This window comes from Rhizobium sp. 3T7 (genome assembly GCF_020166565.1).
GTDB lineage: Bacteria > Pseudomonadota > Alphaproteobacteria > Rhizobiales > Rhizobiaceae > Rhizobium.
In genome coordinates, this window is the sequence record NZ_JAIQXS010000026.1 from 1 (window position 1) to 56,316 (window position 56,316).

A 56,316-nucleotide genomic window follows, 5' to 3' on the forward strand; every position below is an offset into this window, starting at 1 on the left:
GGGCTATTTAGTAATGCGACAGTTGGGCCAGTTAGAGATGCGACACTCCCCGCGTCTGAACGACGTCTGGGAGATTGCGGATGGGATTGATAGCGATGAGCGAGCGCGATCTGCAGCGGATCGAGATTTTGTCGAAAGTCGTCGCCGGCCGCATGACGTTGGTGTCGGCGGCGCATGTGCTTGATCTGAGCGAGCGCCAAGTGCGTCGGCTGCTGGAGCGGATCCGCACTGGTGGTGCGGCGTCGATCCGGCACAAGGCGATCGGCCGACCGTCGAACAACCGGATCAGCGACGGTGTTCGGGATTATGCGGTGACGCTGGTTCACGAACGCTATGCGGACTTCGGGCCGACATTGGCGGCCGAGAAGCTTGCCGAGCGCGATGGATTGCATGTGTCGCGCGAGACGCTGCGCAGTTGGATGTCGGAGGCTGGGCTCTGGCTGTCGCGCAAGCAGCGGCGGACGTTTCATCAGCCGCGCTTGCGGCGTGAAGCCTATGGCGAACTGGTGCAGATCGACGGATCGGAACATCGCTGGTTCGAGGATCGCGGTGATCCATGCTCGCTGCTGGTGTTCGTCGACGATGCGACCGGCAGGTTGATGCAGTTGCGGTTCGTGCGCTCGGAAAGCGCCTTCAGCTATTTCGAGGCGCTGGGGCTTTACCTGCGCGATCACGGCGCGCCTGTGGCCTTCTACTCCGACAAGCATTCAGTATTCCGGGTGGCGAAGAAGGACGCCAGGGGTGGCCAGGGCATGACCCAGTTCGGGCGTGCACTGTGCGAGTTAAATATCGAGATTCTTTGCGCAAATTCCAGCCAGGCCAAAGGTCGTGTGGAACGGATGAACCGGACGCTGCAGGATCGGCTGGTCAAGGAATTGCGGCTGGCTCATATCTGCGACATGGAGACGGGCAACGCGTTTTTGCCTGGCTTCATGGAGCACTACAATGCCCGGTTTGCGATTGTCCCTGCCCGATCCGATGACCTGCACCGGCCGATAAAACGCCGGCGACGGCTGCGCAAGCTCACACGCCATCCGGAGTTGCGCGAGCTGGTGATCGAGCGATTGAAGGCGCATTGGTCTCGAAAACAGATTGCCGGCCGTTTATTTGCCGACGGTGTCAGCGTCATCCGCGTTTGCCCCGAGACGATCTATCGCTTCATCTATTGCAAGGAAGACTATCCGCTAGGCCTCTACGAACACCTGCCTGAACGGCGACGCCGACGCCGGGTCGCAGTTCGGGCATTGGGAGGGTGATCTGCTGATATTCGATCGCAAACTCGGCCATTGCAATGTGACATCGCTCGTTGAGCGCGTGAGCCGCTACACCGTAATGATCAAGAACCGCAGTCGGCACACTCGTCCTATCATGGACAAGATCATTAGCGCCTTCTCACCCTTGCCGTCCTTTGCACGCCGAAGCTTTATCTTTGACCGTGGCACCGAGTTTGCCGGGTTTCGGGCTTTGGAAGACGGGCTCGGTGCCAGAAGTTGGTTTTGCGACCCAAACTCGCCGTGGCAAAAGGGAGCCGTGGAGGACACCAACAAGCGAATCCGACGCTTCATGCCTGGGGACACGGACCTGTCAATCGTCACCCAGCAACAGCTCGTCCACCTCGCCCATCAGTTGAACTCGCAGCCACGCAAGTGTCTCGGCTATCGAACTCCAGCTGAGGTCTTCGCCGCCTATTTGCAGGACGGCGGTTGATCCCCTACTCTACAAACTGGCGTGATGCACTTGGGTTAGCTTCTCCAAAAAAAACCGGTGGAAGCCATACGCTGTCAGCTTGCTTGGTGCGTCGTCGTAACATCGCCTTGCCCAGCGTACGCGCCCACTGATCTGTGCCCTTTCTTTGTGCGTAGACTACCCTACAATTCCCTAGGACAGCCGGAGCCGTTGCCATGCGCGCCTTTCTCGCAGTTTTCATTCTGTGTGCCGCGTCCTTTGTTTTGCTTGCGACCACTCGTGCCGAAGATCCGATCGACGCGACGCGCACGATGATCGAGGCGCAGATCAAAGCGTTCCTGAACGAGGATGTTGATACTGCCTATTCCTTTGCTGCGCCCGGGATCAAGGCTATATATCCTGACAAGAACGTCTTCTTCGCCATGGTCAAGAAAAGCTACGAGCCAGTCTACCACCCGGGAAACTATGCCTTCGGGCGCAGCCGCTCGATCGATAATGGCGCCATGATCTATCACGAAGTGCTGATATCAGGCCGTGACGGCAAGGATTGGACAGCCGTCTATCAGGTGGCGCGTCAGCCTGACGGAAGCTACAAGATCAATGGCGTGCAGATCGTACCAAATACGGAAAGCAAAGGCATCTAGAACAATGCCGGGAAAGCGCGTCGCGATTTTCCGTCTGGAATTGCGTAAAGGAAGAGATCAGGCCGCCGACCGGTTCCATGGCATGCGGTTGAGCAGGATCGCCATGCCGCACCAGCCGGATATGCCGGCAAAGACAAGCGCCGCGCCGAACAATCCGGCGACGACGAAGCCGGCCGGGGTGAGGAAAAAGCCGGCAAGGACAGACAGCAGCACGAGGAACCCGACGGCGATCTGCACTTGACGGAAGATCGTCAGGCGCGGGGCAGTGGTGCCAACCACCGGTAGGCCTTCCGCCTTCCAGGCAGCGATGCCACCCTCGAGATTAAAGACCTGATACCGGCTGCCCTCCTCGGCTGCCAATCGCTCGCAGGCCTGCTGACCGCGGCCGCCCCTCAGGCACTGGAATACGACCTTGCATCCGGTCGGGACGGAAAGGACCCGGGTCAGGTGTCCGACTTCGGACAGAGGCAGGGAAAGGGCCGAAGCGATATGCTCGCTGCGGAACTCCTCGGGCTCGCGGACGTCGATTAGGACCGCCTCGCCGGAGGCGATCCATTCCCTCGCCTTGCGAGGCGCCACCGTCTTCGTTTCCTGCTTCATGATCTAATCCTTCCTGCAGAAGCGGTTGTAGAGAACTTCCATGATCTCCAGCGCCGCTGGATCACTGATAAAATAATAGAGCGTGCGGTGGTCACGCCGGAAATCGACGAGACCTTCCTTCTTCAGTTTCGCGAGGTGCTGGGACATCGAGGTTTGGCCGATGCCGGTTTCCTCGACCAGCGCGCCGACGCTCTTTTCGCCGACGGCGAGCAGGCAGAGGATCAGCAGCCTGTGTGGGCTCGCAAGCCCGCTCAGGAATTCCGCGGCCCCCTCGGCATTGCCTTTCATCTCCATCATGAAGTCCGTCATCGGCACCTCTTTACATTTCATGTTTTATTGATATCACACTTTAACGAAATGAAAAGCGCAAGAATATGGATCGTAGCGATGAGCAAGGATTACAAGCAGATCACCCGCGACATCTCCACTTATACCGGCGAACTCAGAAAATTGGCGCCGGAGGCGATGCAGGGATTCTACGCATTGGCCAAGGGAGCGAGCGCCGACGGGGCCCTCGACAAGAAGACGAAGGAACTGATCGCGCTGGCGATCGGCGTCACCCAGCGCTGCGACGGCTGCATCGGCTTTCACGCCAAGGCGCTGAAGGAGCTCGGCGCCACTCGTGAGGAGGTCGCCGAGGTCATGGCGATGAGCGCTTATATGGGCGGTGGCCCGGCGCTGATGTATGCCGCCGACGCGCTGCGCGCCTACGACCAGTTTGCCACGGCGTAAGGCTGCTCAGACCGGATCGATATCGCCCCTCGCCCATTCCTCCATGGTCTCGGCCATGAAATCGGCGAAGCGTCCCTCGGCGATCGCCTTGCGGATGCCCTGCATCAGTTCCTGATAATAGGCGAGATTATGCCAGGAGAGCAGCATGCCGCCGAGCGCCTCATTGGCGCGCACGAGGTGATGCAGATAGGCGCGCGAGTAGTCGCGCGAGGCCGGGCAGTTCGACTGTTCGTCGAGCGGGCGCATGTCCTCGGCATGACGGGCGTTGCGGATATTGACCTTGCCTCGGCGGGTGAAGGCAAGCCCGTGCCGGCCGGAGCGGGTCGGCATCACGCAGTCGAACATGTCGATGCCGCGCGCGACCGACTTCAGGATATCGTCAGGCGTGCCGACGCCCATGAGGTAGCGCGGCTTCCCCGTGGGGAGGACCGGCAGCGTTTCTTCGAGCATCTTCAGCATGACGTCCTGCGGTTCGCCGACAGCAAGACCGCCGACCGCATAGCCCTTGAGATCGAGATCGGTCAGCGCTGCCGCCGACCGGATACGCAGCGAGGGTACATCCCCACCCTGCACGATGCCGAACATTGCCTTGCCCGACTGATTGCCGAAGGCGACCTTGCATCGTTCGGCCCAGCGTAGCGACAGCTCCATTGCACGCTCGATTTCGCGCGGTTCCGCCGGCAGCGCCACGCATTCGTCGAGCTGCATCTGAATGTCTGAATCAAGCAGTCCCTGGATCTCGATCGAGCGCTCCGGCGACATGTGATGCAGGCTGCCGTCGACGTGCGACTTGAAGGTCACTCCCTGCTCGTCGAGCTTGCGCAGGCCCGAGAGGGACATCACCTGGAACCCACCGGAATCGGTCAGGATCGGATGCTCCCAGCGGATCAGCTTGTGTAGGCCGCCGAGGCGGGCAACGCGTTCGGCCGTCGGGCGCAGCATGAGATGATAGGTGTTACCGAGGATGATGTCGGCGCCCGTTTCGCGAACCTGATCGAGATACATCGCCTTGACGGTGCCGACGGTCCCCACGGGCATGAAGGCCGGCGTGCGGATTGTACCGCGCGGCATCGAGACTTCGCCCAAGCGAGCACCGGCGTCTGTCTTCTTGAGGGTGAACTGAAAGTTCTCGGTCATTTAGTCTTTCCGGAAAAGAAGGCTGGAATCGCCATATGAATAGAAGCGGTAGCCCGTCGAAATCGCGTGCTGGTAGGCTGCTTGCATCGTCTCGAAGCCCGCAAAGGCCGAAACGAGCATGAATAGCGTCGAGCGAGGCAAGTGGAAGTTCGTCATCAGCATGTCAACCGCCTTGAAGCGGTAGCCTGGCGTGATGAAGATCCCCGTGGCGCCCGCCCAGGCACGGATCTCGCCGTTCTCCTGCGCAGCACTTTCGATCAGCCGCAGCGATGTTGTGCCGACGCAGACGATGCGCCCGCCCCTCGCCTTGACGGCGTTGAGGCTCGCCGCCGTCTTGGCGCTGACATAGCCTCTTTCGAGGTGCATCTTGTGATCGGCGGTATCATCCGCCTTCACGGGCAGGAAGGTACCGGCGCCGACATGCAGCGTCACGAAATGCCGCTCAACACCCGCCTTGTCGATGGCTTCGAAAAGCGTAGGCGTGAAGTGAAGCCCGGCAGTCGGAGCGGCGACGGCGCCCTCCTCGCGGGCATAGATCGTCTGATAGTCGGCGCGGTCGCGCTCATCCTCGGCGCGTTTGGCGGCGATGTAGGGTGGCAGCGGAATATGCCCGACTGAATGGATGGCCTCGTCGAGCATCGGTCCGGAAAGATCGAAGGTAAGCGTGACTTCGCCCCCCTCGCCCTTTTCCTCGACAGTGCATTCAAGCTTGCCGAGCAGGCAGCTGTTTGCGTCATGGCCGAAGGAAATGCGATCGCCGATCTTGATGCGCTTGCCGGGCTTGGCGAAGGCTTTCCAACGGCTGGCGCCGATGCGCATATGCAGCGTCGCCGAAACCTGCTGACCGCCGGCGCCTTCGCGGTGACGGATGCCCTCGAGCTGCGCTGGGATCACCTTGGTGTCGTTGAAGACGAGCGCATCCCCTGCCCTTAGGAAATCTGGCAGATCGCTGACCCGATGATCAAATAGCTGCACCTCGCCGGCCGGATCGACGACAAGCAGGCGCGCGCTGTCGCGCGGCTCGGCAGGCCGCAGGGCAATCCGTTCATCCGGCAGGTCGAAATCAAAGAGGTCTACGCGCATCACTCAAGTCCGGGCAAAGCGAAACCCGCCCTTGCGCTTTCGCGCAAGGGCGGGTTTCAGCAGAAATCACAATCAGACGTCGGCAGCAACCCGCATCGAGATGATCGAGTCCGGATCGACAACAGGCTCGCCCTTCTTGATCTTGTCGACGTTGTCCATGCCTTCGATGACCTGGCCCCAGACGGAGTACTGCTTGTTCAGCCACGGAGCGTCCGTGAAGCAGATGAAGAACTGCGAGTTTGCGGAGTTCGGGTTCTGCGAACGGGCCATCGAGCACGTTCCGCGAACATGGCTGACAGCCGAGAATTCCGCCTTGAGGTCGGGCTTCTCCGAACCGCCCATGCCGGCGCGGCTGGGGTTGAAGCTTTCGCCGCCCTTCTTGCCGAACTTCACGTCGCCGGTCTGCGCCATGAAGTCATTGATGACGCGATGGAAGACAACGCCGTCATAGGCCTTCTCGCGAGCGAGCTCCTTGATGCGGGCGACGTGTTCGGGCGCCACTTCCGGCAGTAGCTGGATGACAACGTTGCCCTTGGTGGTTTCCAGGATGATGGTGTTTTCGGGATCCTTGATCTCGGCCATTCTTCTTCTCCTACTTGTCTTGAAACTTACTTCTTGCCGACGGTGACCTTGATCATCCGGTCGGGGTTGCTGACTTCGCCGTTCTGGCCTTCGCCGCGCTTGATCTTGTCGACATTCTCCATGCCGGAGACGACCTTTCCGACGACCGTGTATTGGCCGTTGAGGAAAGAACCGTCAGCAAACATGATGAAGAACTGCGAGTTTGCCGAGTTCGGATCCTGCGAACGGGCCATGCCGACCGTACCGCGCACGAAAGGCGTCTTCGAGAATTCGGCCGGCAGGTCAGGCATATCGGACCCGCCGGTGCCGGCGAGCCTTGCGTCGAAGCCCTTTTCCATGTTGCCAAACTTCACGTCGCCGGTCTGAGCCATGAAGCCTTCGATGACGCGATGGAAGGCAACATTGTCATACGCGCCCTTCTTCGCAAGCGCCTCGATCTGGGCAACATGCTTCGGCGCCGCGTCGGGCATAAGCTGGATCACGACAGGGCCGTCCTTCAGCTGGATCGTCAGCGTATCGCCGGACTGCGCGAATGCGTCGCCGGCGAACGAGGCAAGATAAAGCACGCCTGCAAATGCGAGATAGAAGAGTTTCATGTTAGCTCCGTTGCGGCGAAAAATGTCGCCTAGGATTTGCGCTTGGATTGAAGTGCTTTCAAGACGGCAGCCGGCACAAAGGCGCTGACATCGCCTCCCATGGCCGCGATTTGCCGGACCAATGTGGCAGTTATGGGCCGGGAGGCCGTTCCAGCCGGCAAGAAGATGGTCTGGATATCAGGCGCCATCTGCCGGTTCATGCCGGCCATCTGCATTTCATAGTCGAGATCTGTGCCGTCCCGCAGGCCGCGGATGAGCAGTGTCGCTCCGTGAAACCGCGCCGCGTCGACGACGAGATTGTCGAAGGCAACGACGGAGATATTGCCCACTTTTTCAGGCAGCGCTTCCGCAAGCGACCGGCGGATCAGTTCTGCCTTCTCGTCAAAGGAAAAGAGCGGCGTCTTGCCCGGATGTATGCCGATCGCAACGATAACCTTGGATGCAACGCTCAGCGCCTGGATAAGCACATCCAGATGTCCGTTGGTGATCGGATCGAAAGACCCCGGATAAAAAGCTGTCGTCATTGGCCTAGCCGTTTGTTTCGACGCCTTTTGTCATGGATGAAGGCTGCCCGCAAGTCATTGCCGATCACTGAACAGCTGATGAACGCGGCATTCAAGGCGGCTTCAGGTGAGCTCACTATAACGAAGAGCGTCAACCCCGATGTCATTCCGGCATCGGTCCTCCCCGGAAACGCTCATGCTGATCATCCTCGTTGTTTTCGCTGTCATCGTCTCGCTGCTTGCCGAATTTTTCTACGGCTACGTGCAAGATCTTCAGGATGCAGGTTGGGTTCGGCCAAGCGTGCGGGAACACTACACAATCGTGCGTGCGACTGGAAACGTGGCGTTTAAACCGATTAAGGATTCTGAACGTCAGATGAACGAGGCATTCAAAGTCGCTTCAGATCGGCCTTGATAAACGACCGGTCAATACCCCCGGAACCATTTTTGCACGCATGCGTTCACTCAACCGAAGCGTAACGCGATACGCCGCACAAGGAAGAAAATATGCCCAACAAGATTACCATGATTAATGCCGTCTGGATGGTAATGATGACCGGTATGCTTGCAGCGACTGTCGCGCTCTACGATCAAAAAGTGGATGCGTCCAAGGTATATGGTCCCTATGCGTCGGCACGCGCGGCGATAACGAGCCAGTACTAAGGAACGTGAACGCAAAACCCCGGAGGATTGCTCATGTTCACGATATTGACTGTGCTTACCGCTCTCATCAGCATCATGTTTGTCGTGTCCGTGGCTTCCACCATTTCTGCCCTTCGCCATGAAAGCGAAGAGGTAAAGAAGGTTGATGGAAAGCACAGCTGGTTCTAACCGCTGTCGCCATTCTGGGATTGAAAATTTCAGCCACTGAAGGCCGGATGAACTGAGTTCCTCCGGCCTTTTCCTGCCCAAGGATGGTGCCAGTGATCCCTGTTCCACGATGTTCACGCGAGATTTTCTAATCTTCGATGCGCCGCACCATGATGACGTCATCGATCTCTCTGTGTCATGCATAAAACCGCCGGGAATACGCCCGGCCTCATGGAAGCCTTCGCGCTCATAAAACCGTGTGGCAGCCATATTCTCAGCGCTGACCGCGAGCTCCAGCTGTCGGATACCGTTCCCTCGCGCATAGCCCACCGTCGCATCCAGCAGTGACTTGGCGCAGCGGCCACCCCTTTACGACGCACATAGACCATTATCAGCGTTGCGCGGTGCGCCATTTTACTGGCACGTTGTCGGCTTAGACCCATAATGCCAACAGGATCATCATGCCTGAAGGCCACGAATACCGACCCGTCGATCAGCCATTTGCGCCATTCTTCATCTGTGAGCGCCTCCCAGTCTTCGGCGCTGCTGGCAGGTAGCGGGCTTGAGCCGCAGCGCTTCCAGGCGAATACGCTGGAAAATGGCAACGTCATCAATACCGAGGATTCGGATCAATCTGCTCTCCATTCGACTCCCGCGCTACTATTCGAGATGGTTGAGGCAGCGCGCCTTGGTTTCCGACAAAAAGAAAACCGGGCAGCGGAACTGCCCGGTTTTCAAGCTCAGAAGGGCAACACATCAAGCTTCCGTGTCAGGTGCGCTTTCCGGGGTCGGGGCAATGTCGTCACCATTTTCGGCAACGTCTTCTGCCTCTTCCTCAGGCTCGCTGATGCGCTCCACCGATACGACCTTCTCATCTCTGGCGGTTGAGAAGATGGTGACGCCCTTCGTTGCGCGGCTCGCGACGCGGATGCCGCCCACGGGAACACGGATCAGCTGGCCGCCGTCCGATACCAGCATGATCTGGTCGCCGTCGTTGACCGGGAAGGCAGCCACAAGCTCGCCGATCTCGGCCGTCTTCGACGTGTCGGTGGCGCGAATGCCCTTGCCGCCGCGGCCGGAAATCCGGAAGTCGTAGGAAGAGGAGCGTTTGCCGAAGCCCTTTTCGGAAACCGTCAGCACGTATTGCTCGCGTGCCTTCAGTTCCTCGTAGCGCTCGTCGCTCAGTTGACCTTCCTCGGTTACCTCCTCGCCGACCAGCGAGATTTCCTCAGCGTCACCCGTCGTCAGGCGCCGCTCGCTTGCGGCTCGCTTCAGATAAGCTGCGCGCTCCCAGGGTTCGGCATCCACGTGTCCGACAATCGTCATCGAGATGATGCGGTCGCCATCGCCGAGGTTGATGCCGCGAACGCCGATCGAGTTGCGGCCAGCGAAGACGCGGACATCATCAACGGGGAAGCGGATACACTGGCCGAGTGCGGTCGTCAGAAGTACATCGTCATGCTCGGTGCAGGTCTCAACGGAGAGGATTTCGTCGCCCTCTTCCTCGAGCTTCATCGCGATCTTGCCATTGCGGTTGACCTGGACGAAGTCGGAAAGCTTATTGCGGCGAACAGTCCCACGCGTCGTCGAGAACATGACGTCGAGCTTGTCCCAGCTCTCTTCGTCCTCGGGCAACGGCAGGATCGTCGTGATGCGTTCGCCAGGCTCCAGCGGCAGCATGTTGATGAGCGCCTTACCACGTGCGGTCGGCGTGCCGATCGGCAGGCGATAGACCTTCTCCTTGTAGACGATGCCGCGCGATGAGAAGAACAGAACCGGCGTATGGGTGTTCAGAACAAATAGCTGGCTAACGAAATCTTCGTCGCGCGTCGTCATGCCCGAGCGGCCCTTGCCACCGCGGCGCTGGGCGCGGTAGGTCGTCAGCGGTACGCGCTTGATGTAGCCAAGATGCGAGACGGTCACGACCATGTCTTCGCGGGCGATGAGATCTTCATCGTCCATCTCGAGGCCGCCGTCCATGATCTCGGTACGGCGCGGCGTGCCGAATTCGTCGCGAACGGCTGCGAGCTCGTCCTTGACGATCGTCTGGATGCGGATCCTTGAGGACAGAATTTCCAGGTAATCCTTGATTTCTTCGCCGATCTTGTTGAGTTCATCGCCGATTTCGTCGCGGCCGAGAGCCGTCAGACGGGCCAGACGCAGCTCGAGGATGGCGCGCGCCTGCTCTTCCGAGAGGTTATACGTCAGGTCCTCGTTGATGCGGTGCCGCGGGTCATCGATCAGGCGGATCAGGCTTTCGACATCGGATGCCGGCCAGCGGCGCGTCATCAGCTCTTCGCGGGCAGACTGCGGATCCGGCGCCTGCCGGATCACGCGGATGACCTCGTCGATGTTGGCAACGGCAATCGCCAGACCCACCAAGACGTGGGCTCGTTCGCGAGCCTTGCGCAGCAGAAATTTCGTTCTCCGGCTAACAACTTCCTCACGGAACGAGACGAAGGCACGCAGCATGTCAAGCAGCGTCAGTTGTTCCGGCTTGCCGCCGTTCAGCGCCACAATGTTGCAGCCGAAGGAGGTCTGTAGCGGTGTATAGCGGTAGAGCTGGTTCAGGATGACGTCCGCATTGGCATCACGCTTCAGTTCGACGACGACGCGATAGCCCTGGCGGTCCGATTCATCGCGCAGGTCGGAGATGCCTTCGATACGCTTGTCGCGCACCAGTTCGGCCATCTTCTCGATCATCGTCGATTTGTTCACCTGATACGGGATCTCGGTGATGATGATCTGTTCGCGATCACCGCGCATCGGCTCGATGGCGGCGACACCGCGCATGATCACCGAACCGCGGCCTGTCTCGTAGGCCGAGCGAATGCCGGCACGACCGAGGATCTTGGCGCCGGTCGGGAAGTCAGGACCCGGAATGATCTGCATGATCTCGGGCAGTTCGATCGCCGGATTGTCGATCAACGCGATGCAGCCGTCGATGACTTCGGAAAGATTGTGCGGCGGGATGTTGGTCGCCATGCCGACGGCAATGCCGCCTGCCCCGTTGACCAACAGGTTTGGGAACTTGGCGGGAACGACGACAGGCTCGGAGAGCGTGCCGTCATAGTTGTCACGGAAGTCGACCGTTTCCTTATCGAGATCGTCGAGCAAGGAATGCGCGGCCTTCTGCAGGCGACACTCGGTGTAGCGTTCGGCCGCCGGCGGATCGCCGTCGACAGAGCCGAAGTTGCCCTGGCCGTCGATTAGCGGCAGTCGAAGCGACCAGTCCTGCGCCATACGCGCCAGCGCGTCGTAGATCGCCGCGTTGCCGTGCGGATGGTATTTACCCATCACATCCCCGGTAACACGGGCGCATTTTACGTACTTCTTGTTCCAATCGATGCCGAGTTCGGACATGCCGTAGAGGATGCGCCGGTGCACGGGCTTCAGGCCGTCGCGCACATCAGGCAGGGCGCGGCTCACGATAACGCTCATCGCGTAGTCGAGGTACGACCGCTGCATTTCCTCCATGATGGAGATGGGCTCGATGCCTGGCGGGAGCTTCCCGCCGCCGGGGGGTGTTTGCTCAGTCAAAACGGATCACGATCTCTTCTAGAATCACTTGAAGATTTATAGCGGAAATGCTGTTCCTGCGCCAATTTTGGCAAGGGTTTTGAACAGTCTTTTGCGGTCTTATGAGGGCAATTTTGGCCTCAACGGCAACTATTTACGCCATCCAGAGAGCGCCATTTGCCAAATTGATTTCTCCGCATCACAATCGCCCAAAAGCAAGCGTTTATATGGGCTCATGGAGAGACAATGGCAAGCGCCGACCAACTGATCAACGCTTTCACGACGCTGCTTGTCACGATCGATCCGCCCGGCCTTGCGCCGATCTTTCTCGGGCTCACGACTGGCATGAGCCGCAGTCAGCGAAAGCAGGTGGCGATGCGCGGCACGATCATCGCCTTTGTCATTCTTGCCGTCTTCGCCCTGTTCGGGGCCAGTGTGCTGGGCGTGCTCGGCATCTCGATTGGAGCCTTCCGTATCGCCGGTGGTCTCCTCTTGTTCTGGATCGCTTTTGAAATGGTGTTCGAGAAGCGGCAGGACCGTAAGGAGAAGACCAGCACGGCGGCGATCACCGTCGATCACATCCACAATATTTCGGTCTTTCCCTTGGCGATTCCCCTTATCGCCGGTCCTGGCGCCATTTCGGCAACGATCCTGATTGCTGGGTCGATGCAGGGTTCACTCGAGCGTGCGCAATTGATCATCGTCATTGCATCAAGCTTGCTGCTGCTGTTTCTGGCGCTGCTGATTGCCGACCGGCTCGATCGCTTCCTCGGCGTTACGGGGCGCGCAATTCTGACCCGACTTCTCGGCGTCATCCTGGCTGCGCTTGCCACGCAGTTCGTGGTCGATGGCTTGAAGTCCACGCTGGGGACGATGCCGGCTGGCTAGATTGAGCCAGGGTTTCTCTTGCGGCAACCGCGAGTGCAGCGACCCTCGCACTTGCGTTCTATGCCTGCAGCAACCGCGTTTGCGCTTCCACGATCGTTCCTCGGGGGGCCGCGGCGTTCTCAAATATCTGGTAAAGAAAGAGCTTTATTGCCTCGGCTTCACGGACGACAACTGGCTCTAGAGCCGGATCGCTGGCTGTCCATGCCCGCATGGTTGCAATTGATCTGCCGACAGCACCGGATCTGCGCATCGCGGACGAGTTGAACAACTTGCTTTCAACGATATACCAGACGAAGATCCGGATCGCGATCGACCTCACATGCGTCTCTTGCGCCCGGATCGATTTGAATTCGGCCCAGAGCCTCCGCAAATGATCTTCACTTAGGCGGTCGAGATCCAAACCGAGTTCCAATAAATCCTCGCTGACCATTCGCCGTGCTGCGCTGGTCGTGAGCAATCCAAATTGGGAACCTATTTCTCTCATGACACGAAATATCGTGCTAGCCCCTCAATTTGGAAACCCTGCCGCACCTATCCTTTTGGAGAGGGAGACACTGCTACTTAGATTAGAATCTCTTACAATGCCTACGGTTTGTTAGCCAATTCGGCTAAGGCGCAGAAAATGGATCACTTTGTTGCAGCAGCGAGACGCCACCTTGCAGCGCGGACATTGCGTTTGTGCCCGCCTATTCCACCGTCAGGTAGCAATGACAATTTCTGCGAGCGGAGGTGCATCTGGACCTCTCAAAGCTGACGCGGCGGGACGACCTGTGCGCCCCCCGGCTCTGAGATCAAAAAAGACGGCGCACTTTGCAGCGCGCCGTCGAGCTGATGTCACCAACGTTGCGCTGCGATCAGAACGGGATATCGTCATCGAGATCGCGCGAGAAGTTTCCACCGCTGCCGCGGCCAGACGATTGCGAGGGCGCGCCGTAATCATCGCCGCCGCCGAAGTCACCGCCGGCATTGCTGCCACGACCACCGCCAAAGCCGGAGCTTGCGCCCCCGCCCTCGCCGCGACCGTCGAGCATCGTCAGCGTCGAGTTAAAGCCCTGCAGAACGACTTCCGTCGAATAGCGGTCCTGGCCGTTCTGGTCCTGCCACTTGCGGGTCTGCAGCGCGCCTTCGATGTAGAGTTTGGCACCCTTCTTCACATACTGCTCGACGACCTTGCAGAGGCCCTCATTGAAGACCACGACCGTATGCCATTCCGTCTTCTCGCGGCGTTCGCCGGAGTTGCGGTCACGCCAGGTCTCGGACGTTGCGATGCGAAGGTTGGCGATCGGCCGGCCATCCTGGGTCCGCCGGATTTCGGGGTCGGCGCCCACGTTTCCGATCAGAATTACCTTGTTTACGCTGCCAGCCATACTTTCACCTTACCTGCCGCCCTGCCCGGCGGCGCTTGAAACAATCGGTGCACCTTAAACCATAGAGCACCGGTGATGGGCGTCCATCACCGGTTCATCCACAAGGAATTTGTTCTTTCTTTGTTCTAATTTATCCCTATGATCTTGTCAACCGAATCGAAAACCTTGCAGCGGACGGACATTCAGCCTCGACTCGCCAGCCGGCATCACTAAATAAGGGGCTTGTTCCAGCACAGAAGCAGAAGACGATGAGCGAACTGAAGACGATTTCCATCCGCGGCGCGCGCGAGCACAATTTGAAGGGCATCGATCTCGATCTGCCGCGAAACAAACTTATCGTCATGACCGGCCTTTCGGGGTCCGGAAAATCGTCGCTTGCCTTTGACACGATCTATGCCGAAGGGCAGCGGCGCTATGTCGAAAGCCTTTCGGCCTATGCGCGCCAGTTCCTTGAAATGATGCAGAAGCCCGACGTCGATCAGATCGACGGCCTGTCGCCCGCGATTTCGATCGAGCAGAAGACGACCTCGCGCAATCCACGCTCGACGGTTGGCACGGTGACCGAAATCTACGACTATATGCGTCTGCTCTTTGCCCGCGTCGGCGTGCCTTATTCGCCTGCGACCGGGCTGCCGATCGAGAGCCAGACGGTCAGCCAGATGGTCGATCGCGTGCTGGAGTTCGGAGAAGGCACGCGTCTTTACATTCTCGCGCCGCTCGTGCGCGGGCGTAAGGGCGAATACAAGAAAGAACTCGCGGACCTGATGAAGAAGGGCTTCCAGCGCGTCAAGGTCGACGGTCAGTTCTACGAGATCGCGGACGTGCCGGCTCTCGACAAGAAGTACAAGCATGACATCGACGTCGTGGTCGACCGCATTGTCGTGCGACCGGATATGGCTTCGCGACTTGCCGACAGCTTCGAGACTTCGCTGAGGCTTGCCGACGGCTTGGCTGTCGCGGAATTCGCCGACAAGCCGCTGCCGCCGGAAGAGACCGCCGCCGGCGGCTCGGCCAACAAGTCGCTCAACGAAACGCATGAACGCGTTCTCTTTTCGGAAAAGTTCGCCTGTCCGGTGTCGGGCTTCACCATTCCCGAGATCGAGCCGCGGCTTTTTTCGTTCAACAATCCAGCCGGCGCCTGCCCGACCTGCGACGGCCTTGGCGCCCAGCAGAAGATCGACGCCAACCTGATCGTGCCCGAACCCGAGCGCACGTTGCGCGATGGCGCCATTGCGCCATGGGCGAAGTCGACCTCACCCTATTACAATCAGACGCTCGAAGCCCTCGGCAAGCATTACGGCTTCAAGCTTGGCGCCCGTTGGAACGATCTGTCCGATAAGGCCAAGGACGTCATCTTGAATGGCACCGACGAGAAGATCGAATTCCATTATGCCGATGGTGCACGGTCCTATACCACGCACAAGAACTTCGAAGGCATCATCACCAATCTCGAGCGTCGCTGGAAAGAGACGGATTCCGCCTGGGCGCGCGAAGAAATCGAGCGCTTCATGTCGGCCGCACCCTGCCCGTCCTGCGGCGGTTTCCGCCTGAAGCCCGAGGCGCTTGCCGTCAAGATCAATACGCTGCATATCGGCCAGGTGACCGATATGTCGATCCGCGTCGCCCGTGACTGGTTCGAGGTCCTGCCGCAGTCGCTGAGCGCCAAGCAGAACGAGATCGCGGTCCGCATACTCAAGGAGATCCGCGACCGCCTGCGCTTCCTCAATGACGTCGGCCTGGATTACCTCAGTCTGTCGCGAAACTCCGGCACCCTGTCGGGCGGCGAAAGTCAGCGTATCCGGTTGGCGTCACAGATTGGTTCCGGTCTGACCGGTGTATTGTATGTCCTCGACGAACCATCGATCGGCCTGCATCAGCGCGATAACGCCCGACTGCTCGATACGCTGAAGCACCTTCGCGATATCGGCAATACCGTGATCGTGGTCGAGCATGACGAGGACGCGATCTTGACCGCCGACGACGTCGTCGACATCGGTCCAGCGGCCGGCATCCATGGTGGTCAAGTGATTGCCCACGGCACACCACAGGAGATCATGGCAAACCCGAGGTCGCTGACCGGGAAATATCTTTCCGGCGAACTGGGCGTTCCGGTTCCCGACGAGCGGCGCAAGCCCAAGAAGGGCAAGGAGATCAAGGTTGTCGGTGCCCGCGGCAACAATTTGAAGAGTATCACGGCTTCCATCCCGCTCGGGGTCTTTACGGCGGTCACCGGGGTATCCGGTGGTGGAAAATCCACATTCCTGATCGAGACGCTGTATAAATCGGCTGCGCGTCGCGTCATGGGCGCCCGCGAAATTCCGGCCGATCATGATCGCATCGACGGTTTCGAGCATATCGACAAGGTTATCGATATCGATCAGTCGCCGATCGGCCGCACGCCGCGCTCCAACCCGGCGACCTATACGGGCGCGTTCACCCCGATCCGCGACTGGTTTGCAGGCCTTCCGGAAGCGAAGGCGCGAGGCTATCAGCCCGGGCGCTTCTCGTTCAACGTCAAGGGTGGTCGCTGCGAAGCCTGCCAGGGTGACGGCGTCATCAAGATCGAGATGCATTTCTTGCCTGACGTCTACGTCACCTGCGATGTCTGCCACGGCAAGCGCTACAACAGGGAGACGCTTGACGTTACGTTTAAGCACAAGTCGATTGCTGACGTGCTCGATATGACGGTAGAAGAAGGTGTCGATTTCTTCGCCGCCGTCCCGGCCGTGCGGGACAAGTTGCAAGCGTTGAAGGATGTCGGCCTCGGTTACATCAAGGTCGGACAGCAAGCGAATACGCTGTCGGGTGGCGAGGCGCAGCGCGTCAAGCTGGCAAAGGAGCTGTCGAAGAGGTCGACAGGCCGCACGCTCTATATCCTGGACGAACCGACGACCGGCCTGCATTTCCACGACGTCGCCAAGCTTTTGGAAATGCTGCAGGAGCTGGTCAATCAGGGCAATTCGGTCGTCGTCATCGAGCACAATCTCGAGGTCATCAAGACCGCGGACTGGATTCTTGATTTCGGTCCGGAAGGCGGTGATGGCGGCGGTGAGATCGTTGCCGTCGGCACGCCGGAAGCGATCGTCAAGGAGGAGCGGTCCTATACCGGCCAGTTCTTAAAGGAGTTGCTTGAGCGGCGCCCTGCTCGAAAAGCTGTAGTGGCAGCCGAGTGATGCTGAGGGCGGCGTCGCTCGGTGATCTGCAGGCGGTCGGAGCGCTGACCGCCGAAGCCTATACTCCGTACACGCGTCTCCTCGGGCGTCCACCGATCCCGGTCAGCGAGAATTACGCACCGCGCATTGGTCGCGGTGAGGTATGGCTGCGGGAAGTGCAAGGCGAGCTTGCAGGGTTAGCCGTCGTCGAGCGGCACCCAGACCATATGATGCTCTACAGCATTGCCGTCGCCCCGAGATTCCAGGGTGCTGGCCACGGTGTTGCCATTCTGCGATGGGCGGAAGAGACGGCGCGGGAATGGGGGCTTCCGGAAGTTCGTCTCTACACAAATGCGCGCATGGAACGGGATATTGCGCTCTACGGCGCGTTTGGCTTTAGGAAACGGGTCGCCGCGAGCATCCGCATTGGCCAGGATGGGTGATCGTCGATATGGCAAAGCAAGTCAGCGTACAGATATAATCAGAGGAGGAAGAAATGACGAAATCCGGCAATATTCGCGTCGGCATCGGCGGCTGGACCTTCGAGGCATGGCGGGATCATTTCTACCCCGGGGACCTGAAGCAGAAAGACGAACTGAATTATGCAAGCCGCAAGCTCAAAGTCATTGAGATCAACGGCACCTACTACAGCTCGCAGAAGCCGGAGACCTTCGCCAAATGGGCCGCGGATGTACCTGACGGGTTCGTATTTTCGCTTAAGGCCAGTCGCTTTGTCACCAATCGCCGCGTGCTGACGGAAGCCGGCGAGTCTATGGAGCGCTTTCTGACCCAGGGTCTAACTGAGCTCGGCCCTCACCTGGGGCCAATCCTCTGGCAGTTCGCGCCGACGAAGAAGTTCGATCCGGAGGACTTTGAAGGCTTTCTGAAATTGCTGCCTAGCAAGCAGGATGGCTTGTCTCTGAAGCATGTCGTCGAAGTGCGTCACGACTCGTTCAAGGTGCCGGAATTCGTTGCGCTGCTTGCGAAGTATGGAGTCGCGCCTGTTTGCGCCGAGCATTTCGATTACCCGATGATCGCGGATGTGACGGCCGACTTCGTCTATGCCCGCCTCCAGAAGGGCTCGGACGACATCAGGACATGCTATTCGTCAAGCGATCTAAAGGCCTGGGCCAAGCGGCTCGAAACCTGGGCGGAGGGCAAGTTTCCAGACGATCTGCCGCTGATCGATGCAAGCCGCAAGGTCGCGGCGCAGCCGCGGGACGTTTTCGCCTTCATGATCCACGAAGGCAAGGTCAATGCGCCATTCGGGGCTATGGCCCTACAGGAAGCGACGGCACAATAGCGCCGTTCCTAGAGCGGAAGAACATGCGTTGCCAGTTCTTCCGCGGTCAGCCCTTTGCCGGCCCGCACGCCAGCCTCTCCGTGCATGTAGACGCCGGCAGCCGCCGCTTCGAAAGCGGGAAAGCCTTGGGCCATCAGTGCTCCGATGATCCCGGCAAGGACGTCCCCGGAGCCGGCTGTCGCGAGCCAAACCGGGGCGTTCACGTTGATATAAGCTCTGCCGTCAGGCGATGCGATGACGGTATCGGAGCCTTTGTAGACGATTGCGGCGTTCGCCCGCGCCGCTGCAGCCTGCGCCTTTTCGACTTTCCCCATGGCCGCATCGGCGGCGATATCGGGAAACAGTCGGCCGAACTCGCCTTGGTGTGGCGTAAGCACCAGCCGCGGCTTGCCGTAGAACCTTGAAAACAGCTCGTCCGGGGCATCCTTGAACGAAGAAAGCCCGTCGGCGTCAAGCACCAGATGCCGCTCGGAAAGCGCTGCCACGAACCGGCGTGCCTTGTCACCGACGCCAAAACCGGGGCCAAGAACGAATGTCTGTAGCCGTTCGTCGCGGAGCCAATCGCGGAGCGCCGCCTCATCGTCGATCGCATGCAGCATGATCGCCGTAAGGTGCGCCGCATTGGCGCCCAATGCGTCGTCTGGCGCGGCGATTGTCACAAGCCCTGCCCCGGCCTTCAACCCCGCCATCGCCGACATCCGCGCAGCGCCGGTCCTGCTCGCTTCACCGGAGAAGACGACAAGGTGGCCACGCTTGTATTTGTGTGTTTCCAGTCCGCTCGATGGCAGCAGATGTCGCCACCGTTCTGGCCTGTTCTCGGCAATCTGTTGCTTCTTCTCAGCGCGGATGATGCGGGCGGGTATGCCGATATCGAAGACTTCCAGTTCACCGCAGAGCTCTCGCCCCGGCATCAAGAGATGACCGGGTTTCCGCGTCATGAAGGTCACAGTCCGATCCGCCACAAAGGCCGCTCCTTGGATGGCTCCGGTGCGACCGTCGACGCCGGATGGCAGGTCGACGGCAATCACCGGCACCCGCGCCTCCTTCACCCGTCCAATCACTTCGAAGACGTTCTCGGGAACATCGCGGGCAAGGCCGGCCCCGAACAGGGCATCGATAACCACATCGCCGTTGCGCGGCTGATACGTCTCAAGCGGCTGTGCGCTGGTCGGCGCCAGACTGTCCCTCGCGCGGGCGGCATCTCCCTTGAGCCTTTCCGGTTTGCCCAATTGGAATACGTCGACAGCGACACCGCTCTCAACCAGCCGACGAGCGGCAACATAGCCGTCGCCCCCGTTATTGCCAGGTCCACAAAGCACGGCCGCGCGAAGGGCGGTCGGAAAATCGCGCAGAAAAATGGCTGCTACCGCGGCCCCCGCCCGTTCCATAAGGGAATAGCTGTCGATACCGGACGCGGCTGCCGCCGCGTCAACAGCTGTCATGTCTTCCGGGGTAAGGAGCAATTCGGAGATTCCGTCGGTCATCACCGCATTCAAACAGAAATCGCCTAAATAACAACCGGTCGATTGATCTCTGCGCAGATCAAAAAATATGCAAGTGCACAAAAGAGAGGCTTCCGCGGTACTTTGTCTGGAATTATTAGTGAGGGCAAATATTCCAGAAATTGGCGAGGATTTGCCTTCAGTGCGTCGATTTTCGAATGTTTCTATCCAAAAAAACGCGAAAACCACTGATGTTGCGCACTTTTTCGCACGGTTGGCGGTGTTTTTCGAAAAATCGGCTTCCCAACTGGCACGATAACTGCATCATGACGCAAAGCAGGCCTGAGCCTGTTTTTAACGGGAGAAGCGGAGAGTCATTTTCTCATGAAAAAGATCGAAGCGATCATTAAGCCCTTCAAGCTCGACGAAGTGAAGGAAGCCCTTCAGGAAGTTGGCCTGCAGGGTATTACAGTTACGGAAGCGAAGGGCTTCGGTCGCCAGAAGGGCCATACGGAACTCTACCGTGGCGCGGAATATGTCGTCGATTTCCTACCGAAGGTGAAAGTGGAAGTCGTTCTCGCAGATGAGAACGCGGAAGCCGTCATCGACGCGATCCGCAAGGCCGCCCAAACCGGCCGCATTGGCGACGGCAAGATTTTCGTGTCCAATGTCGAAGAGGTTATCCGCATCCGTACCGGCGAAACCGGTATCGACGCTATCTAACTTTATCGCCTTCCGGCGAACCATCGTCATCTCAAATAAAGGAACTATTTAATGGCGACCGCAAGCGAAATTCTTAAGCAAATCAAGGAAAACGACGTCAAGTTCGTGGACCTGCGCTTCACCGATCCAAAGGGCAAGCTGCAGCATGTGACGATGGACGTCGTCTGTGTCGACGAGGACATGTTCGCTGATGGCGTCATGTTCGACGGTTCCTCGATCGCTGGCTGGAAGGCCATTAACGAATCCGACATGGTGCTGATGCCGGACCCGGAAACGGTTCATATGGACCCGTTTTTCGCGCAGTCCACCATGGTCATTCTTTGCGATATTCTCGACCCGGTTTCTGGCGAAGCCTATAACCGCGATCCGCGCGGCACTGCCAAGAAGGCTGAGGCTTACCTGAAAGCATCCGGCATCGGCGACACCGTCTTCGTTGGTCCGGAAGCAGAATTCTTCGTTTTCGACGACGTTCGCTACAAAGCTGATCCCTACAATACCGGCTTCAAGCTTGACTCCACGGAGCTGCCGTCAAACGACGACACCGAATATGAAACAGGCAACCTTGGTCACCGTCCGCGTGTCAAGGGCGGCTACTTCCCGGTTCCGCCGATCGACAGCTGCCAGGACATGCGTTCGGAAATGCTGACGGTTTTGTCGGAAATGGGCGTCGTCGTCGAAAAGCATCACCATGAAGTGGCTGCTGCCCAGCACGAACTCGGCATCAAGTTCGACACGCTCGTTCGCAACGCCGATAAGATGCAGATCTACAAGTACGTCGTGCACCAGGTCGCCAACGCCTATGGCAAGACGGCGACCTTCATGCCGAAGCCGATCTTCGGCGACAACGGCTCGGGCATGCACGTGCATCAGTCGATCTGGAAGGGCGGCAAGCCGACCTTCGCGGGCGACGAATACGCAGGCCTGTCCGAAACCTGCCTCTACTACATCGGCGGCATCATCAAGCACGCCAAGGCAATCAACGCTTTCACCAATCCGTCGACGAACTCCTACAAACGTCTCGTCCCGGGCTATGAAGCACCGGTTCTGCTGGCCTACTCGGCCCGCAACCGTTCCGCTTCGTGCCGCATTCCGTTCGGCACCAACCCGAAGGCAAAGCGCGTCGAAGTGCGCTTCCCGGATCCGATGGCTAACCCCTACCTCGCCTTCGCTGCGATGCTGATGGCCGGCCTCGATGGCATCAAGAACAAGATCCATCCGGGCAAGGCCATGGACAAGGACCTTTACGACCTGCCGCCGAAGGAGCTGAAGAAGATCCCGACGGTCTGCGGCTCGCTGCGCGAAGCGCTGGAAAGCCTCGACAAGGACCGCAAGTTCCTGACGGCCGGTGGTGTTTTCGATGATGACCAGATCGATTCCTTCATCGAGCTGAAGATGGCCGAAGTGATGCGCTTCGAGATGACGCCGCATCCGGTCGAGTACGACATGTACTACTCGGCTTGATCATCAAGAAGCGAAGCCCCGGCTCGGTCGGGGCTTCGTCTGTCGATGTCATGGCTGCCAAGAGGTGGATGTGACACTCATGTGACGAGATCTCGCACAAATCTTGATTTGAGTGAGGCCAATCACCAAATCAGGTGATGAAAGGAAGTCGTACCATGAAAGAAAGAGTAGCTAAGTTTAGTATCGGTGAAGTGGTTCGGCACAAGGTATTTCCGTTTCGCGGCGTGATCTTCGATGTCGATCCGGAATTTGCGAATACGGAAGAATGGTGGAATTCCATTCCCGCCGAGGTGCGCCCCAGCAAGGATCAGCCCTTCTACCATCTGCTAGCTGAGAATGATGAAAACGAATACGTTGCCTACGTATCCGAGCAGAACCTGGTGAACGACGAGAGCGGCGTGCCGCTCCGCAATGAACAGGTCTATCAGATTTTCGATATGGCACCGACGGGGCAGTTCAAACCCAAGATGAACTTCGCCCACTAACGTTCAGTGCCATCTTCCAAAACCCCGCTCAACGCGGGGTTTTTCTTTGCCTGGATCATGAAACAAAAAAACCCGGCCAACGCCGGGTTTTCGTAAGGTCATACGGTTCGGAATTACTGAGCCTTGGCAGCCTTCTGGGCTTCTTCGAGCTTCTTGCGCGCTTCGTCAGCCTTCTTCTGCATGCTGTCCTGCAGGCTCTTCTGGCTTTCGGCGAGCTTGGAAGCGGATACCGCTTCGCCATCGAATGCGCCGGTGAAGCCTTCGAGCGAAATCTTGATCGGGTTCGGCGCGCGGCGGAAGTTGATCGAGGTCAGCACCAGATCGGTGCCCTTCTTCAGGCTGGCGACCATGGCGTCGGTCAGCGGGATCTGGGCGACGCAACGGTCAGGCATGCACATCAGGTAATCAATCTTCTGGGCCTTGCCGCCGTCGATCTGCATCGCGACGCCTGGCGGGATCAGACGGGCCGGCGGCACCGAAACCTGAAGGCTCTTGTTGTTAATCTTGCCGGAGACGCTGATGAGGCCGACGCCCGTAACGAGCTGGCCACCGCCTGCGAGAACGACGTTCTGGACGACACAGACGTCGTTGTCTTCCTGCTTGCTGCAGGTCTTGTACCAGCCGAGACGCGGGGCGCCGGCAGCCGTGGCGGGAGCGTCGGCGGAGGCCGCCGCATCCTGCGCGAAGGACGATACGGGAGCTGCTGCAGCACCAAGCATCACTGCCAGAACGGACAGGGCTGCCCGCGTTTTGTTTTCAGCCTTGAACATCATAACGAATTCCGTCTCCTGAAATCCCTTAGGGACGACAACGTGCCATCCTCACCAACAGGGTTGTTCGCACTCCACCTCTTAAAACAATGAGGCAAATGCATGACCCCCCGACTTCGGGTTCCCCTGTTACATTGCGTCGGGTCAGATATCCAGTATTTCTTTGACCTTTTCAGGGTCATCCGAAAGAATTCGGCGCGGATGGTGAATTGCGGTGGCTGCGTGATAGTCTTGCGCCGAATCGTGCCGTTCCCGAAAGGACCTCAACGATGCTCCGGATCGTTCTTCCTGTCATTTTCACCTTGGTTGGCAGTGCAGCTCTCGCCGAGCCGGTGCATGGCATCGCGATGCACGGCGCGCCGGCCCTGCCCGCCGATTTCAAGCATCTTCCCTACGCCAATCCCGATGTGAAAAAGGGCGGGAAGATCAGTTATGGCGTCGTTGGAACCTTCGACAGCCTCAACCCCTTCATCTTGAAAAGTATGCGCACGACGGCGCGCGGCATGTGGGATCCGGAATACGGGAACCTCGTCTTCGAAACGCTGATGCTTCGCTCGCGTGACGAACCCTTCACCCTTTACGGCCTGCTGGCCCAGTCCGTCGAATGGGATGAGGACCGGACCTATATCCAGTTTAATCTTAATCCGGCCGCCAAGTGGTCGGACGGCCAGCCGGTGACACCGGATGACGTGATTTTCACCTTCAATCTTTTGAGGGAAAAGGGCCGCGTTCCCTTCAGCACGCGACTGAATGCCGTCGACAAGATGGAGAGGGTCGGAGACCACAGTGTTCGCTTTACCTTCAACGACAAGGCCGATCGCGAATTCCCGCTGATTCTGGCCGGCTCGACGCCGATCCTGCCGAGACATGCCATCGACCCGGAGACATTCGATCGTTCGTCGCTCACGCCTCCCGTGGGGTCCGGGCCCTACAAGGTCAAATCACTGAAGCCTGGCGAAAGCATCACCTTCGAGCGCGATCCCAACTACTGGGGCAAGGACATTCCGGCAAAGGTCGGTCTCGACAACTACGATCAGATAACAGTCCAGTATTTTTTGCAGGACACGACGCTCTTTGAGTCCTTCAAGAAGGGCGATATCGACATCTACCCGGACGGCAGTCCCGGCCACTGGGCAAGCGCCTACAACTTCCCTGCTGTCACTTCGGGCAACGTTGTCAAGGACACGTTCGAGCCGAAGCTGCCGAGCGGCATGTTCGGCTTCGTTTTCAACACCCGGCGGCCGGTCTTTGCCAACGCGAAGCTTCGCGAGGGGCTGTCGCTGATCTTCGATTTCGAATGGGCGAACAAGAACCTCTTCTCGAACGCCTATATCCGCACCCAGAGCTTCTGGCAGAACTCCGACCTGTCGAGCTTCGGAGTGCCGGCTGACGAACGCGAGCTGAAGCTTCTCGGGCCGATCAAGGATCGAATCGATCCGGCGATTCTTGACGGTACCTACAAACTTCCCGTGACCGATGGTTCGGGCCGCGATCGCAATGTCCTGAAACAAGCGGCAGCACTCCTCAAGGAAGCAGGCTACACGATCAAGAATGGTAAGATGAGCGACGCTGGCGACCGGCCGCTTTCTTTCGAGATCATGACGCAGAACACCGACCAGGAGAAGCTGGCGGTGTCCTATCAGCGCTCGCTGCAACTGCTCGGCATTGCCGCGACGATCCGCACGGTGGACGATTCCCAATATCAGAGCCGTACTAGCAGTTTTGACTATGACGTGATCGTCAAGTCCTACACCTCATCCCTGTCTCCCGGCATCGAACAGCTGGGACGTTGGTCTTCAGCGGCCAAGGAGCGGGACGGCACCGACAACTTCGCCGGAGTTGCCGACCCTGACGTCGATACGCTGATCCAGCATATCCTCACCGCTCGCTCGGCAGAGGATTTTACCGCCGCGGTGCGTTCGCACGATCGCATGCTGTTATCGGGACACTATGTCTTGCCGCTTTATCACGTTGACAAGCAATGGGTTGCGCGCAGCAAGAGGATCGGTCATCCCGACATCGTGCCCCTCTACGGCTACCAGCTGCCAGCCTGGTGGGATCAGAGCGTCCAATAGACGGTTCCCTTTTCCTGCCTGGTTGAAGTCTCCAGCCACAAGGCCTAGATGGCGGAAGGTTTCGATTTCAGGAAAAAGGGAAAAGCCCATGGAACGCATTACCATCGACGTCGTCTCTGACGTCGTCTGCCCGTGGTGCTATCTCGGCAAGGCACGGTTGGAACTCGCGATTGCTGAAGTTCAGGACGAGGTCGGCGTCGACATCAACTGGCGCCCCTATCGCCTCAACCCCGACTATCCGCCGGAAGGCGTCGACCAGAAGAAGGCGCTCGAGCAGAAGCTTGGCGGTGCCGAGCGTGTCGCTCAAGGGCACAAGACGCTGAGTGAACTCGGTCGTGAGGTGGGGATCAAGTTCGACTTCGACGCGATCAAGATCGGTCCGAATACGCTCGATGCGCATCGTTTGGTCCATTGGGCGATGGTTGAGGATCGCGAGAAGCAGGACCATATTGTCAATGCTCTCTTCAGAGCGAATTTCGAGGAAGGGCGCAATGTCGGCGACCATGCCGTCCTGCTCGATATCGCAGAGAAGGCCGGCATGGACCGAGCCGTCATCTCCTCCCTGCTGGCGTCCGATGCGGACAAGGATCTGGTGATCGCGGAGATCGAGGCCGCGCAGACGATGGGGGTGAACGGCGTCCCCTTCTTCATCTTCGATCAACAGTATGCCGTCAGCGGTGCGCAGACGCCTGATGTGTTGGCGGGCGCGCTTCGCGACATCGCCAAGGCGAAGGCCGAAGCGCGCGCAGGCATGAACTGAACGTCCTTACGTCTTCGCCATTTCCGCGAGCTGCGTCATGATGACGGCTGCGCCCTGCAGCCGTTTTTCAGGCGTCGGCAGATCACGTGTGAGGAACACGCTTTGGTCCGGTCGGATCTTCGCCATCGTTCCCTGCTTGGCGATATAGCCGACCAGGTTTGCAGGATTCGGAAACTCCTTGTTTCGGAACTGGATGACCACGCCCTTGGGACCTGCATCCAGCTTCTCGACGTTGGCGACGCGGCAGAGCGATTTCACATAGACGATCTTCAGGAGGTGTTGGACCTCGATCGGCATCGGGCCGAAGCGGTCGATCATCTCGGCGCCGAAGGCGTCGATTTCCTTCAGTTCCGTAATCTCCCCGAGGCGGCGATAGAGTGCCATGCGCAGGTGCAAATCGGGCACGTAGCCATCCGGGATCATGACCGACGTTCCGACCGAGATCTGCGGCGACCAGCCGCTATCCTGGATCTCATCCACGCCCTTCACCTCGGCAACGGCTTCTTCCAGCATCTGCTGGTAAAGTTCGAAGCCGACTTCCTTGATATGGCCGGACTGCTCTTCGCCGAGCAGGTTGCCGGCGCCGCGAATATCGAGATCGTGGCTGGCAAGCTGGAAGCCGGCGCCCAGCGTATCGAGCGACTGCAGCACCTTGAGGCGACGTTCCGCCGTCGCCGTCAGCACCTTGTTGACCGGCAGCGTGAAGAGCGCAAAGGCGCGCACCTTGGAGCGCCCGACACGACCGCGAAGCTGATAGAGCTGCGCCAGGCCGAACATATCGGCCCGGTGGACGATCAGCGTATTGGCAGTCGGCACGTCGAGGCCGGATTCCACGATCGTCGTTGATAGCAGTACGTCATAGCGGCCGTCGTAAAAGGCATTCATGATGTCCTCAAGTTCGCCGGCCGGCATCTGACCGTGCGCGACCGCGACCTTCAACTCCGGCACGTCAGACCGCAGGAACGCATGGACATCTTCGAGATCGGCAAGCCGCGGGCAGACATAGAAGCTTTGGCCGCCGCGATAATGCTCGCGCATCAGCGTTTCGCGGATGACAAGCGAATCGAACGGCGAAATGAAGGTACGAACAGCCATGCGGTCGACCGGCGGCGTCGTGATCAGCGACAGCTCGCGCACGCCAGTCATCGCAAGCTGCAGCGTGCGCGGGATCGGTGTTGCCGAAAGCGTCAGAACGTGGACGTCGCTCTTCAGCTCTTTCAGACGCTCCTTGTGCTTGACGCCGAAATGCTGCTCTTCGTCGATGATCAGCAGCCCGAGATTGGCAAACTTGATCCCGGCGCCGAGAAGCGCATGGGTGCCGACGACGATATCCGTTTTGCCCTCCGCGACTTCCTTCTTCGTCAACGCCAGTTCCTTCGACCCGACGAGGCGCGAGGCCTGCTGGATGCGCACAGGCAATCCACGGAATCGCTCGGCGAAGGTCTTGAAGTGCTGGCGCGCCAGCAGCGTTGTCGGCACGACGACAGCAACCTGAATGCCGTTCATCGCGGCCACGAAGGCGGCACGAAGCGCCACCTCCGTCTTGCCGAAGCCGACATCGCCGCAGACGAGACGATCCATCGGTCGACCAGCCCCAAGGTCAGAGCGCACAGCCTCGATGGCGTTGTCCTGGTCTTCCGTTTCGTCATAGGGGAAGCGGGCGGCGAATTCGTCGTAGAGCCCTTCCGGCGTCGTCAACACGGGCGCATGGCGTGTCAGGCGTTCGGCGGCGATGCGGATCAGGGCGTCCGCCATGTCGAGCAGCCGTTTCTTGAGCTTGGCCTTGCGCATCTGCCATGCGCCGCCCCCAAGCTTGTCGAGCTGCGTTTCCGTCCCCTCGCCGCCAAAGCGTGATAGAAGATCGATGTTCTCCACCGGCAGGAACAGCTTCGCGTCATCTGCGTACTGCAGTTCGAGGCAGGCATGCGGTGCGCCGGCCGCTTCGATGGTCCGCAGGCCTACAAATCGACCAATACCATGCTGCGCGTGGACGACGACCGAACCTTCGTCGAGCCCGGCAACCTCGGAGATGAAATCAGCAGCGCGTTTGCGCCGCTTCGAACGCCGCACCATGCGGTCGCCGAGGATGTCCTGCTCGCCGATGACGACGAGATTGCCGACTTCAAATCCGGATTCGAGACTGAGTACGCTGGCCGCCGCCTCGCCTTTGGCAAGGCTGTCCATCTCCTTCAGTGCGTCGATCGGCTTCACGCGCTCGAGCCCGTGCTCGTTCAGTACCTGCAGCAGACGCTCCAGTGAGCCTTCCGTCCAGGCGGTAATCAGCACCTTTGCGCCGGATGAGCGCTTGTCGGCAATGTGCTTGACGACAGCGTCGAACACATTAATGCGTTCGGCGTTGCCACCACCCTCAGCGTTAGAGCGTGCCCAACGCTCGCCCTGCCGGGCGTCGAGATTGACGACGCGACGCGCATCCCCCTCATGCTCGTTGAAGGGTGAAATACGCATCGCATTGAACGCGTCGAGCGTGTTGGCGAAAGTCTTTCCGTCCAAATAGAGTTGGCCGGGTGTCACGGGCTTGTAGGGTGTTCCTTGCGCCATCTGCCCCTTGCCGGGCTGTCCGGAATTCAGGCGGGCGTCATAATAGTCGAAGACAAGCTTGGAACGCTCGTCGGCAGCCTGGCGCACCGTGTGATCGGTGACCAGTCGAAAACCTTTGAGGTAGTCAAACACCGTCTCCAGCTTCTCGTAGAAAAGCGGCAGCCAATGCTCCATGCCGGGATAGCGTCGCCCCTCCGATATGGCGAGATAGAGCGCATCGTCGCGTGTCGCCGCGCCGAACGAGGAGAGGTAACCCTTGCGGAAACGGCTGATGGTATCGGGTGTCAGGGTAACTTCGCTCATCGGGTTGAGGTCGAGTGAGCGGACTTGCCCTGTTGTGCGCTGGCTTGCCGGATCGAAGCTGCGGATGCTTTCCAGCGTGTCGCCGAAGAAGTCGAGGCGAACAGGTTCCTCGGAACCCGGCACGAAGACATCCAGAATGCCGCCACGAACTGCATATTCGCCAACCTCGCGCACCGTAGCGACGCGGTCGAAGCCGTTGCGTTCCAACCGCCCGGCGATGTCGTCCATGCGCACGGTGTTTCCCGGACGTGCCGAGAAGGCGAGGCTCTCGATGATCTCCTGCGGGGCGACCTTTTGCAGCATTGCATTAACGGTCACCAGCACGATCGCAGCGTGTGGCTTCTTGTGATGCGCGATCAGACCGCCCAGTGCCGCAAGACGGCGCGCAGATGTGTCGGCGCTCGGTGAAACGCGGTCGTAAGGAAGACAGTCCCAGGCCGGCAAGGTGAGGACCGGGATCTCGGGCGCAACGAAGCCGAGCATCTGTTCCAGGTCCACCATCCGCTGGCCATCAGAAAGCACGTAGGCGACCGGCTCGCCGGCGCGTGCCAGATTGGCCAGCAACAGGGCCTCCATACCTGTGGGCACGTTGCCGATCGTCAACGGTTCGGCGACAGCTGACAGCTTCTTTGCGTCAAGACCTGGGATCATTAGGCGTTCCTGGGCAGGGCGTCGGCTGGATATTCGAAATCCGGCTTGTAAGAGGCAAGGCGTGCGAACATCGGCGTCTGGAAACGCTCGGGCACCGGCCATGTTCCCATGATCCAGCGCACGAGATCGTTATCCTCTTCGGCCATGATGGTTTCGAACTCGTCGAGCTCGGTCTCCGACAGGGTGGCGATCTCCTTCTCGGCGAACTGCCCGAAGACCAGATCCATCTCGCGGATACCGCGATGCCAGCAGCGAAAGAGAATTCGGCGGCGGCGCGGATCAAGATCGGCGCTCGAGAGTGACACACCCGTCATGGCATTACCTTCCTGTTGATGCGCCTCTATAGCCCCTCGAAAGCGGCTTGTCAGCCTTGCCAAGGCCGCATTGTTCATCGCATTTTGCCGCCATGCGCCCCGCCATACTCGATCCGCTGTTTTCGCCCGTTTCCGCCCTGCCCGGCGTCGGCCCAAAGATCGCCGAGCTGCTGGTAAAGCTGCTTGGGCGCGAAACGCCTGACGAGACGCGCGTCGTCGATCTGCTGTTTCATGCGCCACATTCCCTTATCGACCGCCGAAACCAGCCGGGTATCGCTCGCGCGCCTCACGGCGCCATTGTCACGGTCACGGCATGGGTGGATCGCCACCAGGCACCGCCGCGCGGCAAGAGCAACATTCCGTACCGCGTCATCCTGCACGACGAGACGGGCGAACTGACGCTTGTCTTCTTCCGCGGCCAAGCGGCATGGCTGGAAAAGCAGCTCCCCTTGGACGAGGAGGTAACCGTCAGCGGCAAGATTGACTGGTTCAATGGCCGTGCGTCGATGGTCCATCCCGACTACATCGTGAAGGCCAACGAAGCGGAGAACCTGCCTCTCGTCGAGCCGATCTATCCACTCACCGCAGGTCTTTCCCCGAAGACCCTGCGCAAGATCATCGAAGCGGCGCTGCCGCGCACGCCGGAACTGCCAGAATGGATCGACTTGGCTCTAGCCCAGAAGCAGGGTCTGCCCTCGATATTAGATGCTTTCCACGGGCTGCACGAACCACGCGATCCCTCGGATATCGATGCACAAGCCCCTGCCCGTCGCCGTCTCGCCTATGACGAATTCCTCGCGGGCCAACTTTCGCTGAGCCTCGTCCGCCAGCGCCTGCGCAAGGTCACCGGCCAGCCCGTGCACGCCACCGGCCAAGTCAGTAAGCAGATCCTCCAGGCCTTGCCGTTTTCGCCGACCAACAGCCAGAATGCCGCGATTGCCGATATCCTGAAGGACATGGCCGGCGATGACCGCATGCTGCGCCTGCTGCAGGGGGATGTCGGCTCGGGCAAGACGCTGGTCGCGCTGATGGCGATGGCGGCTGTCATTGAAAGCGGCGGCCAGGCCGTCCTCATGGCGCCGACTGAAATCCTTGCCCGCCAGCACCACGCAACGATCTCGAAATTTGCCGCATCCGCGGGCCTCGGCATAGAGGTGCTTACCGGCCGCACCAAGGGGCGCGAACGCGAAGACATCCTGGAAAGGATCGCATCGGGAGAGGCCCAGATCGTCATCGGCACCCACGCTCTCTTCCAGGACAGCGTCAACTACCGCAATCTGATGCTGGCCGTCGTTGACGAGCAGCACCGCTTCGGCGTCCACCAGCGCTTACGGCTGACGGCGAAGGGGATCACGCCGCATATGCTTGTCATGACGGCTACGCCGATCCCGCGAACCCTGGTGCTCGCTGCCTTTGGCGATATGGACGTCTCCAAGCTGACGGAAAAGCCCGCCGGCAGGAAACCGATACAGACGATCACGATTCCGACCGAACGTACAGGCGAGATCGTCGGTCGCCTGAAGAGTTCTTTGGCAGAAGGCAAGAAGGTTTACTGGATCTGCCCGCTCGTTGAGGAATCCGAAGAGAGCGATCTGATGTCGGTGGACGAGCGTCATGCAACGCTCGTTTCCTCGCTCGGTCCGGGCATCGGCGTGATCCACGGCCGCATGAGCGGCCCGGAAAAGGATGCCGTGATGATGGCGTTCAAGAGCGGCGAAATCCGCCTGCTGGTCGCAACGACTGTGGTGGAAGTCGGCGTCGATGTTCCCGATGCGACGATCATGGTGATCGAGCATGCCGAACGCTTCGGCCTGGCGCAGCTGCATCAGCTTCGCGGTCGTGTAGGACGCGGCGACGAGGCTTCGACCTGCATCCTGCTCTACAAGGGGCCGCTTGGCGAAACAGGTCATGCGCGCCTGTCGATCATGCGCGAAACCGAAGACGGCTTCCGCATCGCGGAGGAAGACCTGAAACTGCGCGGTGAAGGCGAACTACTTGGCACCCGGCAATCGGGAACACCGGGCTTTCGCATCGCAAGCCTGGAGGCGCATGCGGACCTTCTTGAGATTGCCCGCCGCGATGCGGCCTATCTGATCGAGCGCGATCCGGATCTGACGGGCGAGCGCGGCAAGGCCGTGCGCACCCTGCTCTACCTGTTCCGCCGCGACGAGGCGATCCGCTTCCTGCATGCGGGGTGAGCCGACGCGGCCCCGTGCTACATCTCGATGGGTGCCGGCAGCGGCTTGCGTGTCCGTTCTGGTTTCACCATGCGCCCGGCAAGCTCTTCCGGCGTGACCAGACCACCGGAGATCAAAAGTTTTGCGGCGTCCTCCGGTGACATGTCGAGCGGAACGATCTTTTCGCGCGGCGTGAAGATCAGAAATCCTGCAGTCGGCACCGGCGTTGGAGGCAGGAACACGCAGACCATATCCTGGCCCATCGCCTTGAACTTCGTCGCGATCTCGCCTTTGGCATCCGTTGAGATGAAGACGAGCGCCCAGAGGCCCGGGCTGGGATACTCGATGAGGCCGACCTTCTTGAAGGAGTTTGTCTTGTCCTTCAGCACGGTCTCGAAAATCTGCTTCACGCTCTGATAGATGCTGCGCACAAGTGGCACGCGCCGCACCAGCGACTCGCTGAACTGAACGATACTCTGGCCGATCAGGTTCTTACCGAGGAAGCCTATAAGCGTGATCGCGACAAGCGCAATCAGCAGCCCTGAGCCTGGCACCGCAAAGTTCAGGTAATTATCCGGGTCGTAGCGCGCCGGCAGGTACGGCTTAACCCAGCTGTCCGCCCACCGCACCACCGACCATGTCAGCCACAGCGTAATCGCGACCGGCGCACAAATGATGAGCCCCGCCAGAAAGTTGTTCCTGATGCGAGTGGCTATCGGCAATCGGGGCAGTTTTTCCGTCATCGCGTGCTGATAACTCCGTTGAGCAGGCCGGCTATCGGAAATCAGCTCCCCCATGCTTTCCTATCTGAAAAGCTGCCAGAAATTGCCAAGCCGCACAAGTCTTCAGGGGCCGCACAAGCGGTCACTCCACCGTGACCGACTTTGCGAGATTGCGCGGCTGATCGACGTCCGTGCCCATGAAAACGGCGGTATGGTAAGCAAGCAGTTGGATCGGCAGTGAGAAGATCATCGGTGCGATGATCTCGTTGACATCAGGCAGCACGATCGTCGCCATCGTAGGCAGCTTCGATGCCGCCGCGCCTGCTTCGTCGGTAATGAAAATGATGCGCCCGCCACGCGCGGCAACTTCCTGCATATTTGATACAGTCTTGTCGAAGAAGCGGTCAAACGGCGCGATCACAATGACCGGCATGTTTTCGTCGATCAGCGCAATCGGCCCGTGCTTGAGTTCGCCTGCGGCGTAACCTTCGGCATGGATATAGGAGATTTCCTTGAGCTTGAGGGCCCCTTCCATGGCAAGCGGGAAGCTCGTGCCACGGCCGAGATAGAGAACGTCGCGGCATTTCGAAAGCTCGCGCGACAGGCTCTCCATCTGCGGTTGGACGAGGTTCAGCACGCGGCTCATGATACGCGGCATTTCAGCGAGATGGCGGACCAGTTCCCTTTCCTGCTCCGCGCTGATTGTTCCTCTTGCCTTGCCGGCGCCGAGTGCCAGCGATGCCAGGACGGCCAACTGGCAGGTGAAAGCCTTCGTGGAGGCAACGCCTATCTCTGGGCCTGCCATGATCGGGAAAACGGCATCCGACTCACGGGCTATGGTCGATTCCTTGACGTTGACCACTGCCCCGATCCTCAGTCCGTTCTCCTTGCAGTAACGGAGCGATGCTAACGTGTCTGCCGTCTCGCCCGACTGCGAGATGAAGAGTGCGGCCTGCGAGGGCGAAAGCGGCATTTCGCGATAACGGAACTCGGATGCGACGTCGATCTCGACCGGCAGACGCGCGTAGCGCTCGAACCAGTATTTGCCGACGAGGCCGGCGAGATAGGCGGTTCCGCATGCCGAGATTGCCAGGCTGCTTGTGGCCTTGAAGTCGATCGCGTTGATGTTGTCGCTTATCGTGTTGCTGGCGAAGTCAACGTACTGGCTGAGGGCGTGCGAGATGACCTCAGGCTGCTCGTAGATTTCCTTCTCCATGAAGTGCCGGTGATTGCCCTTGTCCACCACGTAGGCAGTCGTTTGTGATATCTGCCGCGGGCGCTTCACCTCGTTGCCGGCGAAGTCGAGGATTGTCGCGCCGTCTCGCGTAAGTACGGCCCAGTCTCCATCGACGAGGTAGGTGACCTCATTGGTGAAGGGCGAAAGCGCGATCGCATCCGAGCCTAAGAACATTTCGCCTGAGCCGTAGCCCACCGCAAGTGGCGGGCCGGATCGTGCCGCCATGATCGTGTCGGGGGCGTTCTGGAGCATGATCGCAAGCGCGTAGGCGCCGGTTACCCGGTTCAGCATCTTGAGCATCGCCGCGCGGGGCTCGAGGCCGTCACGGAGATACTTCGCCATGAGGTGGGCAACGACCTCTGTGTCTGTCTGCGTCTCAAAGACGGCACCTTCGGCGGTCAACTCGTCACGCAGTTCGGAGAAGTTCTCGATGATTCCGTTATGGACGACCGCAACCCCCTCGACGAAATGCGGGTGTGCGTTGATCTCGTTGGGAATGCCATGCGTAGCCCAGCGCGTGTGCGCAATGCCGATGGTTCCCGGCAGTGGATCGCCGTCGAGGCGCTTTTCGAGATTGAAGAGCTTCCCCTCGGCGCGGCGGCGCGCCATCTCGCCGTTATGTATGGTGGCGACACCCGCCGAGTCATAGCCGCGGTACTCGAGCCGCTTCAGCGCATCAACAAGACGTCCCGCAACCGGGCTGCTTCCAACGATTCCAACAATACCGCACATAAAAGTCCCCAAAGCCTTCCGTATTGGAGGCCACTCGTAACGATTCTGTCTTTTTTCTCAATGGTCTCAGTGGTCACTTTCGGTTTCCGCGCGTTACGCTGAGGCTTATGCCTTGGTCTTCTTTGCAGCCTTGATCGCCAGTGCGCGTTCGCGGAGCACGGTTGCCCTGCCCGGCTTCAGTTCCTGGCGAGCACGGCCAAAGGCCAGCGCATCGGCAGGAACATCCACGGTGATGACGCTGCCGGAGGCCACGTAAGCGTTGTCGCCAATGCTGACTGGCGCCACAAGCGAGGAGTTCGATCCGATGAAGGTGTTCGCCCCAATCAGTGTTTCGTGCTTGTTGACGCCGTCATAGTTGCAGGTAATCGTGCCGGCACCGATATTCGCCCTGGCACCGATCTTCGCGTCGCCGATGTAGGTGAGGTGATTGACCTTGGCCCCCTCACCAATCTTCCCGTTCTTGACTTCGCAGAAATTGCCGACTTTCGAGCCGTTGGCGAGATCGGCACCCGGCCGCAGGCGAGCGAACGGGCCAACGGCTGCGCCGGCACTGACATGCGCGCCTTCGATGTGCGAGAATGCATGAATGACGGCGCCGCCGTCGATCGTCACGCCGGGGCCAAAGACGACGTTCGGCTCGATCAGCGCGTCTTGCCCGATTGCAGTGTCGTAGGAAAGAAACACGGTCTCCGGTGCGATCATCGTCACGCCAGCGATCATCATCTCGTGGCGTCGGCGCTCTTGCCACAGCCGCTCGATCACGGCGAGTTCCGCGCGATTGTTGCAGCCGGTCATTTCGATTTCGGGTGCGTCGACAGCGGTGACACGGCCGCCGACGGAACGGGCAATTTCCACGAGATCGGTCAGGTAGTATTCGCCCTTGGTATTGGCGTTGCCGATGCGGGATAGGAGATCGAGTGCCTTGCGGCCGTTGATCGCCATCAGGCCGCTATTGCACCATTTCACGGCACGTTCGGCATCTGTGGCATCCCTTTCCTCGCGGATGGCGATCAGTTCGCCATCCTTGACGAGCAGGCGGCCGTAGCCGGTCGGCCTGTCGGTATGAAAGCCGATGACCACTACATCGCTGCCCTCGGCAAGGCCCTGCCGTGCCGCCTTGAGCGGTCCCTCGGTCTGCAACGGAACATCGCCGTAGGTCACTATAATGTCGTCATATCCGCGCGCAATCGCCTCGCGCGCTGCCAGGACCGCATGACCGGTGCCGAGTCGCTCCCTCTGCAGGTAGGTTTCGATTTTGACATTCCCGACTTGGGCAGCCTTCGCCACTTCGTCGGCGTCGCGCCCGACGACGAGCGCGACCGATGAAATGTCGCTCTTTGCAACGGCATCCATAACATGGGCGATCATCGGGCGATTTGCGACTGGATGCAGCACTTTCGATTTCGACGACTTCATTCGCGTGCTATCACCTGCAGCGAGAATGACGGCGAGGCAAGTGCGTTCCATGATCTGCTCCGAGAATCCGTTGTGTGCGGCCTTGGCTGCCTCATAGCAGCAAGGAACGGGCGGGACAAAGCTCAAAATGGATTAGGCGGATGCCTTGCTCATCGCCGCATAGGCGTCGCGGACGTGATCGCGGCCGTCGATGATCACAATCTCCATGGCTTTTCGGGCGCCCTCGACATCGCCGGCGACGATCGCCTCGACGATGTGCATATGCGTATCGGCTATGTCTGAAAAGCCGTTCTGCGAGGGCGGTGTACTGATGCGGAACATGCCCACCAGCGCTGCCTCGATCAGACTCCCCAACGTTCGCATAAAGGGGTTGTGAGAGGCATCGGCTATGGCGAGGTGGAAATGCAGGTCGGCGAGAGCGAGGCTTTCGCTGGTATGGCCCAGAGCCGCCATCTCCGTTGCCAGCTCACGCAGGTGCTCAATGTCTTCCTTGCTCGCCCGCTCTGCGACGAGACCGGCGGCAAACGGCTCGAACGCTAGCCGGATGTCGTAAAGCTGCAGAAGGAATTCCTCCGTCACGCCGCTGTCGAAATGCCAGGCGATGATCTCACTGTCGAACATGTTCCAGAGGTTTTTTTCCGTCACGCGCGTGCCAACGCGAGCCTTGGCGACGATCATGCCTTTTGCAGCAAGCGTTTTCATCGTTTCGCGAAGGACGGTGCGTGAGACCTTGAAGCGCTGCGCAAGTTCGGCGTCACCCGGCAAAATGCTCCCGACAGGATAAGTTCCAGCAACGATCGCCCTGCCGAGCTCATCCACGACCTGTGCATGGCTCGTTCGCGATTTACGCCCTGTTTTTCCGGTCTCAAGCAATCTATTGCGCAACGAATACCTCCCCGCTCAGGCATACCTCTTATTCATACTGGAAAGGAAGAGAATAACCTTCTGCATTAGAATGAATGCAAAAAGCAAAAGGCCTATCAAGATCTTCGTCCACCAGCTCGAGAGTGTCCCGTCGAAGGTGATATAGGTCTGAATGAGGCCCTGTATCAGGATACCGATGAAGGTACCTGCCACGAATCCCGCCCCTCCGGTCAACAGCGTTCCCCCAATGACGACTGCTGCGATCGCATCAAGTTCGACGCCGACTGCTGCCAGAGAATAACCGGCCGACGTATAGAGCGAAAAAACGATTCCGGATAGACCGGCAAGAAACCCGGATAATGCATAGATCTGGATCGTCGTGCGCCCGACTGGAACGCCCATGAGCTGCGCCGTCTGTGGGCCGCCGCCGAGGGCATAGACATTGGTACCGAAGCGCGTGCGATGCGCCAGGAATATGCCGGCGACAAAGATCAGAAGCATGACGCCGCCGATCAGCGTTAGCCGACCACCACCCGGCATCCTGTAGTAGAGGCTTGTCAGCGTTGTGTAGCAGTCGTGATCGATCGGAATGCTGTCGATCGACAGCACGAACGCCATGCCGCGTGCCAGGAACATGCCCGCGAGCGTCACGATGAAAGCCGGCATTTCCAGATAGTGAATGATCGCGCCCATTACCGCGCCGAAGGCGGTTGTGATGATTAGCACCAACACAAACGCAACGAGCGGATGGATTGTGCTGTTCTGCAGTATGACGGCCAGGAAGACACCGGTGAACGCAATGACGGAGCCGATTGAGAGGTCGATGCCACCCGAGATGATGACAAATGTCATGCCGACCGCTGCGATGCCGAGAAAGGCATTGTCGGTCAATAGATTGCCGATCACGCGGGTAGACAGAATGTTGGGATACTGCAACGTGCAGATTGCGTAGGAGAGAACGAAGATCACGACCGTTGCAAGGAGAGGAAGATACTTCGAGTTCATTGGATCTGCCCTTCCCTGATGCTGCTCGGTCGTCGGCTGAGAACCACGGCCGCCGATTGAACCGCTGGCGACTGAATGACGAGGATCACGATGACGATCACCGCCTTGATGATCAGGTTGAATTCCGGTGGGAATCCTGAGAGCAGAATGCCAGTGTTCACAGCCTGAATGATCATTGCGCCGATCAATGAGCCGAGGATGCTGAAGCGCCCGCCAAGCAGGGAATTGCCGCCTACGACGACAGCCAGGATCGCGTCGAGTTCAAGCCAGAGACCGGCATTGTTTGCATCCGCCCCCTTGATATCAGCTGCAACAATGATGCCGGCGATCGAGGCGCAAAGGCTGCTTAGCATATAAACAGCCATCAGCAGCACCGGCGTTCTCACGCCGGAAAGCATGCTTGCACGCCGATTAATGCCGGTTGCTTCGATCAGCATGCCAAGCGCCGTGCGCCTCACGAGCAGTATTACCAGGGCGCCCATGACCAACCATATGATGACAGGCATGGGCAGGAACGCGAAGGAGCCGCTGCCGAGCGCGATCAGCCCTTCATCGTTGAAGGTCATGATGACGCCCTCGGTGATGAGCTGTGCAATCCCGCGTCCGGCCACCATCAGGACAAGCGTGGCGATGATCGGCTGGATGTTGAGGACAGCAACCAGAAAGCCGTTCCATACCCCGCAAAGTAGCCCGACCCCGATCGTTACCAGCAGTGTCATGGCAAGCGAATGACCGGATACGATGGATGATGCGGCAACGGCACCGCAGATCGCGATCACAGCGCCGACCGAAAGGTCGATCCCCTTCGTTGCAATCACGAGCGTCATGCCGATTGCCAGCAAGGCGACCGGCGCGCCGCGGTTCAGCACATCGATCAGGCTGCCGTAAAGCCGATCATTCTGAACCACGACATTAAAGAATTGCGGGAACATCATGAAATTCAACATGAGAATGACCGCAAGGGCAATGAGCTGCGGCGCCAGCCGGATCAGCAGTGCATTGAGCGACGATGTCATGCGTCCTCCGTCTTTTTCTGGGCGGCGGCGATGGCGTCGACAATGCGCGCTGTGCTGACATTGTCGCCCGTCAGTTCCGCGACATGTTCGCGATCGCGAAGGACCAAGATACGTGAGCTATAGGCGATAAGTTCTTCCAATTCCGAAGAAATAACGATCAGCGACATGCCTTTCGCGCAGAGATCTTCGATCAACCGGATAATCTCGGCATGTGCGCCGACGTCGATCCCGCGGGTCGGTTCGTCGAGGATCAGGAAGTCCGGATTGGTGGCCAGCCAGCGCGCAAGGATCGCTTTTTGCTGGTTGCCGCCCGACAGCAGACGTATCGGCTTCTCCCTGTCCGTCGTGCGGATGTCTAGGGCATTGATGTAACGATCCGCCAGGGCGTTTTGATCGGCGCGAGAAATCGGCCGCGCCCAGCCCCTGCGCGCCTGCAGCGCTAGAGCGATATTCTCGCGAATGGAAAGGTCGCCGATGATCCCGTCCGTCTTGCGATCCTCCGGACAGAAACCGAAGCCGCTGCGGATGGCCGCACGTGGATTCGACAGCGTAACCGGTCTACCGTCGACTTGTGCCGTTCCGCTGTCAGCCTGCTCGATCCCGAAAAGCAACTCGGCAGTCTCTGTGCGACCGGATCCGAGCAAGCCTGCAACGCCCACCACCTCACCGACGCGGACTTCGAGGTCGAACGGCTTCACCTTGCCACGCTTGCCGTAGCCTTTAAACCTGTATTTGACCGGGCCGGCAGAAACCGAATGCGCCCGCGCTGTTGCTTCGGCATTCGCCAATTCATGACCGAGCATCATCGAGATCAGGCTCTGGCGAGACAGCTCCGATGTTTCGCGGGTGCCCACTAGCCTGCCATTTCTGAGTACTGTGATGCGATCACTGACCTCGTAAACCTGCTCTAAGAAATGAGTAATAAAGACAATGCCAAGGCCGCGTTCTTTCAAGTTTCGCATGATGCGAAAGAGCATCGCGACTTCCTGCGTGTCGAGGCTTGCAGTCGGCTCGTCGAGAATGAGGACTTTGCCGGACAAATCGACCGCGCGCGCGATCGCCACGACCTGCTGCACGGCGACCGAAAACCGATCCAGCTGTGCAGTCACATCGACGTCTATTCCATACTGATCAAGGAGTGCCCGCGCCTGCCGGTTCATCGCACGTGCATCGATCATACCGAACCGCTTGGGTTGACGGCCGAGGTATAGGTTCTCGGCGATGCTCAGATTGGGGAGGAGATTAACCTCCTGATACACCGTGCCGATGCCGAGTTTTTGAGCCGCGAGCGTATCGGACGGATTGATCTCGGTGCCGTCGAGAGCGAGCCTGCCCTGGTCGCGGTGATAAGCACCCGTAACGCATTTGATGAGCGTCGATTTTCCGGCGCCGTTTTCGCCCAGAAGCGCATGCACCTCGCCCTTGCGCAGCGAGAAATCGACCTTGTCGAGCGCAATGGCGCCGGGGAAGAATTTCGATACTCCGGAGGCAGTTAGAACGTTCTCGAAATCGTGAATCATGAAAGCGGCTTTTCCTGATAGGGACCGACAATGCCGCGCCGTGGACGGACATGAAATCCCGACTGGCATTCGGCAGTTCCGCACCGACCCATGATGGACCGGTGCGGTTCTAGCGTCAAAATCAGTAGCCGAGGTTCTTCTTTGACTCGTAGACCTTCATCGGGTCATCAGCCGGCGTATAGAGCTTCGATTCCGTCTGGATCCACTTCGGCGGAGCCTTCTTGTCCTTCAGGTAGGCGTCGAGCACGTCGAATGCGGGACCTGCCATGTTCGGCGTCAGCTCCACGGTCGCGTTCGCCTCTCCGGCAGCCATGGCCTTGAAGATATCAGGAACGGCGTCGATCGAGACGACGAGGATGTCCTTGCCCGGCTTGAGACCGGCTTCCTTGATCGCCTGGATGCCGCCCACGGCCATGTCATCATTATGGGCGTAGAGCGCGCAGATTTCCTTGCCGCCGTTCTCAGCCTTCAGGAAGCTTTCCATGACTTCCTTGCCCTTGGTGCGGGTGAAGTCGCCGGTCTGGCTGCGAACGATCTTGAAGTTTGCCTTGCCCGCGATGGCCTCTTCGAAGCCCTTCTTGCGGGCGATGGCCGGCGAAGAACCTGTCGTGCCCTGAAGCTCGACAATGTTGCAGGCCTTGTCGCCAACGGTCTTTACAAGCCAGTCGCCGGCAACCTTGCCCTCATGAACCTGGTCAGAAGTGACAGCGGTCAGGTAAAGGTCTTCAGGTGCCTTGATCGTCCGGTCGAGCAGAATCACCGGGATTTCCGACTCCTTGGCTTCCTTCAGAACTGCGTCCCAGCCAGTCTCAACGACCGGCGCCAGGAAGATGGCATTGACGCCCTGGGCGATAAAGGAGCGGATCGCCTTGATCTGGTTTTCCTGCTTCTGCTGCGCGTCAGCAAACTTCAGGTCCACGCCACGCTTCTTGGCCTGTTCCTTCGTGACGGTGGTTTCGGCAGCGCGCCAGCCGGATTCAGAGCCGATCTGCGAAAAGCCTACTACCAGTTCTGCAGCCGATGCAGAGCCGAACATGCAGGCAGCCAGAACCGTGGCACCCAAGAGTGCAGTCTTCAATTTCATGATTTCCTCCCAAAGCCGCCTCCCGCGGCACGCATAGGAAAAAATCATATAGTATTACTTTTGTAAATGCACTTTTTGGTATGCGATGCAGAAAAAAAGGCGCTCGAAACGAGCGCCTTTTCGCACGTGCTAATTGCTTGCCGAAATCACTTCGGCAGCTTGTCGTCCACGCCTTCGACGTAGAAATTCATACCGAGAAGCGTGCCGTCGTCAGCCTTCTCGCCGGCCTTGAGCCACGGCGTACCGTCCTGTTTGTTGATCGGGCCGGTGAAGGGATGCAATTCGCCCGACTTGATCTTGGTCTCGGTTTCCTGCGCCATCTTCTTCACGTCATCAGGCATGTTCGTATAGGGCGCCATCGTCAGAATACCGTCCTTCAGGCCGTCCCAAATCTGTTCGGACTTCCAGCTGCCGTCCAGCAATTCCTTGGTGCGCTTGATGTAATAAGCCCCCCAGGTGTCGACGATCGCCGTCAGCTGGGTCTTCGGACCCGCCGCGATCATGTCGGATGCCTGGCCGAAAGCCGGGATGCCGCGCTCCGCTGCCACCTGCATCGGCGCCGTGGTGTCGGTATGCTGGGTCAGGATGTCGACGCCCTGGTCGATCAGCGCCTTGGCGGCATCAGCTTCCTTGCCAGGGTCAAACCAAGTGTTGGCCCATACGACCTTGAGCTTGAAGTCCGGATTGACCGACTTCGCGCCGAGTTCGAAGGCGTTGATGCCCATCACGACTTCCGGGATCGGGAAGGACGCGATGTAGCCGGCAAGACCTTTCTTGGACATCTTCGCGGCGATCTGGCCTTGGATGTAGCGGCCTTCATAGAAGCGGGAATTGTACGTCGACACGTTCGGTGCTGCCTTGAAACCGGTGGCGTGCTCGAACTTCACCTTCGGAAACTTCTGGGCGACCTTCATCGTGGCATCCATGAAGCCGAACGACGTCGTGTAGATCAGGGCGCAGCCGGAGCGCGCCATGCGCTCGATCGCGCGCTCCGCATCCGGGCCTTCCGGTACGCTTTCGAGGAACGGCGTTTCGATCTTGTCCCCGAGCTCTTTCTCCAGAGCTTGACGGCCGAGGTCGTGCGCCTGCGTCCAGCCGCCGTCAGTGCGGGTTCCGACGTAGATGAAGCAGACCTTGGTCTTGTCGGCAGCCTGTGCAGCGGAGCCGACGCTCATGACTAGTGCGGCAGTTGCCGCAAGTGCGAGTGCTAGTTTTTTCATTTTAACCCCTGTTGGTTGGAAGCTTTGAAACTCGTTGTCTTGTTCGTCACCGGTCAGGCACAAACGCCTTGCCAAGCGATGCCGGCGTGTTGATCAACGTCGTGCGCCGATTATGAGAAATGATGATGAGGACGACAATAGTCGCAGCATAGGGCAGCATCGAAAGAAGCTGTGAGGGAATGCCGATGCCGAAGGCCTGCGCGTGCAACTGGCCGATCGTGACTGCCCCAAAGAGATAGCCGCCGGCAAGAACTCGCCATGGTCGCCATGAAGCAAAGACGACAAGCGCCAGAGCGATCCAGCCGCGGCCGGCGGACATGTTCTCTACCCATTGCGGTGTATAGACGAGCGAAAGCTGTGCTCCAGCGAGTCCCGCGCAGGCGCCGCCGAACATAACCGCCAGATAGCGCGTACGAATGACGCCGATGCCGAGCGCATGCGCCGAGCCGTGATTGTCGCCAATCGCGCGCAGCTTGAGCCCGGCGCGGCTCTTGAAGAGGAACCAGTTGATGGCGATCACCAGCACGATCGAGAGGTAGAACACAAGATCCTGGCGGAAGAGCACTGCGCCAAGAAATGGAATGTCGGAAAGATAGGGAATGTAAATCTGCGGCACCTTGATGCCTGGCACGCCAACATAGCTTTCGCCCAACATGCCGGAAGCGCCAAGCCCTAGGATCGTCAGCGCAAGACCTGTCGCCACCTGATTGGTCACGAGCGTCAGGGTTAGGAAACCGAAGAGAAGCGAAAAGAGCGCGCCAACCGCAATTCCGGCTAGCAGGCCGATATAGGGCGAGCCGGTCGCCTGTGCTGCCGCAAAGGCGCCGACGGCGCCCATGATCATCATTCCCTCGACGCCGAGGTTCAGGACGCCGGCGCGCTCTGTCACGAGTTCGCCGAGTGCAGCGATGACCAAAGGTGTCGCCGCCGTCATCACCGTCAGAAGGATAGCTTCGAAAATCATTACGCACTCTTTCCGATGGGCGAATGCACGCGCGACCAGAGGATCCTGATCTTGTAGTAGATCAAAGTGTCGCAAGAGAGCACGAAGAATAGCAGCAACCCCTGAAACATGCGCGTTACTTTGTCCGACACGCCGAGCGACAGCTGTGCCGCCTCGCCACCGAGGTAAGTCAGGGCAAGCACAAGGCCCGAAGCAATGATGCCGAGTGGATTGAGCCGGCCCAGGAAGGCGACGATAATCGCGGTAAAACCGTATCCCGGCGAGATCGCCGGCTGCAGATGCCCGATCGAACCCGATACCTCCGAGATACCTGCGAGGCCGGCGAGTGCGCCCGAGAAGAGGAAGCTGAACCAGATCATCTTGCGCGACGAGAAGCCCGCAAAGCGCCCGGCCCTTTCGGCCTGCCCGAGCACCACGATCTCGAAGCCCCGCAGCGTGTATTTCATCATGAACCAGACAAGGACCGCTGCGATGATCGCAAAGGCGAACGCCCAGTGAGCCCGCCCCGACTCTTCCCATATGGCGGGAAGGACTGCCTCAGGCGCAAAGTCGCGTGATACCGGGAAATTCATGCCCTGCGGGTCTCGCCAGGCGCCGCGAACCAGCCAATCGAGAAACAGCTGGGCGATGTAGACCAGCATCAGGGATGTGAGGATTTCGTTGGTGTTGAAGTGTGCCTTGAGCAGTGCCGGAATGGCGGCGAACAGCGCCCCGCCGATCGCTCCCATGATGAGCATCAGTGGCAGGACCACCGGCGAATGCCAATCGGAAAAGACGACCGGCAAGATCGATCCTGCGATTGCGCCCATCGTGAACTGGCCCTCGGCGCCGATGTTCCAGTTGTTCGACCGATAACAGACGGAGAGGCCGACGGCGATCAAGATCAACGGTCCCGCCTTGACGGCCAGTTCATGCAGTGACCAGACCTCCATTAGTGGCTCGATAAAGAAGGCGTCGAGCGCCTCGATCGGGTTCTTGCCGAGCAGCGCGAACATGATCACGCCAGCGATCAATGTCAGACCAAGTGCCAGCAGAGGCGAGACGAAGCCGTAGAGCTTAGAGGCCTGCGGCCGCTTTTCGAGTTCAATGCGCATTGGCCGTCTCCGATGCGGTCTTGCTTTCATGCAGGCCGCCCATCAAAAGGCCAATCTTCTCCCGGGACAGTTCTCCCGCCGGGAAGGGCTGAGAAAGTCGCCCCTCAGAAATCACGGCAATCTCCGTTGCGACTTCGAATATTTCGTCAAGATCTTGACTGATGAGGACGACTGCAGAACCGTTGCGCGCCAGGTCGACAAGAGCCTGACGAATGCGGCTCGCTGCTCCGGCATCGACGCCCCAGGTCGGCTGATTGACAACGAGAACCGTCGGCTGGCGGTCGAGTTCGCGGCCAACGATAAACTTCTGCAGGTTTCCGCCGGAAAGCGAGCCTGCCGCCGGGTCCTCGCCGCTTTTACGCACATCCATCGCCTCGGCGATCCGTTTTGTCGCGGTCTTGACGGCGCCGCGGCGGATTACCTTAAGAAAAGCGCCGCCAAGAAAGGCTTTGCGGTCGGATTGGCTGCGCGCCAGCACCAGATTGTCAGAGAGCTTCATGGCCGAGACGGCCGCGTGGCCATGGCGTTCTTCCGGCACGAAACCGGCGCCAAGCAGGCGGCGAGCCGTGATGCCCTGGGTACCGACGGCTTTCTTACGGATCGTGATCGCATCCGGCGAACTCACTGGATATTCTCCCGAAAGCGCATCGAAGAGTTCGCCCTGTCCGTTTCCGGCAACGCCCGCGATCGCCAGGATTTCGCCGGAGCGGACCGCCAGAGACACCTCCCTCAGTGGCATCGCGAAAGGTGTGCGTGCGGCGACGGAAAGATTGGTTACCGCAAGCTGCACATCGCCCTTGTTGCCGCGGTCAGGATGCGTAACGGTCGCGACGTCGCTGCCAACCATCATGCGGGCGAGAGAAGCTGGCGTCTCCTGACGTGGGTCGCAGGCACCCGTGACTGTGCCGTTGCGCAACACTGTCGCGCGGTCGCAGATGCGCTGAACTTCTTCCAGCCGATGGCTGATGTAGAGGACCGATTTACCTTCGGCCTTCAGCTTGAAGAGCGTTTCGAAAAGCTTGTCAGCCTCCTGCGGCGTCAGCACCGAGGTCGGCTCATCAAGGATAATGAGTTTGGGGTTTTGCAGCAGCGCGCGGACGATCTCGATGCGCTGGCGTTCGCCGACGGAGAGATCGGCAACGTGGGCATAGGGATCGAGCGGCAAGCCGTAGGCGCGCGAGAGCGCCCTTGCCTCTTCCGCAATCCTGCCGATCGGAATGCTGTCGTCGAGCGAAAGCGCGATGTTTTCAGCGACGGTCAGCGCCTCGAAGAGCGAGAAATGCTGAAAGACCATGCCGATGCCAAGCTTGCGGGCGTCGCCCGGCGAACCGATCGAAACCGGCTGGCCTTCCCACAGGATATTGCCCTCGGTCGGCTCGAGCACGCCGAACAGCATCTTGACGAGCGTCGATTTGCCGGCGCCGTTTTCACCAAGGAGAGCATGGATTTCGCCAGGGGCTATATCGAGGTCGATGTGGTTGCAGGCAGCAAAGCTGCCGAAGAGTTTCGTCAGTTGCTGAACCGACAATAACGCACCGGAACCCGGCACATCAGATAACGACACGTTCCCCTCATTTCTCTCTGCCGACCCTGCCCGTTCGGGTCATTATGGGATCAGCAGCGTAGTTCCGGTAGTTTTCCTGGATTCCAATTCCATGTGAGCCCGCCCGACTTCACGCAATGGATAGGTTTGGTTGATATTGATACGCACTTTGTTGCTCAAAACAACATCAAATAACGCGTTTGCACAATTGGTTAGCTCTTCGCGTGTGGCGATGTAGGTGAAAAGCGTGGGGCGCGTTGCAAAGAGCGATCCCTTCTGTGCGAGCATGGCGAGCGTGAAGTTCTCGATCGGCCCCGAGGATTGGCCGAATGAGACGAACATGCCGAGCCGTCTCAGGCAATCCAGCGATTGCGGAAACGTGTCGCGGCCGATCGAGTCATAGACGACGTGGACGCCAGCGCCGCTGGTGATCTCGCGTACACGTTCTGCGAAATTCTCGGTGCTATAATTGATGACGTGATCGTAGCCATGCTCGAGCGCCAAACGCACTTTGCTGTCCGACCCCGCCGTGCCGATCACCGTCGCGCCGAGCGCCTTGGCCCATTGGCCGGCTATGAGGCCGACGCCGCCGGCTGCCGCGTGGAATAGGACCGCAGTACCCGGTCCAACCTTGTACGTCCGGTTAAGCAGATATTGCGCGGTCATCCCCTTCAGCATCATCGAGGCTGCAGTTTCTAGCGGAATTCCGTCCGGAACCTTGACGAGGTGCTTGGTTTCGATGTTTCGCTCGACGCTGTAGGCGCCATCCGCACCGGCATAGGCGACACGATCGCCAACCTTGAACTCCTTCACATCTTGGCCGACAGCTGTAACCGTGCCAGCCGCCTCCTTGCCAGTCACGAAAGGCATATGCGGCGCGTTATAGAGCCCAGTTCGGAAGTAAACGTCGATGAAGTTCAGGCCGATGGCGGCGTGTTTGATCTGGACTTCTCCTGCGCGGGGCGGCGGCAGCTCGATATCGATGTATTCGAGAACTTCAGGTCCGCCGGTCTTGCTGAATGAAACCGCCTGCGTTTTCGCCATTGCCTTCTCCTAATCGCGTCCAAGCGCAGGGAAGAACTGCAGCACGGCGCCGATGCAGTAGAGGTAGATACCGCTAAGGATAAAGAGGGCAAGCGCCCATTGCGGGATCACGAAATGCATCAGCAGCGCATACATTCCCAGCGCCGACCATAAGAAGAAGACACCGAGGTTGAGCGGCCTGAGGCGTTGTACGCGGACTGGATGGAGAAAATTGATCGGCAGGAAGGTGAGGATGACCGAGACGAGGACGACGGCGAGTGCTGTGATTGCACTGGCATCGATGACGAACAACGTAAAGACGATCATGTTCCAGACCACCGGGAAGCCGGAGAAGAAGTACTCCTCAGTCTTCATGCCGGTATCGGCGTAGTAGATTGCGCTGGATACAACGATCATGCCTGCTGCCACGAAGGACCATGGCTCACCGATCATGCCACTCTGGTAGAGCGCGAACGCCGGTAGTAAAACGTAGGTTACATAGTCGATGATATTGTCGAGTGTATCGCCCGACCAGTTTGGCAGCACTTCTTTGACACTGACCTTGCGGGCGATCGGCCCATCGATGCCGTCAACGAGAAGCGCGAGGCCCAGCCACCAGAACATATCGATGAACCGATGCTCGGCGGCCGCGACGACGCCCAGAAATGCGAGAAAGGACCCGGATGCCGTCAGAATATGGACGGAGAATGCGCGCATTTCCGCGTAAGGTACGCGCTTGTAATTGAAAATCTTCATGTTTCCCCGAGCAGCCTATGGCGTCCGCGCGCGGCAGACGCGGTTTTTGCCTAATATGCATCCTTTGCTTCGCTTCGCCAGCGCAAAAGCGATGAAGCGTGGGAAGGCGCAGGAATCCTGACCGCGACACGCATATTTCGTGCAAGTCGCCAGAGAAAGAATGGAATACCTTTAATCACGACACTATTTGTAATATCTCGCTGGCATCGAAAACATTGTGCGACGAATACGGGATCCGATACCGAAATGAACGCCCCTGCAAAGACCGAAGACTTCGCCTCCCCGATTCCGGCCGGAGTCTATGCCGAAACCGTGCTCAGCGTGACGCATTATACGGATCGCTTGTTCCGGTTCACGATGACGCGGCCGCAGGGTTTCCGTTTCCGGTCTGGCGAATTCGCCATGATCGGCCTTATGGTTGACGGCAAGCCGATTTTCCGCGCCTATTCGATCGCAAGCCCCGCCTGGGCTGAAGAACTCGAATTCTTCTCGATCAAGGTGCCGGACGGCCCGCTGACCTCGCATCTGCAGGCGATCAAGCCAGGCGACCAGGTCCTGATGCGCAAGAAGCCGACAGGCACGCTGGTGCTCGACGCGCTGACGCCCGGCCGTCGTCTTTATATGTTTTCGACCGGCACCGGCATTGCACCCTTCGCGAGCCTGATCCGCGATCCGGAAACCTATGAGAAGTACGAGGAGGTCATCCTCACCCACACGACCCGCGACGTGGCGGAACTGAAGTATGGTTTCGATCTGGTCGAAGAAATCAAAAATGATGAACTCCTGCAGGAAGTCGTCGGTGACAAGCTGCGCCACTATGCGACGGTCACCCGCGAGGACTTCGAGTATCGCGGCCGTATTACGGATCTGATTTCGTCAGGCAAGCTCTTCACCGATCTCGGCGTTCCGCCGCTCGATCCATCAATCGATCGTGGCATGATCTGCGGTTCCTCTGCGATGCTGAAGGACACGAAGGATCTGCTGGAAAAGGCCGGCCTCAATGAGGGCGCAAACAGCAAGCCGGCGGAGTTCGTCATCGAACGTGCGTTCGTAGGTTAAATCCCGCTAGATACACTGATCGACGGCCCTTAACAGGGCCGTTTTCAACTATGGCTGCTGAGATAGTTGATCAGCGCGCTCATAGCTTGGCCGGCATCCTTGGACCTCCCCTGCTGAATGGCCCGTATGACTGTGACGTGCAACGAGATGGACTGATCCATTCGGTCGGGACTCGTGGACGCGGACCAGAGCCGACGCGAATGGGTCTGAACCGGTCCAAGGGCCGACGTTATGAAGGCGTTGGGGCAGGCTTCTTCCAGGATTTCGTCAAAGGCCTTGTCGGCGGCGAAGAATGCCGCCAAGTCGCCGGTTGCCGCGCAGACTTCCATCGCTTGCGCACATTCGCCCAGCTCCCTGCGCTGCTCTGAGGTGGCGAAGTCGGCGGCCAGTGCGGCCGCAATCGGCTCGAGCTCCCGGCGGACCTGCATGACATTGTCATGGTCCGTCGGCTTGATCTCGGCCACCTGCAATCCGACACGCGGCTTCACCACGATCAACCCTTGCCACGCCAGCTTCTGAATCGCCTCGCGCACGGGTGTTCGACCGTGCCCGGCAAGGTCGATCAAGTGCTTCTCGGTGACTAAAGCGCCTGGTTGCAACGTCAGCGTCACGATCGCATGCTCTAGGGTGAGATAGGCAAGGTGACTGAGTGAGTTCTGCATTCGCGTATCCGTGGCTTCGGAAAATGTCTGGTGTCGCGAAGGCGACTGTAAAAGCTCATGATATATCAGCGTCCGCGCGAACGGCAAGCTGGCGCCGAGCGCGGATCATGTTGCAAAATGGAAGACTGGACGGCACCTACTCGTGCCTCAGCGCCTCGATCGGGTTGAGCTGTGCGGCACGGCGTGCCGGGAAATACCCGAAGACCATCCCGATCGCGGCGGAGAACACGAACGCCACGGCGATCATAGTGGGGTTGACCACGAAAGGCACCTTGAGGACGGTTACTGCCCCATAGCCGAGTCCGACCCCCAGCAGTATCCCCGCGACGCCACCGAATACCGACAATGCCACAGCCTCGACAAGGAACTGCAGCAACACCTGGTTTTCCAGCGCGCCGATCGCCAGCCGTATACCGATCTCTCGGGTGCGCTCCGTCACGGATACCAGCATGATGTTCATGATCCCAATGCCGCCGACGAGCAGGCTGATCGCGGCGACTGCTCCGAGTAGGCTGGTCAACAGCGTCGTGGTGCCGGTCATTGCGTCCGCAATCTGCGTCATGTCATTGACGCTGAAGTCATCTTCGCGACCAGGGATGATTTTCCGACGCTCGCGAAGCAGGTTTTCGGTTTCGTCCTGAACTTTCGTCGTCGAAACACCGTCGCGCGCCGAGATCACAATCATCTGGACATTGGCGTTCGCTTTGCCACCGATCCGGCGTTGATAGACCTTGACGGGCATGACGACGACATCGTCCTGGTCGTTGCCCATGCCGGACTGGCCGCGCTTGGCAAGGACGCCAATGACGCTGCACGAAACCTTGCCGACGCGAATCTGCTGCCCCGTCGGGTCGGCTGCGCCGAAGAGCTGCAAGCGCACGGTCTCGCCGAGGATGCAGCGCGGGCGCCCACGCTCTTCTGCCGCGTCGAAGGTGCGGCCGATCGCCATGTCCCAGTCCTGGGCGATGAAATAGTCGTTGGTCGTTCCCATCACGGTCGTCGAGTGGCTCTGCCCGCCGTAGATGACGGTCGCGGTCGTCTGATTGAGCGGTGCTGAGGCGCGCAGGCCATTGACCTGATCGCGGATGGCATCAACATCCTTGACAGTGAATCGACGGGCCTCAGAACTTGCGCGACCGGGACCGAATTGACCCGGACGTACAAACAGCATGTTAGTGCCGAGCCTTGAAAGCTCGGCCGAGACCTGGGCGGTCGTGCCGTTGCCGATCGTCACCAGCGCGATGACGGCCGCCACGCCAATGACGACACCGAGCACGGTAAGGAACGACCGGAGGATGTTGCGACTGATTGCGCGCAGCGCGAGTTTCAGCGTCTCAAAGAACATGATTCGCCCTCCCGCGATGCTCGCCTTCTGTCTCGAGCTTGCCGTCGATAAAGCGAAGCAGCCGCTGGGCGTAGGCCGCAATGTCCGGCTCATGCGTGACCATGACGATCGTAATGCCCTGTTCGCGATTCAATCGCGTCATCAAGTCCATGATCTCAATGCTGGTCTTGGTATCGAGATTACCGGTCGGTTCATCCGCCAGAAGCAGCGAAGGTTCGGTCACAATCGCCCGGGCAATGGCGACGCGTTGCTGCTGGCCGCCGGACAGTTCCTGCGTCTTGTGATGTTCGCGCCCGGAAAGGCCCACAAGCGCGAGCGCCTCCTTGGCCTGGCGGTGACGCTGGCTTGCATACATGCCGCGGTAGATCAGCGGCAGTTCGACATTTTCCAAAGCCGACGTGCGCGGCAGCAGGTTGAACCCCTGGAATACGAAGCCGAGCATATGGCGGCGCAGCAACGTCAGTTGGCTGCGGTCGAAGCCCTGTGTCGACACGCCTTGGAAAATGTAATCACCGGCGCTCGGCACATCGAGACAGCCAAGAATGTTCATGGCCGTCGACTTGCCCGAACCGGAGGGTCCCATGATGGCGACGAATTCATGCTCGCGGATCGCCAGATCAACTCGATCGAGGGCGCGAATTGCCGCCTCCCCCTGACCGTAGATCTTCGAGACTTGCTTGAATTCGATGAGTGGCGGGCTCGTCATCGTGACCCTCGCCTATTTCGCCTGCGCGGTGGCGTCGGTAATCACGGCGTCGTTTTCCTTCAGGTCTCCAGAAACGATCTGAGTGAATTGTCCGTCGGAGGACCCCACTTGGATGATCACGGCTGCCGGCTTGTTTGAATTCAGAACCCAAACGCGCCGCTTTGCTCCAGTTAGGGCTTCGCCGCCCTGGTTGCCAGTCCGCGGTCCCATCCGGGGTGGCCTGAGCAATCCGAAGATGCCGCGATTCCGGGAAGATTCTACAGCCGGCGGCGGCGCATAGCGAAGCGCCGAATTGGGTAACATCAGAGTAGTCTTGATCGCTTCGACAGTGACGTCCGCCGTGGCAGTCATGCCCGGCCGCAGCAATAGGTCAGCATTGTCGACCGACAGGATCGCTTTGTAGGTCACGACATTGTTCGTTGTCTCTGATGCAAATCGGATTTGCTTGATCTCGGCCGGAAAGGTCCGGTTGGGATAGGCATCGACAGTGAACGTCGCCTTCTGGCCGACGGCAATCTGACCGACATCGGCCTCGTCGACATCGACCTGCAACTCCATCTTCCTCAGATCGCCGGCGATCACGAAAAGCACGGGCGCCGACAGCGACGCCGCCACTGTCGCGCCCGGATCGACCGAACGCGTCAGAACTACGCCGTTGATCGGCGAGACGATCTTCGCTTTGGCGAGGTTGACCTCGGCAAGCCGCAAATCAGCCTCGGCAGAGAGCACAGCAGCGACATTAATGTCCTTGGCAGCGACCGCAGAATCGAACTTGTAACGCGCGTCCTCAAGGCTCTGTTGAGTCGACACGTTGCTTTGAACGAGATTGCGGAAGCGCTGGAACGAGCTCTGCGCCGACTCGAGGTCAGCCGTGGCCTTCACAACGTTGGCTTTGGCCGAATCAAGCTTCGCACGCGAACTCTTGACGTCGGCTTCAAGCTTGTTCGTATCGAGCGCGGCAAGAACCTCGCCGGCCTTGACCTCGCTGTTGTAGTCGACGTTTACGTCGCGAACCGTTCCGGACAGCTCGCTTGATATATCCACCTGCTCCGTCGGCTGCACGGATCCTGTAGCGGTGACCAGCACGGTTAGGTTGCCGCGCTTAACAGGCTGAGTGGCGTAGCTGTATTGGTTGCCCTCTTGCCGCGAATAGAAGTAGGTCACGCCGCCGGCGGCAAGAATCAGCAGAAGCAATACCGATAGGCGACCACGCCAACTGCCCTTGGACTGTTTGCGTGAGGCCGCAAGGACGGCCGCCAGATCGGCGCTCGCCTTTGTTGGATTGGTTTCGTGCATATCCTTGACGTCGTTCATTCCGGCCTCGATCAACGTGCGGCAATGCAGCCGTCAGCAAGATGAGCACGTCGAAGCTGAACGACAGATTAGCATCGGCCCGGATTGGCACGAAATGGCGGTGGAATGAAATGAAATCTTGGTAATGAAAGTTCAGTTTTCCGTAGGATCAATTGGCCTCAAGGGCATTGCTTCGTATTGCCCGGTGCCTCCCTCTATCGGGCGCAGCCAGATTTCGCCGTCTTTGATCCAAAACATTGAAACGACTGGAGATCGATCAGAGGATCCTTCAGTGAACCCATTCGAATTGTTGCGGAGCTCATCGCTAAGGCTGAGAATGCAGCCGCCACATCGTGGACAGAAGCTGCGACCCGTACAGGTGGATTCCTCGAAGGATCACCTCGGCCAAAACTGCAAAGACGAGGAAAAACGGATCCACTCGACTTGCGGCAGTCCCTGCAGTGGCAGCCCGACGCGGAGTAGCCCGCTCCAACTGCTAGTGCGCCGTGCAGTAGAGGCTGCCCCACTCCGGATGCGCGTTGACAAAATCATCAGTGAGCCGGCAGACGACGCTTGGCGGCCATGAGCAGATCGAGTTCTGTGGCAGATGGCCCGAACTTCTCATAAAGCCGTTTCGCTTCGGTTTCGTCGAGACGATATTTCCTGGTAAACTCCCCGAGGCTGTAAGGTCGTCCGCGCAACACTTTTCGGGTCGTCGTCGGTGCAGATGTGGTCACGCTGGTCATCGCATTCTCCTTGGTTGTACAAGGGGCTAGCTAGAGCGTCGCGTGACTTTGTGAAGATATTGAATGGCCCTCAGAAGGGATTGATTCATTTAATTTTTTTTGGGGGAACCTTCTGACGCTTCGTGCATTTATAAGGCGAGATTATGAGCTGCGCCAAGCGGACGCGGCGGCGCGAAAGGATGCCCGGATTTTTCCGCTTTCCCCGGGTGGCCAACGAAACGGCAGTCGAGCTTTCGCCCGTCCGGTTCATGATCTCGTTTCCCCCAACTTTGACAAAGCGCCTTCGGGCGCTTTTCTTTTGTGGTCTTTGGACATTGCAAACGACGGGCTCGCGCAATCAGGTAAAACCGGTGGCGAAGCCCCCATAGGCTGGTAGCTGCCTTTCAGGCCCGTTCGCAAGAAATGTGCCTAATGCACAGGGAACGATGATTTTTTGGTTGACCGCAATGGGGCACCTGCATATGTTCCGCGCACTTCCAGCCGGGCGAACCGTTCGGCATCAGGGAGAGCGTAGCTCAGCTGGTAGAGCAACTGACTTTTAATCAGTAGGTCTCGGGTTCGAACCCCGACGCTCTCACCACAATTCAACGACCGAGCATGGATTTTGCGGTGAAAAACGCATCGTGCCTTTTTACGTGCTCGACTTGCGTAGCTAGTAACTGCAGGAGCGGCCGTTGCTCGGTCTGAACCCACCCGAACAGGCTGGATTTGCAGAGCGATTGTATTGATAGGACGATGAAAATCCGATTGACGAGGTCTGATCGGAGTTTGTGGTGCAGGCTGCAATGATCGCGGAAAGGCTGACCAGTGCTCCGGCTGCTGCAAGTGCGAGAAATCTGTTCATTCGAGCTTCTCCTTCCGCGCCACATAGGCCCGCGTGAGAATACATGACACGCTTGATCGTGTGGCTACCACCAGGTCACCGCGCTCGACCAGCGACACCGAGGTTGGTCCTTTAAAGAAGTGAAACGCGATGAAGCAGTCCTCAGGTGATTCCAGTCAGAGTGTTTTCTGTTCGAACCTCAGCGCTCCACGAAAGTAAGATTGGCGCCGTCTCTTTGCAGTATGGCCGTGTTGTCTGCGGGCAGATGCTGGTCTCCATTGTCGTCACCTGTCCACAGATCGTTTCGTGTCCTTGCCCCAAATTCCCAATGTGACACTTATCAATGCGACGTCGCCTTCCGGCTGGCCAGCAACAGAATATAGTCGTCCGCCGCATCCGCGATGGCCATTGCAACCTCCGCAGGCGCCCACCCTTTTTGCTGCGCATCGCGGATGATCTGATGGAGTGCTGGTTCAACATCGGCACGGCAATCGAGTAGACGTTGGTCATGGGTAGTGTCATTACGAACTGACTGTAGATTGATCATAGCTGGAACCCCTCTCATGTGAAGGAAGTTACCATGACATAGATTGCAGGTTGAGCAAGCAAATGCTTAAGGAAGGGCCATGATTTCGTTGAGAATGAGCTTTTTCGTTTACACAAGCGGGTCGGCAAAACGATTCTCGGCATAATCGGCCGTTAAATCGATGAACAGAGCGTGGTCGATTTACGGGGGCGCAGGAAACGGCGAGATCCAGCGTGGCTTGGTCCGACGCGAACTGATCGTGTATTGGTATTGTTATTACGTGGCTGATATGGCCGAGTGTATAAAAATTGGTATGCCTTTTGGAACGGTCGCCTAGCGTAACGCCCTCCTGATACGGTGTTGATTCTACGGCCTCGCGCGAAATGCAATTGCAAGATGCTTCTCTCATGAATGCGCGCTTGAGGCATCTCGCGATGCCCTTCCGAGAGCATGCATCTCGATTCCTAGGAATACTCGACAGCGTCGAGTGTTTTTGAGTTCGACGTCCAGGGGTTGTGCTGCGGTCGATCGAGGGCGGACATCATCGTCGAACCCTTGAGTCGGTCGACGAGGTTTGAACGAACTTGACGACGGGTCGCGTCAGTTGGTCTCCCGTAGCGCCTATCTTCGAGCGAACA

48 protein-coding genes, 1 tRNA gene and 3 pseudogenes are annotated in these 56,316 nt (G+C 59.0%); 17 read left to right on the top strand and 35 right to left on the bottom strand.

What is annotated here, in order from left to right; translation table 11 throughout:
• Nucleotides 1-80 precede the first annotated feature (80 nt).
• The 3 genes and pseudogenes from K9B32_RS25370 to K9B32_RS25380 form a co-directional block, all read left to right on the top strand.
• Nucleotides 81-998 (top strand): annotated as a pseudogene (locus tag K9B32_RS25370) (ISNCY family transposase); the annotation flags it as partial.
• A gap of 265 nt (nucleotides 999-1,263) precedes the next feature.
• Nucleotides 1,264-1,707: an IS30 family transposase gene (locus tag K9B32_RS25375; protein ID WP_318013367.1), complete on the top strand. Its 444-nt coding sequence runs from the start codon at nucleotides 1,264-1,266 to the stop codon at nucleotides 1,705-1,707.
• A 194-nt stretch (nucleotides 1,708-1,901) separates the two neighbouring features.
• A complete protein-coding gene (locus K9B32_RS25380) occupies nucleotides 1,902-2,330 on the top strand; it encodes a DUF4864 domain-containing protein (protein ID WP_224567381.1) in 429 nt (142 codons plus the stop codon).
• A gap of 57 nt (nucleotides 2,331-2,387) precedes the next feature.
• Here K9B32_RS25380 and K9B32_RS25385 read toward each other — a convergent pair whose 3' ends face one another.
• Nucleotides 2,388-2,930 (bottom strand): rhodanese-like domain-containing protein, encoded by a 543-nt coding sequence (locus tag K9B32_RS25385; RefSeq protein WP_224567384.1) that lies wholly within the window; start codon nucleotides 2,928-2,930, stop codon nucleotides 2,388-2,390.
• Nucleotides 2,931-2,933: 3 nt separating this feature from the next.
• Nucleotides 2,934-3,239: an ArsR/SmtB family transcription factor gene (locus K9B32_RS25390; RefSeq protein ID WP_224567387.1), complete on the bottom strand. Its 306-nt coding sequence runs from the start codon at nucleotides 3,237-3,239 to the stop codon at nucleotides 2,934-2,936.
• Nucleotides 3,240-3,317: 78 nt separating this feature from the next.
• Here K9B32_RS25390 and K9B32_RS25395 point away from each other — a divergent pair, with 78 nt between their 5' ends.
• Entirely contained in the window at nucleotides 3,318-3,662 is a 345-nt protein-coding gene (locus K9B32_RS25395; RefSeq protein WP_224567389.1) for a carboxymuconolactone decarboxylase family protein, read from the top strand.
• A gap of 6 nt (nucleotides 3,663-3,668) precedes the next feature.
• Here the strand turns inward: K9B32_RS25395 and tgt are convergent, their stop codons facing one another.
• The 5 genes from tgt to coaD form a co-directional block, all read right to left on the bottom strand.
• Nucleotides 3,669-4,799, bottom strand: coding sequence for a tRNA guanosine(34) transglycosylase Tgt (gene tgt, locus K9B32_RS25400; protein WP_224567392.1), 1,131 nt, complete (start codon nucleotides 4,797-4,799; stop codon nucleotides 3,669-3,671).
• The gene (gene queA / locus K9B32_RS25405) at nucleotides 4,800-5,882 is read right to left on the bottom strand and encodes a tRNA preQ1(34) S-adenosylmethionine ribosyltransferase-isomerase QueA (RefSeq protein ID WP_224567395.1); all 1,083 of its coding nucleotides are present in this window, start codon (nucleotides 5,880-5,882) and stop codon (nucleotides 4,800-4,802) included.
• A gap of 72 nt (nucleotides 5,883-5,954) precedes the next feature.
• Nucleotides 5,955-6,464 carry a peptidylprolyl isomerase gene (locus tag K9B32_RS25410; RefSeq protein ID WP_224567398.1) on the bottom strand — a complete coding sequence of 170 codons (510 nt, stop codon included), beginning with the start codon at nucleotides 6,462-6,464 and terminating at the stop codon, nucleotides 5,955-5,957.
• 26 nt (nucleotides 6,465-6,490) lie between these two features.
• A complete protein-coding gene (locus tag K9B32_RS25415) occupies nucleotides 6,491-7,060 on the bottom strand; it encodes a peptidylprolyl isomerase (protein WP_224567401.1) in 570 nt (189 codons plus the stop codon).
• Nucleotides 7,061-7,089: 29 nt separating this feature from the next.
• Entirely contained in the window at nucleotides 7,090-7,584 is a 495-nt protein-coding gene (gene coaD / locus K9B32_RS25420) for a pantetheine-phosphate adenylyltransferase (RefSeq protein ID WP_224567404.1), read from the bottom strand.
• Between the two features lie 175 nt (nucleotides 7,585-7,759).
• Here coaD and K9B32_RS25425 point away from each other — a divergent pair, with 175 nt between their 5' ends.
• Nucleotides 7,760-7,978 (top strand): hypothetical protein, encoded by a 219-nt coding sequence (locus tag K9B32_RS25425; protein ID WP_224567406.1) that lies wholly within the window; start codon nucleotides 7,760-7,762, stop codon nucleotides 7,976-7,978.
• A 543-nt stretch (nucleotides 7,979-8,521) separates the two neighbouring features.
• Here the strand turns inward: K9B32_RS25425 and K9B32_RS25430 are convergent.
• Together K9B32_RS25430 and gyrA are read right to left on the bottom strand one after the other, a co-directional pair.
• Nucleotides 8,522-9,018: pseudogene (locus tag K9B32_RS25430) on the bottom strand (N-acetyltransferase family protein).
• Nucleotides 9,019-9,129: 111 nt separating this feature from the next.
• On the bottom strand, nucleotides 9,130-11,913 hold the full coding sequence (gene gyrA / locus K9B32_RS25435; protein WP_224567409.1) for a DNA gyrase subunit A: 2,784 nt from the start codon (nucleotides 11,911-11,913) through the stop codon (nucleotides 9,130-9,132).
• Between the two features lie 225 nt (nucleotides 11,914-12,138).
• Between gyrA and K9B32_RS25440 the strand changes: the two genes are divergently transcribed.
• Entirely contained in the window at nucleotides 12,139-12,780 is a 642-nt protein-coding gene (locus K9B32_RS25440; RefSeq protein ID WP_224567412.1) for a MarC family protein, read from the top strand.
• A 58-nt stretch (nucleotides 12,781-12,838) separates the two neighbouring features.
• Here K9B32_RS25440 and K9B32_RS25445 read toward each other — a convergent pair whose 3' ends face one another.
• Both K9B32_RS25445 and K9B32_RS25450 read right to left on the bottom strand, forming a co-directional pair.
• Entirely contained in the window at nucleotides 12,839-13,210 is a 372-nt protein-coding gene (locus tag K9B32_RS25445) for a hypothetical protein (RefSeq protein ID WP_224567430.1), read from the bottom strand.
• Between the two features lie 424 nt (nucleotides 13,211-13,634).
• A complete protein-coding gene (locus K9B32_RS25450) occupies nucleotides 13,635-14,147 on the bottom strand; it encodes a single-stranded DNA-binding protein (protein WP_224567432.1) in 513 nt (170 codons plus the stop codon).
• A gap of 248 nt (nucleotides 14,148-14,395) precedes the next feature.
• Here K9B32_RS25450 and uvrA point away from each other — a divergent pair, with 248 nt between their 5' ends.
• The 3 genes and pseudogenes from uvrA (at nucleotide 14,396) to K9B32_RS25465 (ending at nucleotide 18,602) form a co-directional block, all read left to right on the top strand.
• The gene (gene uvrA / locus K9B32_RS25455; protein WP_224567449.1) at nucleotides 14,396-17,320 is read left to right on the top strand and encodes an excinuclease ABC subunit UvrA; all 2,925 of its coding nucleotides are present in this window, start codon (nucleotides 14,396-14,398) and stop codon (nucleotides 17,318-17,320) included.
• Nucleotides 17,320-17,780 (top strand): annotated as a pseudogene (locus K9B32_RS25460) (GNAT family N-acetyltransferase). The gene uvrA and the pseudogene K9B32_RS25460 overlap by 1 nt, the downstream one beginning before the upstream one ends.
• 15 nt (nucleotides 17,781-17,795) lie before the next feature.
• Nucleotides 17,796-18,602, top strand: coding sequence for a DUF72 domain-containing protein (locus K9B32_RS25465; RefSeq protein ID WP_224567452.1), 807 nt, complete (start codon nucleotides 17,796-17,798; stop codon nucleotides 18,600-18,602).
• 8 nt (nucleotides 18,603-18,610) lie between these two features.
• On the opposite strand, the gene K9B32_RS25470 is transcribed toward K9B32_RS25465, so the two are convergent.
• Nucleotides 18,611-20,086 (bottom strand): NAD(P)H-hydrate dehydratase, encoded by a 1,476-nt coding sequence (locus K9B32_RS25470; protein WP_224567455.1) that lies wholly within the window; start codon nucleotides 20,084-20,086, stop codon nucleotides 18,611-18,613.
• 342 nt (nucleotides 20,087-20,428) lie between these two features.
• Here K9B32_RS25470 and K9B32_RS25475 point away from each other — a divergent pair, with 342 nt between their 5' ends.
• The 3 genes from K9B32_RS25475 (at nucleotide 20,429) to hspQ (ending at nucleotide 22,713) form a co-directional block, all read left to right on the top strand.
• Nucleotides 20,429-20,767, top strand: a complete 339-nt coding sequence (locus K9B32_RS25475; protein ID WP_003539626.1) for a P-II family nitrogen regulator — start codon at nucleotides 20,429-20,431, stop codon at nucleotides 20,765-20,767.
• 51 nt (nucleotides 20,768-20,818) lie between these two features.
• Nucleotides 20,819-22,228 carry a type I glutamate--ammonia ligase gene (gene glnA, locus K9B32_RS25480; protein WP_007793591.1) on the top strand — a complete coding sequence of 470 codons (1,410 nt, stop codon included), beginning with the start codon at nucleotides 20,819-20,821 and terminating at the stop codon, nucleotides 22,226-22,228.
• Between the two features lie 155 nt (nucleotides 22,229-22,383).
• Nucleotides 22,384-22,713 carry a heat shock protein HspQ gene (gene hspQ / locus K9B32_RS25485; RefSeq protein ID WP_007793594.1) on the top strand — a complete coding sequence of 110 codons (330 nt, stop codon included), beginning with the start codon at nucleotides 22,384-22,386 and terminating at the stop codon, nucleotides 22,711-22,713.
• 113 nt (nucleotides 22,714-22,826) lie between these two features.
• Here the strand turns inward: hspQ and K9B32_RS25490 are convergent, their stop codons facing one another.
• Nucleotides 22,827-23,486, bottom strand: a complete 660-nt coding sequence (locus K9B32_RS25490; RefSeq protein ID WP_007793597.1) for an invasion associated locus B family protein — start codon at nucleotides 23,484-23,486, stop codon at nucleotides 22,827-22,829.
• A 266-nt stretch (nucleotides 23,487-23,752) separates the two neighbouring features.
• Between K9B32_RS25490 and K9B32_RS25495 the strand changes: the two genes are divergently transcribed.
• Both K9B32_RS25495 and K9B32_RS25500 read left to right on the top strand, forming a co-directional pair.
• Nucleotides 23,753-25,558, top strand: a complete 1,806-nt coding sequence (locus K9B32_RS25495) for an extracellular solute-binding protein (RefSeq protein ID WP_224567458.1) — start codon at nucleotides 23,753-23,755, stop codon at nucleotides 25,556-25,558.
• Between the two features lie 88 nt (nucleotides 25,559-25,646).
• Nucleotides 25,647-26,318: a DsbA family oxidoreductase gene (locus tag K9B32_RS25500; protein ID WP_224567460.1), complete on the top strand. Its 672-nt coding sequence runs from the start codon at nucleotides 25,647-25,649 to the stop codon at nucleotides 26,316-26,318.
• 6 nt (nucleotides 26,319-26,324) lie between these two features.
• Here K9B32_RS25500 and mfd read toward each other — a convergent pair whose 3' ends face one another.
• Both mfd and K9B32_RS25510 read right to left on the bottom strand, forming a co-directional pair.
• On the bottom strand, nucleotides 26,325-29,831 hold the full coding sequence (gene mfd, locus K9B32_RS25505) for a transcription-repair coupling factor (protein WP_224567463.1): 3,507 nt from the start codon (nucleotides 29,829-29,831) through the stop codon (nucleotides 26,325-26,327).
• On the bottom strand, nucleotides 29,831-30,145 hold the full coding sequence (locus tag K9B32_RS25510; protein ID WP_224567466.1) for a succinate dehydrogenase assembly factor 2: 315 nt from the start codon (nucleotides 30,143-30,145) through the stop codon (nucleotides 29,831-29,833). Before K9B32_RS25510 ends, mfd begins: the two co-directional genes overlap by 1 nt.
• Before the next feature lie 92 nt (nucleotides 30,146-30,237).
• Between K9B32_RS25510 and recG the strand changes: the two genes are divergently transcribed.
• Nucleotides 30,238-32,343 carry an ATP-dependent DNA helicase RecG gene (recG, locus tag K9B32_RS25515; RefSeq protein ID WP_224567469.1) on the top strand — a complete coding sequence of 702 codons (2,106 nt, stop codon included), beginning with the start codon at nucleotides 30,238-30,240 and terminating at the stop codon, nucleotides 32,341-32,343.
• Nucleotides 32,344-32,360: 17 nt separating this feature from the next.
• Here the strand turns inward: recG and K9B32_RS25520 are convergent, their stop codons facing one another.
• The 14 genes from K9B32_RS25520 to pcsA form a co-directional block, all read right to left on the bottom strand.
• Nucleotides 32,361-33,065 carry a DUF502 domain-containing protein gene (locus K9B32_RS25520; protein ID WP_224567472.1) on the bottom strand — a complete coding sequence of 235 codons (705 nt, stop codon included), beginning with the start codon at nucleotides 33,063-33,065 and terminating at the stop codon, nucleotides 32,361-32,363.
• 121 nt (nucleotides 33,066-33,186) lie between these two features.
• Complete coding sequence (gene glmS / locus K9B32_RS25525; RefSeq protein ID WP_224567475.1) at nucleotides 33,187-35,013, bottom strand: glutamine--fructose-6-phosphate transaminase (isomerizing); 1,827 nt, start codon at nucleotides 35,011-35,013, stop codon at nucleotides 33,187-33,189.
• A gap of 105 nt (nucleotides 35,014-35,118) precedes the next feature.
• Nucleotides 35,119-36,480 carry a bifunctional UDP-N-acetylglucosamine diphosphorylase/glucosamine-1-phosphate N-acetyltransferase GlmU gene (glmU, locus tag K9B32_RS25530; RefSeq protein WP_224567478.1) on the bottom strand — a complete coding sequence of 454 codons (1,362 nt, stop codon included), beginning with the start codon at nucleotides 36,478-36,480 and terminating at the stop codon, nucleotides 35,119-35,121.
• Nucleotides 36,481-36,561: 81 nt separating this feature from the next.
• Nucleotides 36,562-37,314 carry a FadR/GntR family transcriptional regulator gene (locus K9B32_RS25535; RefSeq protein ID WP_224567481.1) on the bottom strand — a complete coding sequence of 251 codons (753 nt, stop codon included), beginning with the start codon at nucleotides 37,312-37,314 and terminating at the stop codon, nucleotides 36,562-36,564.
• A gap of 15 nt (nucleotides 37,315-37,329) precedes the next feature.
• A complete protein-coding gene (gene yjfF / locus K9B32_RS25540; protein ID WP_224567484.1) occupies nucleotides 37,330-38,298 on the bottom strand; it encodes a galactofuranose ABC transporter, permease protein YjfF in 969 nt (322 codons plus the stop codon).
• Complete coding sequence (locus tag K9B32_RS25545; RefSeq protein WP_224567487.1) at nucleotides 38,295-39,314, bottom strand: ABC transporter permease; 1,020 nt, start codon at nucleotides 39,312-39,314, stop codon at nucleotides 38,295-38,297. Before K9B32_RS25545 ends, yjfF begins: the two co-directional genes overlap by 4 nt.
• On the bottom strand, nucleotides 39,311-40,834 hold the full coding sequence (gene ytfR, locus K9B32_RS25550; protein ID WP_224567500.1) for a galactofuranose ABC transporter, ATP-binding protein YtfR: 1,524 nt from the start codon (nucleotides 40,832-40,834) through the stop codon (nucleotides 39,311-39,313). Before ytfR ends, K9B32_RS25545 begins: the two co-directional genes overlap by 4 nt.
• A gap of 121 nt (nucleotides 40,835-40,955) precedes the next feature.
• Nucleotides 40,956-41,918 carry a galactofuranose ABC transporter, galactofuranose-binding protein YtfQ gene (gene ytfQ, locus K9B32_RS25555; protein WP_007793656.1) on the bottom strand — a complete coding sequence of 321 codons (963 nt, stop codon included), beginning with the start codon at nucleotides 41,916-41,918 and terminating at the stop codon, nucleotides 40,956-40,958.
• A gap of 146 nt (nucleotides 41,919-42,064) precedes the next feature.
• Nucleotides 42,065-43,138, bottom strand: coding sequence for a BMP family ABC transporter substrate-binding protein (locus tag K9B32_RS25560; RefSeq protein ID WP_224567502.1), 1,074 nt, complete (start codon nucleotides 43,136-43,138; stop codon nucleotides 42,065-42,067).
• Between the two features lie 46 nt (nucleotides 43,139-43,184).
• Nucleotides 43,185-44,102 (bottom strand): ABC transporter permease, encoded by a 918-nt coding sequence (locus tag K9B32_RS25565; protein WP_132591102.1) that lies wholly within the window; start codon nucleotides 44,100-44,102, stop codon nucleotides 43,185-43,187.
• On the bottom strand, nucleotides 44,102-45,196 hold the full coding sequence (locus K9B32_RS25570) for an ABC transporter permease (RefSeq protein WP_224567514.1): 1,095 nt from the start codon (nucleotides 45,194-45,196) through the stop codon (nucleotides 44,102-44,104). The genes K9B32_RS25565 and K9B32_RS25570 overlap by 1 nt, the downstream gene beginning before the upstream one ends.
• Complete coding sequence (locus K9B32_RS25575; protein WP_224567516.1) at nucleotides 45,186-46,760, bottom strand: ABC transporter ATP-binding protein; 1,575 nt, start codon at nucleotides 46,758-46,760, stop codon at nucleotides 45,186-45,188. Before K9B32_RS25575 ends, K9B32_RS25570 begins: the two co-directional genes overlap by 11 nt.
• A 42-nt stretch (nucleotides 46,761-46,802) precedes the next feature.
• Nucleotides 46,803-47,783, bottom strand: coding sequence for a quinone oxidoreductase family protein (locus K9B32_RS25580; RefSeq protein ID WP_224567518.1), 981 nt, complete (start codon nucleotides 47,781-47,783; stop codon nucleotides 46,803-46,805).
• A 9-nt stretch (nucleotides 47,784-47,792) separates the two neighbouring features.
• Nucleotides 47,793-48,518 carry a phosphatidylcholine synthase gene (gene pcsA / locus K9B32_RS25585; protein ID WP_224567520.1) on the bottom strand — a complete coding sequence of 242 codons (726 nt, stop codon included), beginning with the start codon at nucleotides 48,516-48,518 and terminating at the stop codon, nucleotides 47,793-47,795.
• Nucleotides 48,519-48,764: 246 nt separating this feature from the next.
• Here pcsA and K9B32_RS25590 point away from each other — a divergent pair, with 246 nt between their 5' ends.
• Nucleotides 48,765-49,577 (top strand): ferredoxin--NADP reductase, encoded by an 813-nt coding sequence (locus tag K9B32_RS25590; RefSeq protein WP_007793674.1) that lies wholly within the window; start codon nucleotides 48,765-48,767, stop codon nucleotides 49,575-49,577.
• Nucleotides 49,578-49,621: 44 nt separating this feature from the next.
• On the opposite strand, the gene K9B32_RS25595 is transcribed toward K9B32_RS25590, so the two are convergent.
• The 5 genes from K9B32_RS25595 to K9B32_RS25615 form a co-directional block, all read right to left on the bottom strand.
• Complete coding sequence (locus tag K9B32_RS25595; protein ID WP_224567522.1) at nucleotides 49,622-50,239, bottom strand: GntR family transcriptional regulator; 618 nt, start codon at nucleotides 50,237-50,239, stop codon at nucleotides 49,622-49,624.
• A gap of 136 nt (nucleotides 50,240-50,375) precedes the next feature.
• On the bottom strand, nucleotides 50,376-51,584 hold the full coding sequence (locus tag K9B32_RS25600) for an ABC transporter permease (RefSeq protein ID WP_224567524.1): 1,209 nt from the start codon (nucleotides 51,582-51,584) through the stop codon (nucleotides 50,376-50,378).
• Entirely contained in the window at nucleotides 51,574-52,290 is a 717-nt protein-coding gene (locus K9B32_RS25605; protein WP_224567526.1) for an ABC transporter ATP-binding protein, read from the bottom strand. Before K9B32_RS25605 ends, K9B32_RS25600 begins: the two co-directional genes overlap by 11 nt.
• Before the next feature lie 12 nt (nucleotides 52,291-52,302).
• Nucleotides 52,303-53,604, bottom strand: coding sequence for an efflux RND transporter periplasmic adaptor subunit (locus K9B32_RS25610; protein WP_224567528.1), 1,302 nt, complete (start codon nucleotides 53,602-53,604; stop codon nucleotides 52,303-52,305).
• A 530-nt stretch (nucleotides 53,605-54,134) separates the two neighbouring features.
• A complete protein-coding gene (locus tag K9B32_RS25615) occupies nucleotides 54,135-54,329 on the bottom strand; it encodes a hypothetical protein (RefSeq protein ID WP_224567530.1) in 195 nt (64 codons plus the stop codon).
• Nucleotides 54,330-54,833: 504 nt separating this feature from the next.
• Between K9B32_RS25615 and K9B32_RS25620 the strand changes: the two genes are divergently transcribed.
• A tRNA-Lys gene (locus K9B32_RS25620) sits at nucleotides 54,834-54,909 on the top strand.
• A gap of 583 nt (nucleotides 54,910-55,492) precedes the next feature.
• Here the strand turns inward: K9B32_RS25620 and K9B32_RS25630 are convergent.
• Entirely contained in the window at nucleotides 55,493-55,699 is a 207-nt protein-coding gene (locus K9B32_RS25630) for a hypothetical protein (protein WP_007793693.1), read from the bottom strand.
• Between the last annotated feature and the right edge of the window lie 617 nt (nucleotides 55,700-56,316).

What these genes read in the sequence shown, in the direction of transcription:
- K9B32_RS25385 (WP_224567384.1), bottom strand. Translation starts at nt 2,930, where the DNA reads ATGAAGCAGGAAACGAAGACGGTGGCGCCTCGCAAGGCGAGGGAATGG.
- K9B32_RS25425 (WP_224567406.1), top strand. Translation starts at nt 7,760, where the DNA reads ATGCTGATCATCCTCGTTGTTTTCGCTGTCATCGTCTCGCTGCTTGCC.
- K9B32_RS25415 (WP_224567401.1), bottom strand. Translation starts at nt 7,060, where the DNA reads ATGAAACTCTTCTATCTCGCATTTGCAGGCGTGCTTTATCTTGCCTCG.
- K9B32_RS25580 (WP_224567518.1), bottom strand. Translation starts at nt 47,783, where the DNA reads ATGGCGAAAACGCAGGCGGTTTCATTCAGCAAGACCGGCGGACCTGAA.
- glnA (WP_007793591.1), top strand. Translation starts at nt 20,819, where the DNA reads ATGGCGACCGCAAGCGAAATTCTTAAGCAAATCAAGGAAAACGACGTC.
- K9B32_RS25545 (WP_224567487.1), bottom strand. Translation starts at nt 39,314, where the DNA reads ATGACATCGTCGCTCAATGCACTGCTGATCCGGCTGGCGCCGCAGCTC.
- K9B32_RS25380 (WP_224567381.1), top strand. Translation starts at nt 1,902, where the DNA reads ATGCGCGCCTTTCTCGCAGTTTTCATTCTGTGTGCCGCGTCCTTTGTT.
- K9B32_RS25500 (WP_224567460.1), top strand. Translation starts at nt 25,647, where the DNA reads ATGGAACGCATTACCATCGACGTCGTCTCTGACGTCGTCTGCCCGTGG.
- K9B32_RS25605 (WP_224567526.1), bottom strand. Translation starts at nt 52,290, where the DNA reads ATGACGAGCCCGCCACTCATCGAATTCAAGCAAGTCTCGAAGATCTAC.
- K9B32_RS25510 (WP_224567466.1), bottom strand. Translation starts at nt 30,145, where the DNA reads ATGACGGGTGTGTCACTCTCGAGCGCCGATCTTGATCCGCGCCGCCGC.
- K9B32_RS25475 (WP_003539626.1), top strand. Translation starts at nt 20,429, where the DNA reads ATGAAAAAGATCGAAGCGATCATTAAGCCCTTCAAGCTCGACGAAGTG.
- K9B32_RS25610 (WP_224567528.1), bottom strand. Translation starts at nt 53,604, where the DNA reads ATGAACGACGTCAAGGATATGCACGAAACCAATCCAACAAAGGCGAGC.
- K9B32_RS25570 (WP_224567514.1), bottom strand. Translation starts at nt 45,196, where the DNA reads ATGCGCATTGAACTCGAAAAGCGGCCGCAGGCCTCTAAGCTCTACGGC.
- mfd (WP_224567463.1), bottom strand. Translation starts at nt 29,831, where the DNA reads ATGATCCCAGGTCTTGACGCAAAGAAGCTGTCAGCTGTCGCCGAACCG.
- glmU (WP_224567478.1), bottom strand. Translation starts at nt 36,480, where the DNA reads ATGGAACGCACTTGCCTCGCCGTCATTCTCGCTGCAGGTGATAGCACG.
- coaD (WP_224567404.1), bottom strand. Translation starts at nt 7,584, where the DNA reads ATGACGACAGCTTTTTATCCGGGGTCTTTCGATCCGATCACCAACGGA.
- K9B32_RS25565 (WP_132591102.1), bottom strand. Translation starts at nt 44,102, where the DNA reads ATGATTTTCGAAGCTATCCTTCTGACGGTGATGACGGCGGCGACACCT.
- K9B32_RS25490 (WP_007793597.1), bottom strand. Translation starts at nt 23,486, where the DNA reads ATGATGTTCAAGGCTGAAAACAAAACGCGGGCAGCCCTGTCCGTTCTG.
- ytfR (WP_224567500.1), bottom strand. Translation starts at nt 40,834, where the DNA reads ATGATTCACGATTTCGAGAACGTTCTAACTGCCTCCGGAGTATCGAAA.
- glmS (WP_224567475.1), bottom strand. Translation starts at nt 35,013, where the DNA reads ATGTGCGGTATTGTTGGAATCGTTGGAAGCAGCCCGGTTGCGGGACGT.
- K9B32_RS25495 (WP_224567458.1), top strand. Translation starts at nt 23,753, where the DNA reads ATGCTCCGGATCGTTCTTCCTGTCATTTTCACCTTGGTTGGCAGTGCA.
- K9B32_RS25615 (WP_224567530.1), bottom strand. Translation starts at nt 54,329, where the DNA reads ATGACCAGCGTGACCACATCTGCACCGACGACGACCCGAAAAGTGTTG.
- K9B32_RS25590 (WP_007793674.1), top strand. Translation starts at nt 48,765, where the DNA reads ATGAACGCCCCTGCAAAGACCGAAGACTTCGCCTCCCCGATTCCGGCC.
- K9B32_RS25395 (WP_224567389.1), top strand. Translation starts at nt 3,318, where the DNA reads ATGAGCAAGGATTACAAGCAGATCACCCGCGACATCTCCACTTATACC.
- hspQ (WP_007793594.1), top strand. Translation starts at nt 22,384, where the DNA reads ATGAAAGAAAGAGTAGCTAAGTTTAGTATCGGTGAAGTGGTTCGGCAC.
- yjfF (WP_224567484.1), bottom strand. Translation starts at nt 38,298, where the DNA reads ATGAACTCGAAGTATCTTCCTCTCCTTGCAACGGTCGTGATCTTCGTT.
- K9B32_RS25445 (WP_224567430.1), bottom strand. Translation starts at nt 13,210, where the DNA reads ATGGTCAGCGAGGATTTATTGGAACTCGGTTTGGATCTCGACCGCCTA.
- queA (WP_224567395.1), bottom strand. Translation starts at nt 5,882, where the DNA reads ATGCGCGTAGACCTCTTTGATTTCGACCTGCCGGATGAACGGATTGCC.
- uvrA (WP_224567449.1), top strand. Translation starts at nt 14,396, where the DNA reads ATGAGCGAACTGAAGACGATTTCCATCCGCGGCGCGCGCGAGCACAAT.
- K9B32_RS25520 (WP_224567472.1), bottom strand. Translation starts at nt 33,065, where the DNA reads ATGACGGAAAAACTGCCCCGATTGCCGATAGCCACTCGCATCAGGAAC.
- K9B32_RS25595 (WP_224567522.1), bottom strand. Translation starts at nt 50,239, where the DNA reads ATGCAGAACTCACTCAGTCACCTTGCCTATCTCACCCTAGAGCATGCG.
- K9B32_RS25600 (WP_224567524.1), bottom strand. Translation starts at nt 51,584, where the DNA reads ATGTTCTTTGAGACGCTGAAACTCGCGCTGCGCGCAATCAGTCGCAAC.
- recG (WP_224567469.1), top strand. Translation starts at nt 30,238, where the DNA reads ATGCGCCCCGCCATACTCGATCCGCTGTTTTCGCCCGTTTCCGCCCTG.
- pcsA (WP_224567520.1), bottom strand. Translation starts at nt 48,518, where the DNA reads ATGAAGATTTTCAATTACAAGCGCGTACCTTACGCGGAAATGCGCGCA.
- K9B32_RS25470 (WP_224567455.1), bottom strand. Translation starts at nt 20,086, where the DNA reads ATGACCGACGGAATCTCCGAATTGCTCCTTACCCCGGAAGACATGACA.
- K9B32_RS25630 (WP_007793693.1), bottom strand. Translation starts at nt 55,699, where the DNA reads ATGATCAATCTACAGTCAGTTCGTAATGACACTACCCATGACCAACGT.
- K9B32_RS25560 (WP_224567502.1), bottom strand. Translation starts at nt 43,138, where the DNA reads ATGAAAAAACTAGCACTCGCACTTGCGGCAACTGCCGCACTAGTCATG.
- ytfQ (WP_007793656.1), bottom strand. Translation starts at nt 41,918, where the DNA reads ATGAAATTGAAGACTGCACTCTTGGGTGCCACGGTTCTGGCTGCCTGC.
- K9B32_RS25465 (WP_224567452.1), top strand. Translation starts at nt 17,796, where the DNA reads ATGACGAAATCCGGCAATATTCGCGTCGGCATCGGCGGCTGGACCTTC.
- K9B32_RS25450 (WP_224567432.1), bottom strand. Translation starts at nt 14,147, where the DNA reads ATGGCTGGCAGCGTAAACAAGGTAATTCTGATCGGAAACGTGGGCGCC.
- tgt (WP_224567392.1), bottom strand. Translation starts at nt 4,799, where the DNA reads ATGACCGAGAACTTTCAGTTCACCCTCAAGAAGACAGACGCCGGTGCT.
- K9B32_RS25390 (WP_224567387.1), bottom strand. Translation starts at nt 3,239, where the DNA reads ATGACGGACTTCATGATGGAGATGAAAGGCAATGCCGAGGGGGCCGCG.
- K9B32_RS25440 (WP_224567412.1), top strand. Translation starts at nt 12,139, where the DNA reads ATGGCAAGCGCCGACCAACTGATCAACGCTTTCACGACGCTGCTTGTC.
- K9B32_RS25410 (WP_224567398.1), bottom strand. Translation starts at nt 6,464, where the DNA reads ATGGCCGAGATCAAGGATCCCGAAAACACCATCATCCTGGAAACCACC.